General features: G+C 43.4%; 42 protein-coding genes and 2 pseudogenes (1 of these 44 only partly in view). 22 read left to right on the forward strand and 22 right to left on the reverse strand.

Annotated elements, in window-relative coordinates:
* Nucleotides 1-405 precede the first annotated feature (405 nt).
* Nucleotides 406-1,191 (forward strand): tRNA pseudouridine(65) synthase TruC, encoded by a 786-nt coding sequence (truC, locus tag KZA12_RS09565; RefSeq protein ID WP_218690093.1) that lies wholly within the window; start codon nt 406-408, stop codon nt 1,189-1,191.
* Between the two features lie 127 nt (nt 1,192-1,318).
* On the opposite strand, the gene KZA12_RS09570 is transcribed toward truC, so the two are convergent.
* From KZA12_RS09570 to KZA12_RS09580, 3 genes are all read right to left on the reverse strand, one after another.
* Nucleotides 1,319-1,897 carry a tetratricopeptide repeat protein gene (locus KZA12_RS09570; protein ID WP_256932916.1) on the reverse strand — a complete coding sequence of 193 codons (579 nt, stop codon included), beginning with the start codon at nt 1,895-1,897 and terminating at the stop codon, nt 1,319-1,321.
* Between the two features lie 96 nt (nt 1,898-1,993).
* Nucleotides 1,994-2,806 (reverse strand): SEL1-like repeat protein, encoded by an 813-nt coding sequence (locus KZA12_RS09575; protein ID WP_218690094.1) that lies wholly within the window; start codon nt 2,804-2,806, stop codon nt 1,994-1,996.
* 314 nt (nt 2,807-3,120) lie between these two features.
* A complete protein-coding gene (locus tag KZA12_RS09580; protein ID WP_218690095.1) occupies nt 3,121-4,392 on the reverse strand; it encodes an LD-carboxypeptidase in 1,272 nt (423 codons plus the stop codon).
* A gap of 351 nt (nt 4,393-4,743) precedes the next feature.
* Here KZA12_RS09580 and KZA12_RS09585 point away from each other — a divergent pair, with 351 nt between their 5' ends.
* The gene (locus tag KZA12_RS09585) at nt 4,744-5,211 is read left to right on the forward strand and encodes a YkvA family protein (protein WP_256932917.1); all 468 of its coding nucleotides are present in this window, start codon (nt 4,744-4,746) and stop codon (nt 5,209-5,211) included.
* A 161-nt stretch (nt 5,212-5,372) separates the two neighbouring features.
* Here the strand turns inward: KZA12_RS09585 and KZA12_RS09590 are convergent, their stop codons facing one another.
* Together KZA12_RS09590 and KZA12_RS09595 are read right to left on the reverse strand one after the other, a co-directional pair.
* Entirely contained in the window at nt 5,373-5,687 is a 315-nt protein-coding gene (locus tag KZA12_RS09590; protein ID WP_201622573.1) for a hypothetical protein, read from the reverse strand.
* 85 nt (nt 5,688-5,772) lie between these two features.
* Nucleotides 5,773-6,480 carry a hypothetical protein gene (locus tag KZA12_RS09595; protein ID WP_227677182.1) on the reverse strand — a complete coding sequence of 236 codons (708 nt, stop codon included), beginning with the start codon at nt 6,478-6,480 and terminating at the stop codon, nt 5,773-5,775.
* A 151-nt stretch (nt 6,481-6,631) separates the two neighbouring features.
* Here KZA12_RS09595 and dnaQ point away from each other — a divergent pair, with 151 nt between their 5' ends.
* The 7 genes from dnaQ (at nt 6,632) to KZA12_RS09630 (ending at nt 15,453) form a co-directional block, all read left to right on the forward strand.
* Nucleotides 6,632-8,458 carry a DNA polymerase III subunit epsilon gene (gene dnaQ / locus KZA12_RS09600; RefSeq protein ID WP_218690096.1) on the forward strand — a complete coding sequence of 609 codons (1,827 nt, stop codon included), beginning with the start codon at nt 6,632-6,634 and terminating at the stop codon, nt 8,456-8,458.
* Nucleotides 8,459-8,606: 148 nt separating this feature from the next.
* Nucleotides 8,607-10,328, forward strand: coding sequence for a hypothetical protein (locus tag KZA12_RS09605; RefSeq protein ID WP_218690097.1), 1,722 nt, complete (start codon nt 8,607-8,609; stop codon nt 10,326-10,328).
* Nucleotides 10,329-10,558: 230 nt separating this feature from the next.
* Nucleotides 10,559-11,542 (forward strand): NAD(+) diphosphatase, encoded by a 984-nt coding sequence (nudC, locus tag KZA12_RS09610; RefSeq protein WP_218690098.1) that lies wholly within the window; start codon nt 10,559-10,561, stop codon nt 11,540-11,542.
* Nucleotides 11,543-11,620: 78 nt separating this feature from the next.
* On the forward strand, nt 11,621-12,481 hold the full coding sequence (locus KZA12_RS09615; RefSeq protein ID WP_218690099.1) for an RnfABCDGE type electron transport complex subunit B: 861 nt from the start codon (nt 11,621-11,623) through the stop codon (nt 12,479-12,481).
* 118 nt (nt 12,482-12,599) lie between these two features.
* Nucleotides 12,600-13,295 carry an endonuclease III gene (gene nth / locus KZA12_RS09620; RefSeq protein ID WP_218690100.1) on the forward strand — a complete coding sequence of 232 codons (696 nt, stop codon included), beginning with the start codon at nt 12,600-12,602 and terminating at the stop codon, nt 13,293-13,295.
* 556 nt (nt 13,296-13,851) lie between these two features.
* Nucleotides 13,852-15,018, forward strand: a complete 1,167-nt coding sequence (gene metK / locus KZA12_RS09625) for a methionine adenosyltransferase (protein ID WP_201622578.1) — start codon at nt 13,852-13,854, stop codon at nt 15,016-15,018.
* Nucleotides 15,019-15,069: 51 nt separating this feature from the next.
* A complete protein-coding gene (locus tag KZA12_RS09630) occupies nt 15,070-15,453 on the forward strand; it encodes a DUF3144 domain-containing protein (protein WP_373416611.1) in 384 nt (127 codons plus the stop codon).
* 372 nt (nt 15,454-15,825) lie between these two features.
* On the opposite strand, the gene KZA12_RS09635 is transcribed toward KZA12_RS09630, so the two are convergent.
* The 6 genes and pseudogenes from KZA12_RS09635 to KZA12_RS09660 all read right to left on the reverse strand — a co-directional run bounded on the left by KZA12_RS09635 (nt 15,826) and on the right by KZA12_RS09660 (nt 25,318).
* Entirely contained in the window at nt 15,826-17,481 is a 1,656-nt protein-coding gene (locus tag KZA12_RS09635) for a BCCT family transporter (RefSeq protein WP_218690101.1), read from the reverse strand.
* Between the two features lie 181 nt (nt 17,482-17,662).
* Entirely contained in the window at nt 17,663-19,312 is a 1,650-nt protein-coding gene (locus tag KZA12_RS09640) for a BCCT family transporter (protein ID WP_218690102.1), read from the reverse strand.
* Between the two features lie 339 nt (nt 19,313-19,651).
* Nucleotides 19,652-22,246, reverse strand: a pseudogene (clpB, locus tag KZA12_RS09645) (ATP-dependent chaperone ClpB).
* A 358-nt stretch (nt 22,247-22,604) separates the two neighbouring features.
* Entirely contained in the window at nt 22,605-23,168 is a 564-nt protein-coding gene (locus KZA12_RS09650) for a murein L,D-transpeptidase family protein (RefSeq protein ID WP_218690103.1), read from the reverse strand.
* Between the two features lie 151 nt (nt 23,169-23,319).
* The gene (locus tag KZA12_RS09655; protein ID WP_218690104.1) at nt 23,320-24,123 is read right to left on the reverse strand and encodes an SDR family NAD(P)-dependent oxidoreductase; all 804 of its coding nucleotides are present in this window, start codon (nt 24,121-24,123) and stop codon (nt 23,320-23,322) included.
* A 49-nt stretch (nt 24,124-24,172) separates the two neighbouring features.
* Nucleotides 24,173-25,318 carry a DNA topoisomerase IB gene (locus KZA12_RS09660; protein WP_218690105.1) on the reverse strand — a complete coding sequence of 382 codons (1,146 nt, stop codon included), beginning with the start codon at nt 25,316-25,318 and terminating at the stop codon, nt 24,173-24,175.
* Between the two features lie 313 nt (nt 25,319-25,631).
* On the opposite strand from KZA12_RS09660, the gene KZA12_RS09665 reads away from it, so the two are divergent.
* On the forward strand, nt 25,632-26,087 hold the full coding sequence (locus tag KZA12_RS09665; protein WP_218690106.1) for a GNAT family N-acetyltransferase: 456 nt from the start codon (nt 25,632-25,634) through the stop codon (nt 26,085-26,087).
* A 135-nt stretch (nt 26,088-26,222) separates the two neighbouring features.
* Here the strand turns inward: KZA12_RS09665 and KZA12_RS09670 are convergent, their stop codons facing one another.
* From KZA12_RS09670 to KZA12_RS09685, 4 genes are all read right to left on the reverse strand, one after another.
* Entirely contained in the window at nt 26,223-26,507 is a 285-nt protein-coding gene (locus KZA12_RS09670) for a pyrimidine/purine nucleoside phosphorylase (protein ID WP_218690107.1), read from the reverse strand.
* 45 nt (nt 26,508-26,552) lie between these two features.
* A protein-coding gene (gene prfB / locus KZA12_RS09675; RefSeq protein ID WP_201622587.1) for a peptide chain release factor 2 occupies nt 26,553-27,648 on the reverse strand; the annotation gives its coding sequence in 2 pieces (ribosomal slippage) (nt 26,553-27,575 and nt 27,577-27,648; 1,095 coding nt in all).
* 282 nt (nt 27,649-27,930) lie between these two features.
* Nucleotides 27,931-28,668 (reverse strand): HAD family phosphatase, encoded by a 738-nt coding sequence (locus KZA12_RS09680; RefSeq protein WP_218690108.1) that lies wholly within the window; start codon nt 28,666-28,668, stop codon nt 27,931-27,933.
* A gap of 81 nt (nt 28,669-28,749) precedes the next feature.
* Nucleotides 28,750-29,286 (reverse strand): gamma carbonic anhydrase family protein, encoded by a 537-nt coding sequence (locus KZA12_RS09685; RefSeq protein WP_218690109.1) that lies wholly within the window; start codon nt 29,284-29,286, stop codon nt 28,750-28,752.
* A 378-nt stretch (nt 29,287-29,664) separates the two neighbouring features.
* On the opposite strand from KZA12_RS09685, the gene KZA12_RS09690 reads away from it, so the two are divergent.
* The 5 genes from KZA12_RS09690 (at nt 29,665) to greA (ending at nt 36,589) form a co-directional block, all read left to right on the forward strand.
* A complete protein-coding gene (locus KZA12_RS09690) occupies nt 29,665-30,213 on the forward strand; it encodes a phosphatase PAP2 family protein (protein WP_218690110.1) in 549 nt (182 codons plus the stop codon).
* Between the two features lie 313 nt (nt 30,214-30,526).
* Nucleotides 30,527-31,768 carry a glutamine-hydrolyzing carbamoyl-phosphate synthase small subunit gene (gene carA / locus KZA12_RS09695; protein ID WP_218690111.1) on the forward strand — a complete coding sequence of 414 codons (1,242 nt, stop codon included), beginning with the start codon at nt 30,527-30,529 and terminating at the stop codon, nt 31,766-31,768.
* Between the two features lies 1 nt (nt 31,769).
* Nucleotides 31,770-32,525, forward strand: a complete 756-nt coding sequence (locus KZA12_RS09700) for a hypothetical protein (protein WP_218690112.1) — start codon at nt 31,770-31,772, stop codon at nt 32,523-32,525.
* A 66-nt stretch (nt 32,526-32,591) separates the two neighbouring features.
* Nucleotides 32,592-35,870 carry a carbamoyl-phosphate synthase large subunit gene (gene carB / locus KZA12_RS09705; protein WP_218690113.1) on the forward strand — a complete coding sequence of 1,093 codons (3,279 nt, stop codon included), beginning with the start codon at nt 32,592-32,594 and terminating at the stop codon, nt 35,868-35,870.
* Between the two features lie 242 nt (nt 35,871-36,112).
* Nucleotides 36,113-36,589, forward strand: a complete 477-nt coding sequence (gene greA / locus KZA12_RS09710; RefSeq protein ID WP_201622594.1) for a transcription elongation factor GreA — start codon at nt 36,113-36,115, stop codon at nt 36,587-36,589.
* Here greA and cobA read toward each other — a convergent pair.
* The 5 genes from cobA to KZA12_RS09735 form a co-directional block, all read right to left on the reverse strand.
* Nucleotides 36,576-37,406, reverse strand: a complete 831-nt coding sequence (gene cobA, locus KZA12_RS09715) for a uroporphyrinogen-III C-methyltransferase (RefSeq protein WP_218690114.1) — start codon at nt 37,404-37,406, stop codon at nt 36,576-36,578. The two genes, greA and cobA, sit on opposite strands and share 14 nt — an antisense overlap.
* Nucleotides 37,407-37,645: 239 nt before the next feature.
* Nucleotides 37,646-41,035, reverse strand: coding sequence for a molybdopterin-dependent oxidoreductase (locus tag KZA12_RS09720; RefSeq protein WP_218690115.1), 3,390 nt, complete (start codon nt 41,033-41,035; stop codon nt 37,646-37,648).
* Entirely contained in the window at nt 41,032-42,651 is a 1,620-nt protein-coding gene (locus tag KZA12_RS09725) for an NAD(P)/FAD-dependent oxidoreductase (protein WP_256932918.1), read from the reverse strand. The genes KZA12_RS09720 and KZA12_RS09725 overlap by 4 nt, the downstream gene beginning before the upstream one ends.
* A 109-nt stretch (nt 42,652-42,760) precedes the next feature.
* A complete protein-coding gene (locus tag KZA12_RS09730) occupies nt 42,761-44,830 on the reverse strand; it encodes a bifunctional serine/threonine-protein phosphatase/kinase (RefSeq protein ID WP_218690116.1) in 2,070 nt (689 codons plus the stop codon).
* 4 nt (nt 44,831-44,834) lie between these two features.
* Complete coding sequence (locus KZA12_RS09735; protein ID WP_218690117.1) at nt 44,835-46,337, reverse strand: NarK family nitrate/nitrite MFS transporter; 1,503 nt, start codon at nt 46,335-46,337, stop codon at nt 44,835-44,837.
* Nucleotides 46,338-46,942: 605 nt separating this feature from the next.
* Here KZA12_RS09735 and nirB point away from each other — a divergent pair.
* The 7 genes and pseudogenes from nirB (at nt 46,943) to KZA12_RS09770 (ending at nt 55,759) form a co-directional block, all read left to right on the forward strand.
* A complete protein-coding gene (gene nirB, locus KZA12_RS09740) occupies nt 46,943-49,531 on the forward strand; it encodes a nitrite reductase large subunit NirB (RefSeq protein ID WP_218690118.1) in 2,589 nt (862 codons plus the stop codon).
* Between the two features lie 51 nt (nt 49,532-49,582).
* Entirely contained in the window at nt 49,583-49,948 is a 366-nt protein-coding gene (gene nirD / locus KZA12_RS09745) for a nitrite reductase small subunit NirD (protein ID WP_201622600.1), read from the forward strand.
* A 309-nt stretch (nt 49,949-50,257) separates the two neighbouring features.
* Nucleotides 50,258-51,526, forward strand: a complete 1,269-nt coding sequence (locus KZA12_RS09750; RefSeq protein WP_201622601.1) for a putative DNA modification/repair radical SAM protein — start codon at nt 50,258-50,260, stop codon at nt 51,524-51,526.
* Nucleotides 51,527-51,587: 61 nt separating this feature from the next.
* Nucleotides 51,588-52,460, forward strand: coding sequence for a TIGR03915 family putative DNA repair protein (locus KZA12_RS09755; protein WP_201622602.1), 873 nt, complete (start codon nt 51,588-51,590; stop codon nt 52,458-52,460).
* Between the two features lie 210 nt (nt 52,461-52,670).
* Nucleotides 52,671-53,999, forward strand: a complete 1,329-nt coding sequence (locus KZA12_RS09760) for a glycosyltransferase (RefSeq protein ID WP_218690119.1) — start codon at nt 52,671-52,673, stop codon at nt 53,997-53,999.
* A 123-nt stretch (nt 54,000-54,122) separates the two neighbouring features.
* A pseudogene (locus KZA12_RS09765) lies at nt 54,123-54,278 on the forward strand (agmatine deiminase family protein); the annotation flags it as partial.
* Nucleotides 54,279-54,379: 101 nt separating this feature from the next.
* Nucleotides 54,380-55,759: an NAD-dependent succinate-semialdehyde dehydrogenase gene (locus tag KZA12_RS09770; protein WP_218690120.1), complete on the forward strand. Its 1,380-nt coding sequence runs from the start codon at nt 54,380-54,382 to the stop codon at nt 55,757-55,759.
* A 145-nt stretch (nt 55,760-55,904) separates the two neighbouring features.
* Here the strand turns inward: KZA12_RS09770 and KZA12_RS09775 are convergent, their stop codons facing one another.
* Nucleotides 55,905-57,347: an APC family permease gene (locus KZA12_RS09775; protein ID WP_218690121.1), complete on the reverse strand. Its 1,443-nt coding sequence runs from the start codon at nt 57,345-57,347 to the stop codon at nt 55,905-55,907.
* Nucleotides 57,348-57,631: 284 nt separating this feature from the next.
* Nucleotides 57,632-57,671, reverse strand: partial view of a 4-aminobutyrate--2-oxoglutarate transaminase gene (gene gabT / locus KZA12_RS09780; RefSeq protein ID WP_218690122.1) — the 3' end only. Its footprint extends 1,232 nt past the window's final position; only the last 40 of its 1,272 coding nucleotides appear in the window; its start codon lies beyond the right edge, outside the window; the stop codon is at nt 57,632-57,634.

Genomic DNA, 57,671 nt, shown 5'->3' on the forward strand with positions numbered 1-57,671 from the left:
ATACAGCATTTATCATAATTTATTAGCAGAAATTCCTAAGTTAATATTTATATTCGAAAAGCTCACTTTATGCACTCCATCGAGTACACTGTCATTATTTTAAGAGCTCAGCTTACTAACGTATATAGCATATATCCTAAGATTCAGATTTTCACTACAGAACCCAAACACCAGATTAGCCTACCTACTTTGGCCCTATCATCATAAAACTTGATAGTTTTTAGAATTTTTGAAGCATTGAGTCAGTTTAAACGCTTAGGTATGGACAACAAATATCAGTGCAAGTGTAAGTAGAATTATTGTCAGAGATTTTTGCGTGACGACTTGCTAAGGTACGATAAAAAAGATACTTAGAAAAGATAGCAGAGCTATAATTATAGCATCTAAAGTATAGGCACTAAAAACATGAGTATAGAAAGCGACACTGAAAACACGGGTATAGACAACGATAGCGCTAACCCAATAGAAATTATCTATGAAGATGAGTTTCTGGTAGCGATTAATAAAGAGGCCGGTCTGTTGGTGCATCGCAGTTGGCTGGATAAAGGCGAGACGCGCTTTGCTATGCAGCTCACCCGTGATGCGGTAGGCTGCCATGTCTTTCCGGTTCATAGGTTGGACAAGCCGACTTCAGGCGTATTGTTATTTGCCAAGAGCCCAAGCGTAGCACGCAGCTTGAATGAGGCTTTTACTGATCACCAAGTAACCAAGCAATATTTAGCCGTGGTGCGCGGCTATATGACAGAGCAAGGCACCATTGATTATGCATTGAGCTTTAAGCCTGATGCTATCGCCGATAAGTTTGCCGATTTGGAAAAAGAAGCTCAAGAGGCGGTGACCCATTGGCAGAGTTTGGCACAAATTGAGCTGCCCTTTGCGGTATCAAAAAAGCATGACACTAGCCGCTATAGTCTAGTACGCTTAACACCTGAGACTGGGCGCAAGCATCAACTACGTCGGCATATGCGACATTTATTTCATCATATAGTGGGTGATACTAGTCACGGTGATGGACGGCACAATCGATTTTTTCGTACTCAATATGATTGCGCGCGTATGCTGCTACATGCCCAAACTTTGGCGCTCAGCCATCCAGTGACTGCTGAGCCCTTGCGGCTAACAGCAGGCTTAGATAGTCAATGGTTGCGTATTCTAGAAGAGTTTGATTGGGTAGAGAGTGCTGAAGGTTAAGCTGTTTAGGGTTTAGAAGATCATATTAATGAATACGTGATAATATTGTTAAACCAAACGAAAAAATCAAACAAATGAGCGGCAATAGCAGTTCACTTTTTAGTCACCTTGACCCTCAGTGGATGAGTTAATCGCAGCCATCTTCATTACCGTTATCACAAGCCATTTGGTACCATTCTTTTGCTAGGGTGTCGCTTTGACGAATGCCTTTACCGTTGTCGTACATCCAGCCAAGCGCGTATTGACCATTGGCGTGGTCTTGCAAAGCGGCTCGTCGATACCAAGCAAAAGCCTTGATATAATTTTGGCTAACTCCATTGCCGTTGTTGTATAAGTTTCCGAGGCTATATTGAGCATCAGCGTCCCCTTGTTCAGCGGCTTTTTGGAACCATTCAAACGCCTTGCCATAATCTTGCCTAGTACCTTCGCCAGTATCATAGGAAACCGCCAAGTTATACTGCGCTTCTAACAACCCTTGCTCAGCTGATTTTTTATACCATTCGACTGCTTTTACATGGTCTTGGCGAACCTCTCTGCCTTTATCATACTTAACCCCTAGATTATATTGAGCCACAGCCTCACCTTGTTCAGCGGCAGCCTTAGTAGTAGCAAAGTCTGAGGCTACTACTGGTGGGGTTAGTCCAAACGATAACGCTAAAGCCATCATCGTTTGCATAGAAGTCAGTTTTAATCTGGTTATAGTCATGGCCATTCCTTATAATAAAGATGATGACAATTGAGCTTATGCATATTTTTTACAGTGCGCTCAATACTTTATAACTTATTGCTTATAGAGCGGCCATTACTGATTGCAGCCCATTTTTGTACTATCATCACAAACTTTATTAAACCATAATGCCGCTTGCGATTTGTCTTGCACTACCCCTCTGCCATAGTTGTACATAGTACCAATAACATATTCTGCCATAGGATCACCTTGTTTGGCCGCTTTTAAATACCAATTAAATGCTTGCTCATAATCTCGAGGAACACCTTGACCAGTCTCATACATCCAAGCCAAGTTATATTGCGATTCGGCCAAACCTTGAGCGGCAGATTTTTTGTACCAGCTCACCGCTTTATCATAATCTTGAGGAATACCGCTAGCGTTCTCATACATGACCCCAAGATTATTTTGGGCGTCAACTTGGCCTTGTTTGGCGGCTTTTTGATACCACTCAAACGCTTGTAGATGGTTTTTAGTCACTCCTTCGCCACTACTATACATGACCCCAAGATTATACTGGGCTTCGTCATAGCCCTGCTTTGCTGATGACTGCCACCACTGCCTAGCCTTAGCATAATCTTGCTCAACGCCTTTACCGAAGTAGGACATGCCACCGAGAACATATTGCGCCTTTGCATCGCCTTGGTCAGCGGCTTGGGTCAGCCATTTAACAGCTCGATCGTAATCTTGTATTATCCCATCGCCTTCAAAATATAGGATGCCAAGTTGAAATTGCGCCTCTGAATTGCCTTGCTCAGCAAGCGATTTTATAGTGGTAAAGTCTGATGATGCAGATACGGATGCGGATGCGGATGCGGGCAATGTTAACCCTAACGCTAAGCTTAATAGCCACATTCTATAAATTGAGGGTAGTTTAAATATAGGCATGATGAATACTCTCCCTATTAATAATAAACTGCTAATTCGATAATCTTAGCTTATGCGCTGACATGACTTGCCATTACTTAGCTTATAAAATTTTTATCTAGCTTATGAAATTCTAGCTATCAACTACTGGTTATCAGCTACTATTAGAGGGAACTCAACAGCCTTAGCTAACTTATTCAGTTTAGCTATATTTAACAGGATTAGATATTAATATTATTTAAGATATCAATAAATTACCTAGCAATTTAAACCGCTAAGTCGCTATCCAAAATAAGGCTAACTTAGCCTATTCTTGGCAGGGGTTATAACTACTATTAAGCCTGCTGCCAAAACCCTTCAACATTAATAGCCTCTGCCTTAATAGTAGGATAATCGGCAAAACTCAGTTGATAGCCACCAGCCGTATTAGCGCTAATCTGACAAGTGGCTCCTAATGGAAAGCTGGATTTTTGACTAATATGACCAAAACTCATGCCATTATAGATAGGTAAGCCAGTCAGCTCATGTAACTGACGAATCACTACGGCTACATCATAGCGAGGGTCATAGCTATCCTCACCTGTCCCAGTCAAAGCACCAAACACAATGGCTTGCTGACCTTTGAATACCCCTGCTAAATACAGATCATAAAGCATGCGTTCGATACGATAGGTCTGCTCCCCAACATCCTCTAAGAATACAATGCCGCCATCGATACGGGGCAGATAAGGACTACCCGCCAGCGCCGATACTACGCTCAGATTGCCACCCCAAATAGTACCAGTAATCATTTGGCTGCTATTGTCTGCAAAAATAACTGGCAACTGCTCGCTAGTTAACGCAGCGCTGTTAACCTCAATAGTTAGCTTCGGGTTGCTCAGTGCTTGAGCAAACTGTCGACAACTGACTTGATCCGGATTCGTTTTGCCAAACTCGCTATATAGCATCGGCCCAGCAAGCGAGCTCATCTTACCTTGGGCAAGCAAAGCGCATTGAATAGCCGTCACATCACTAAAGCCTACTAAAACCGTTGCCCGCTCTGCCATAATACTACCAAGAGTCCGCCAGTCTATTGAAGGTAGGATACGCATCGCCCCATAACCACCACGTACGCCTAATAGGAGTTTGGGCGCAGCGATCGCGCCGCTAGCGATATTTTGCAAATCGCTAGCACGTTGGCTATCAGTACCAGCAAAGCGTAAGTATTGACGCTCAGTAATCGCTGGATTCTGTATTTTGAATCCTGCACAAGCCATACGTTGCAGCGCCAACTGATTACGCACCTCATTGGCACCGACATTGGAGCTGGCAAATAGACGAGTCTCAATACTAGGGTTTAGACACTGGCTTGGGGCGCTAGTAGCTTTGGTATTAGCCACTAATGACGGATTAGCGTCAATGCTGGCGGCTGGTAGGTCATCTTTGGTTAGCTGCGCACTTTCGTGATCTGTAATATCGATGGCTAACGATTGGGCGATGCTTTGGCTGGCTAATAAGCTGGCACTCGCCCCTACTCCTAAGCGACGTAAGAACTGCCGACGACTGAGCTCAGGCTTGAGACTAGTATTTATTAGTGAGACTAGGGACTTAGAAGTTGTTTGCGGCATGTTATACAGTTACCTTAAAGCTTAATTATCTTAGATTAGCTATTATAAGAGGCTATCAAAACTTTATTAACCTCCTATATAGCTATCTAAGCTTAAAATATTTTGTGTCAATGCGTACAAGCTTAGCTGACGATGTTTTATGAAAAGGTTTTATGACGACGTTTCATGAAAAGCTTTTATGAAAAGGTTACATGATGTGCTCGTATAATAACCTTGCTACCTAGAAGGTTACTACCAACAGCAAGGTTGCTACCAGCGCATAACAAATTGCTAAGTAACTATATTTGGTAGCTACCAACACTCTTGCTATAGTATGCACTCACTAATAAACCAAAATAAGGAATAATGATAATGACGGACAAAAAGAAGGATGATACTAACCTTAGCAAAAATATGCTATTTAACGATAAAATCAATGCTAAAACTGAAGAGATGCAAAATAGCATAAAAGATGAAAAGTTATTAGATGCTGATCTTGAGTATATTATTGAAGAAGAAGAAAATCTTAAAGAAAAAATAAAAGACAGTAGCCATCTTGAGCGCTTTACTACTGATATCGTTTTGTTTGTCAGCTTAGTCAAAGATTACTATCAAGGTAACTATCGTGACATCCCTTATAAGACCATCTCAGCGATCGTTTTTGGTTTGATCTATGTGATAAACCCTATTGATATCATTCCAGACTTCATCCCGGTTATTGGTCACATTGATGATGCTCTAGTCATTGCTTTTTGTTTAAAACTAGTCGAAAAAGATCTGCATAAATATCAAGCATGGAAACAAGCACAAAAGCATGAATCAGCCCAAACAGAAGCTTAATAGATGCTCTGAGCTGTTGATAGCTTCATAGTAAGTAGAACTATAAAAAACAGTATCATGTAGATGACCAATGCCTAATAGCCTTGGTCATTATTTTTGCTTAAAAATAGTGCTCTTATGCTTTATTGATTACTTAAAGTAGACTGTCTAAAGAGCACGATTTAAAACTTATCATCAGGCACCTCATAACGGGCTTTTTCTGGGTTTAGACCAAATGAAAACACAAAAGTAGCAACGATGCTGTTGATAATAATAAACAATAAATCTATCTGTAGATGACCCAATATATAACGACCGATTAGCCATGAAATAATGAGCATAATAATAAAAAACCCAGCCAAATAACCCAAAATAGTGGGATGCTTTAGATTATAGGGTTGCTCTGGTGCTGGCTGTTTAGCCAATACGTGAACCCTGACCGCCCAACCTGCCGCATAAGACAAGCCACCTAAAATGACATAACTCAAAAAATTCATAGATTTTGACTCTTGTAGTACTTAATAAAATTCTATATCAGCAACCAGTATACAAACAATAGCTCAAGCTTGGACAGTCTGGTAATCAAATACTGTCATTGACATTATCGATGACCAAATTAGCATGCGGATTGGCCAAAATATCGGTATTAATTTCATCACACTTCACCCGATAGATAGTATTTGAGCCTTTATAAATATAGGACAAATACTCGCTATCTAATAGCGGATCTATATTGGCATATACTGGTTTGACATGAGCCAAGACTAGAACTCGATCAGGACGAGCGATTACGGCATCAACATTATCTGGGTCTATCGAAAAGAATTTTGGAATTTCGCTGCTTTTGACAATTTCTAAGGGCTCAGGGGTATCCCAGACACGCTTGGCACTAGCTGGCTCTTTCATTTGCATTACCCAAACGCCTTGCTGTTCACTAACTTTGATTTGCGCCGGTTCGTCACTACTTACCGTATAGCAGCCCTCAAATATAGACAGATCTACCGCCGGTTCAACCGCTTTAGTATCTGCAGCTGTGCTGTTGTTATCGCTACAGCTGGTCAAAAATAGTACACTACAGGCTGTGAGACTAGTCGCCAATATAGTAAGCTTGTTGCCAATAATATCTGAGCGTAAGGGCATGGCATCGTTATCCTGCATTAGGGTATTAAAAGCGTTAAAGAAGGCTGTTATTTTAGCAGAAATTCCATCGTTTTCTGTTTTGATATGTGCTTTATAGTTGATGATTCTATAGTTTAGGGTCAGCGCTATTGGCAAGCTATTTGTTATCATTGACCTTGTTTAATTTGCTACACTATAACCGATTAAAAATACTTTATAAAACTAGGGCGTGCTGATTTATTGCCAATCGAGCCAGACCCTTTTTAATCATTGAATAATCAATAAATAGTTATTAACTCATTAATAAACTCAACGAGCTTTTATGTCAGAGAACTTTATGTCAACAGCGTCCACCACTGCCAACCTTGCTATTGACCCTATGGCCGCCAAGCTCAATACTACCGTAGCTTATACCGACGGTGCTTGTAAGGGTAATCCTGGCGCTGGTGGTTGGGGCGCTCATCTAATATTTAGTGATGGTAGCACTCAAGACTTATATGGCGGTGAGGCGGATACTACTAATAACCGTATGGAGCTAATGGGCGCTATCCAAGCGCTCAAGCACAGCCCGAATGAGTTCAAGCTAGAGATTTGGACTGACTCAAGCTATGTAAAAAACGGTATTACGGAATGGATCGCTAACTGGAAAAAACGGGGCTGGAAAACGGCTAGCAAAAAGCCAGTAGCCAATCAAGATTTATGGCAGCAGTTGGATGCATTGAATAGTGCGCGTGAGGTCAGTTGGCATTGGGTCAAAGGTCATGCTGGCCATGTCGGTAATGAAAAGGCTGATGAGCTGGCCAATCTTGGGGTAACCTCAAGCAGCGAGCAAAATACTAATAGTATTGCTAAAAAAAAACTCTCCATAGCTGATAATAGTACTACGGTTCCTACAGAGCAATTTAACCAAAAAGTGCAAGCTTTGGCGAACGAGGACTGGTTAGATTTTGACCCGTTAGGCTTAGATGAATTAGATGACGAAGCAGACGAAGCAGAAGCAGAAGAAACAAATCACCCAATAGATGAGTCGTTTAGTGCTGAGTCCAGCAATGACTTGGCTTTGCAAGCAAGGGTTGCTGTTAATTCGCCGCAACCTGCTTATGAGCACACTATTGATAAGGCATCTATTGATAAGGCATCTATTGATAAGGCAGCTATTGATACTGTAACTATTAATAGTGCAACAACTGATAGTGCTAATACTAATAATGCAAAGACAGATCATGCGATAAATAATGCTAAGGCTAAACTCGATGCGCCTGCTGTAAGTATCAGCTCGCCTATCAGCACCCCTACTATGATCACTAATGCTATGGTTACCAACGTTATGACGACAGACAACTTAAGTATAGATAATAAAGATCTAACCGAAGTAACTAAGTTCGATGGCGATACTAGTCGCGCCAATCCGAATTTTCGCCCTTTGTTGCCTAAGCCTATTCATCGTGGTGAGACTAATCGTCAGCTCATTATGGATACCGAAACTACAGGATTGGATGCGCTCAAAGGCGATCGGATCATTGAAGTAGGTATTGTAGAGATGATTGGACGTAAATTCACTGGTGAAAAACTACACGTCTATATCAATCCACAGCGTGGTATGGATGAAGTGGTAGTGCGTATTCACGGTATATCAGAGGCTTTTTTGAGCGACAAGCCTACCTTTGATCAGGTAGCTCAGCCATTGTATGACTTTATGGATGGCGCTGAGATCATCGCCCATAACGCTTCGTTTGACATGAGCTTTTTGACCATGGAATTCGATAGAGTGGGTATGACGGACTTTGCTCAGCGTGTGCAAGTGACAGACTCACTGTCTATGGCTAAACAGCAGTATCCAGGACAAAAGAACACCCTAGATGCTTTAGTACGGCGCCTAGATGTCGGTAAACAAGACCGTACTTTTCATGGGGCTTTACTGGATTCGGAGATTTTGGCAGAAGTCTATTTGGCTATGACTGGCGGTCAAGTGACGCTAGGGATAGAGGAAGACAGTCAGACGGAAGGCGGCCATACTGCTCATAGTAATTTTGCCAATCTTGCTGCGCTATTAGTAGACTCAGCAGCGGACCGTACTGCCAATGAGGCTTGGTTCGCTAACTTGGCAGAAAAAAATCCTGAGCTCAAAACTAAAATGACCCAGTGGTAATCAGCTGAGCAGCATTTTTAATAGCGCTGTAAAACCAGTTTTCAATACTAAAAATTAATCTCAATTATTGATATTTTATCGCCCAAACTTAGCTACTTGCAGCCTATTACTTACATTTTATAGTTCGCAATTTTACGGAAAAATAATTATGAGTCAGACTGAGCAATTAGCTTTGAGTATACCCACACTTAGCATTACTAATTTTAATCTCCCCTCCTTGCACTTACTGCATCAAGAGATTGTCATTATTTTAAAAGACACTGAATATCATTTAACTGAATTCAATGATGATAAGCAAAAAGCTGCATTATTATTAGAATCGATTGAAGTATTGAAGCAGTTGTCTAGCATCTTTGAGCTGATTGCTTTAAAGGATGCGCAATTACTTAGTAGTGCTATAGGCGCAGCTTTGCAGCAGCTCTATTACCACAGTCAGTACAATGACAGTAATGATGACCATGACTCAACTGATGCTCCCCTCATTATGGACTTGTCAGAGGCTATTATGACCTTTGATCGTTATATTGAATTTGTGCTTTTGACTGAGACAGTAGAGCCCAGCTTAGTATTGCCTATTATTAACACGCTCTATAGCCATTGCGGTATAGACCCTGTAGATGAATACTATTTTTCTGCTTTTAGTAGTAGCAGTGTAGTCATTGCTAACCCTGAGAAAAACTTTGAGCCTTTGAGTAGTCTAAACTTAGATCATAAACTTCTGTGTCATGGTTATCGTAGTGGTTTGGCAGTAGTGTTGACCAATAAAGACGGTGATCTTAGTGCAATAGATAAGCAAAAAGTCGAATCTATGAGCGCTGCTTGTGCGCTGATTGCTACTCATAGTCAAACCTTGTTTTGGCAAGCCGCTAATGCGCTAGTCACCGATATCGAGGCCATCTTACCTTTAACTATACGCCAAAAGCACACGCTTATTTATTTAGAACAGCAGTTTCATAATTATTTACCCATTATCGACACTCGCTTTGCTGACTTAGTGAGCTTTGCCTGCCAACGTGACCATCAGTCAGCAAAGATGGTAGGTGAGCAGTACGCTAGCAATAAGCTGGACAGTACTCAGTGCGAGCGAATGAAGGGCTTTTTGTTTGGTCCTAATCGACAAGTCACTGATCCTCTAAATGAGTGGGTTCAACTGCATATAAATACTATCAAAGAAACAATAGATATTTATTCTCGATATGATTTTGCTATTCCTGGGCTCAATGACTCTGCCGCTCAAGCCGAGCAAATAGTTGCTGAGCTTATGCTGTTAGGCTCTACCCTACAATTGATAGGCCTAAATTCAGCAGCTACTACCCTGCGCTGTGCAGCGCAAACGGTAAGTCAATGGCAGCGACCGACTCCTGATGACTTCGATTATTTATTGCTAGCCCTTATGAGCGCTGAAAACGCTATTATCACTATGGCTGAGATTCATACGCCAGGTGAAGTCTATCTACCCCTGAATAATACTAATATCTCCTTGCATCAGCTCAATAGCGCTTATGAGACAGTGATTAAAGAGTGCCGTAGCGCCCTTGCTAGTACCGAAAAACTTATCAATGAGTATTCGCTAGTTCCTGAACAGGATTTACAGCTATTAAAAGCAGTGCCCCCTACTATGAGTCAAGTGGCTGGGGCGCTTAGCTTTTTACAGTTATCGACTTCAGCGACTATGCTCAAGCAATTGGCAAAATTTTTGACACCCTGCATTGAATCCAATCAGCTGATTAACAGCGATATACTGGCTTATATTGCTGATGTGCTGGTGTCGGTAGATTATTATTTGGACGGCTCTCAACATAAGCGACCGGTAATAAAGCAGGCGCTGGAAGTGGGTCAACATAGCTTAAGCAAGCTACTGGCCGCCTAATAACTGTGAGTCAATTTTTGGCTAGCTAGTTTAAATGCTTAGTTTGAATGTTTAGTGTTAAATGCTTAGTTTAAGTGCTCAGTCTTAAATGCTTAGTTTAAGTGCTCAGTCTTAAATGCTTAGTTTGAATGTTTAGTGTCAAATGCTTAGTTTTGGACGCTCAACGAAAATATTTTCTTTAGGCGTCTTTTTTAAAAGTTGTTTTATATAATTTATTTGGATAGCTATTAATGAGTAGTGCATTTGTTTTTGAAGATGAAACTTTGTTATGTCAGCAAACAGTTAGCGGCTGGTCCCCTGTACTAGTTGACTTGCCAGCAGTTAGCACTGACCATAAGTCGCAGCCACCTTACCAATTAGGCCGCGTCCAACTACAGATCAGCTTAGCGCCTAGCTACTGGCAATCAGCTGATTCGACGACGGCTGACTCGATAGTTATGCAGCATGACGCACCAGCGACTAGCGCTATTACTTATTATTATGCACAAAACCATCAACTGGCTTTACCTAAGATAACCCCGTTATCAAGTGTCGATGCAGGTGCAGATGATGCTAATAAAAATGCTGTATTAGAAGCTAATGACAGTGCCACAACGGCCTTTATTCCCTATCGCCAGCTATTAGCTACGTTGTCAGTAGCCCTCGCCGATCAGCTTAGTCAAGCTATACAGTTATTGCGCTGGCAAGCCGATACTCAATTCTGTAGCCGTTGCAGTGCGCCTGTAAAATTAGCCACATCCGGTGAGCGAGCGATGGTATGCTCAGTCTGCCGACTGCGTCAATATCCACGAGTGCAGCCATGTGTAATTACGGCTATTACTCGACTTAATCCCGTGACTAATGAGATGCAAGTCTTGCTGGCACATCATCACCGCTATGGGCAAAAGACGCCCTCATTGCAGTATGGTTTGATTGCTGGCTTTGTTGAAGTTGGTGAGAGCTTAGAGCATGCAGTAGTACGTGAAGTGGCTGAGGAAGTTGGTATTCGGGTGACTGATATTCGCTATGTGAGTAGCCAGCCTTGGCCGTTTCCATCCAACTTAATGCTAGGCTTTCGAGCCAGTTATGTCAGTGGTGATATCGTGATCCAAGAAGATGAGCTGTCTCATGCAGAGTTCTTTGATATATCGAACTTGCCGAAGATCCCTTTTAAGGGCAGTATCGCTTATGATTTGATTGCCCAAATTGCGCAAGAGCAAGGGGTTTGTCTGTAAACCTTGTTGCAAATGACAGTCATGGCGAACAATAGTTTTACCATTAATTTTTATACCAGCTTATAGGCCAGTTATCAAATGTCCAGTTATACCAGTACTCCTACCAGTAGTCATACGCGCTTAACTAGTCTCCCTATCCTCTTTGATACTTTGACTATTGATACTTTACCGACAGCGACTCAATTAAAGATAGCGCAGATCGATGCTTGTTTACCCCAGACTCAGTGCGGCTTATGCGAGCATCCTGATGGCTGTCTGCCCTATGCTACTGCTATCGTCACTAACTATGAGCCCTATAATAAGTGTGTGCCAGGCGGTCAGCCAGTTACTGATGCTATTGCGCAGATTATTGCTACTGACCATAATCTCGATATTGACAATTTGCTTAGCGCTGAGCCTTCAAAGTGGCCGATAGAACCGACATCCAAACGCCCTACTGAAGTGCGAGCTATCATTCGTGAGGATGATTGTATTGGCTGTACTAAGTGTATCCCTGCCTGTCCAGTCGATGCCATCATTGGTACAGGTAAGCATATGCATACTATCTTTACTGACTTATGTACTGGCTGTGAGCTATGTATAGCGCCTTGCCCAGTAGATTGCATCGACTTAGTAACTATCGAGCGTGAGCTGACTGATGCTGAGCGGACTCAAGAGCAAGATGATTTGCGCCTGCGTTATCACACGCACCTTCAGCGCGTCACTGAACAGCTAGCTGATAGCAGCAATGCTAGACCCGTAGTTAGTATGGTCGAGGCCAAACTCAACAATGCCGCTAGTCAAACTTTAGATATCAGTGAGCAGCAAGCCAAAGATACTATTGCGGCAGCTAAGCTACGTAGTAGGATTAAAAAGTTAGAAAAACAGTTAAGCGTGCGTGATAATACGGCCAAGCAGCAAGAGCTTATGACTCTAAAAGCAGAGTTGGCGCTTATTTAAGGCGGCTAAAACTAGCATTGCTGCCCTGACAGTTATTAACAACCCTAGTCCAATAGCTATCAGCTTTTATAAAATGTTATAAGGTGTTATCAGCCCCTATTACTAGGCATGAATAAATATGAGTAAAACAGTCAAACATAAAACGGCCAATACGCCACCATCGCGACTAATGCCTAAACGTAATGTTAGGCCTTTTTTTGAAAAGTTAGCAGAAACCATTAAAGAGCCTGTCACTGAGCTGCATTACAAAAGCAACTTTGAGCTGCTTATCGCCGTTATTTTATCAGCGCAGGCTACTGATATCAGTGTCAATATTGCCACTCAGCAGTTATATCCAGTAGCCAATACCCCAGCAGCTATTTGGGCTTTAGGGGTCGAGGGTCTTAAACCTTACATAAAAAACATCGGGCTTTATAATGCTAAAGCAAAAAATGTTATCAAGACTTGTCGCGACTTAATAGATAACTTCGATGGCCAAGTTCCTGACAACCGTAAAGATTTAGAGTCACTGGCAGGTGTTGGCCGCAAGACCGCTAATGTGGTATTGAATACTGCTTTTGGTCAGCCGACTATGGCAGTTGATACTCATATCTTTCGAGTCGGCAATCGTACTGGGCTAGCTACTGGCAAAAACGTATTAATCGTTGAGCAAAAGCTAGTAGCGCGCATACCCGCTGACTTTATGCTCGATGCTCACCATTATCTTATTTTGCATGGGCGCTATACTTGTCAGGCCCGCACCCCTAAATGCGGCGAATGTCCAGTGTATGCTGAGTGTATGTTTAAGGATAAAGCGGCTTTTGCGGAGATTTAAATACGGTGAATAGCGACTTTTAAAACGCTAAGGCAACTGCATATAAACCTTAACGGCTGTAGTATTTGATAATTTTGAACCTTTAGATCTGTTCGGCATTATTAAGATGTTTAACTGCCCAGCTCAACTTCATCGTCTATCGTTCAGCTTTTTAACTGGTAGCATTATTCGTAATAAGCATAACGTTAGCCTACAAACAATAGCGCTAAACGCGTTAGACTATCGAACTGATATTTTACAGCTGGTTAATGGCCTAGATACACCGCAATTAGGCAATAGCTGTCAGTTTTATAGACTTTAGCTGCGCTAGCCGATAGCGCTGATTGAACCTTGTCTATCGTAGTCAGTACTCTACTAGCCGAAAGCGCATTACGCTACGGTTTGACAGCAGTAGTGACCAACTGTTAGCACTAGCTTGGCTAATATTAAAGCTACCCTAGAGTTTTGGGCTAAATCACGGTAAAATGTGCTATTTTTTGTTCTATTTGCTCTTTTTCCCACATTCAATAATGACTGACCTTATCGATAACAGTCCCTGCAATTAAGCGAACCCACTATGCGTGAATATAGTTTATTTACTTCAGAATCCGTAAGCGAAGGCCACCCAGATAAAATGGCCGATCAAATATCCGATGCGATACTTGATGCAATCTTGCGTGAAGATTTACAGGCACGTGTTGCCTGCGAGACTTTAGTCAAAACTGGTGCTGTAGTGCTAGCAGGCGAGATCACTACTACTGCTAATATTGACTTTGAACGTATTGTGCGTGATACGGTTAACGGTATTGGCTATCATCACTCTGATCTTGGCTTCGATGGCGAAACTTGTGCCGTGATCAACATGCTCGGTAAGCAGTCCCCTGAAATCGCCCAAGGCGTTGATCGTCAAAACCCTGAAGAGCAAGGTGCTGGTGATCAAGGCTTGATGTTTGGTTATGCCAGTAACGAAACTGACGTGCTTATGCCAGCTCCTATCGAATATGCGCATCGTTTAATGCAGCGTCAGTCTGAGCTGCGCCGTGCTGGTGATTTGCCTTGGTTACGTCCTGATGCTAAAGCACAAGTCACGCTTAAATATGATGGCAACCGTCCTACTTCTATCGATGCCGTAGTACTGTCAACTCAGCATGACCCTAGTATCTCGCAAGCTGATCTGCAAGAAGCTATCATGGAATCTATTATCAAGCACGTGTTGCCAGCAGAGCTGTTACATGCAGGTACTCGCTATCACATTAACCCAACGGGTAAGTTTGTGATTGGTGGTCCTGTAGGTGATGCAGGCCTAACAGGGCGCAAAATTATCGTCGATACTTATGGTGGTATGGCACGTCATGGTGGTGGTGCATTCAGTGGTAAGGATCCCTCTAAGGTTGATCGTAGTGCAGCTTATGCTGTACGTTATGTCGCCAAAAATATCGTAGCCGCTGGTATTGCGGATCGTTGTGAAGTTCAGATTAGTTATGCTATTGGCGTCGCTGAACCTACTTCTATTTCGATCAATACTTTTGGCACTAACAAGATCAGTAATGATGAGATAATCATACTGATTCGCAAACATTTTGACTTGCGCCCTTATGGTATTACGCGCATGCTAAACTTATTGCAACCTATGTATCAGCAAACCTCTACTTTTGGCCACTTTGGTCGTGAAGGCTCTGAGACTGCTTTTACTTGGGAAAAAACAGATAAAGCTGAAATCCTAAAAGCAGATGCCGGTTTATAAAGCCTTTTTAAAATCAATTATCTTACAGCTCATATTTAATAGGACAAGCTTATGTCTCAGAACGACGCTCAAGACACTACTAAAAACACTATCGATAACACTATCAATAGTAATGATAGCACTGATGCTAGCGTTGAAATAACTCCAGAGATGCAATCATTCTACCAGCGTGCCGATGCCATCATTGGGGTCGCCAATAGTCAGCTAGGAGAGCAGGCGCATTCAGGTCAAGTTGGCGCCTCGCTACTTTATGCAGCGGCGCGTTATAGTGCTTCTGTCGCTTCAATCGGTTTTATCAAAGGCGATGACTTCGCTAAAGAAAAAGACGATATCGTTGAGTTTTATGTCAAGCAATATCGCCAAATGCTTAGTGACAATCTCACCGATTATGCGCAAAACTTCGATAAATATATCAATATCGAAAAGCAGTCTTAATGTTATTAGTCGCTATTAGCTAATAGAAGTTTATGAATTATAAAATAGCCCCTTGATAGCTTAGACTATATAGGGGCTATTTTTTTGTCGTTATTCAGCGCTATTTTATTTAAATTATCAGCTCGATATTCGACTGTTATGCTTAGCGCTTAAACGGCGTAGCCTGATGCTTGTCAGACTATTGCCTTCGTCTCAGGAAAAGCTTTTAAAGTCTTGTCTAGGACTAAGGGCTAATCTTAAACTTTAAGCGTAGATTTTTATACAGAGTGTTAGCTGAGCGGTTAAATACAATTTTTTGACATAAAAAAGCCCTAGCTTATAGTCCAAGCTGGGGCTTTTAGGTTTACCCTTTAAGCTTATTCAAGCTATATTTTAATCAGTAGACTTTTCGAAATCAGGTGGCCCTGTCAATAAGTCCTCATCACGGAATTCATTAGCTGAGTTATGCTCTGCGGATTCTTCAGTGATAAACCACTGCTGATTACGATAGAGAATCAGTCTATCGCGACTTAGACCGCGCAGTAGCGAATACATCATAATGACAATTACGATGGCAAACGGAAATCCTGAAACGATAGAGGCTGCTTGTAGTGCCCCTAGACCGCCTGCTGCTAATAATACTGCAGCGATAACGCCCTCTGTACCTGCCCAAAATAAACGCTGAATCTTTGGTGGATTGGTATCCCCACCAGAAGTCAGCATGTCGATAACGAAACTAGCAGAATCCGATGAGGTCACAAACCATAATACAATCATTACTACGATCAGCAAGTTAAGGGCTGAGGTTAGCGGATAGGATTCCATTAGCTTAAAGATAGCACTACCGGTATCGGCTTTTACCGCCTCAATCAGACCAGGGCTAACAATACTAGGATCAGCCGCTGCTAGCAATTCCATATGTATAGCTGAACCACCGAAGGCGGTGAACCATATGAATAAGATAGTAATAGGGATGAATAACACCCCCAATATAAACTCACGAATAGTACGACCACGAGAGATACGGGCAATAAATACGCCAACGAAAGGTGACCAGCTGATCCACCAGGCCCAGTAAAAGATAGTCCAAGATGACTGCCAGTTCTCTTCGCCATTATAAGACTCTGTCCATAGACCTAATGGAACCACTTGATGCAGATAGTTGCCCACGTTTTCGACAAAACTATTAAAAATAAACTGCGTAGGCCCTAAGATAATCACGAAGCTTAGTAGCACTATAGTGAATAATATATTGATATCACTTAAGCGTTTAATGCCTTTATCTAAGCCCATAAACAGCGATAATCCCGCCAGCATAGTGATAAAAGCGATCAAGATAATCTGGACAGTAATATTATTAGGAATACCAAATAAGGTAGTAAGACCTGAGTTGATCTGTAATACCCCTAAACCTAGTGTCGTTACTACCCCGAACATAGTACCAAATACTGCCAAAGTATCGACCGTATGACCCATAGGACCGTAGATTTTTTTGCCGATCAAAGGATAGAGCGTTGAGCGAATGGCTAAAGGTAAGCCTACTCGATAATGGAAATAAGCCAATGACAAAGCAACCATACCGTAGATCGCCCACACATGCAGACCATAGTGCAGGAATGAGATGTTCATTGCCTGTTTAGCGGCCGCAATAGTTTCAGCTTCTCCTAATGGTGGTGCCATAAAGTGATACAGCGGCTCAGCAGTACCCCAATATAACAATCCGATACCGATACCCGCTGAAAACAGCATACCTATCCAAGAAAATAGATTATATTCTGGCTTTTCGGTCTGATGGCCAAGCCTAATATCGCCATAGCGACTAAAGATCATATAGATACTCATGACCAAGGCTAAGTTGACTACTACAATAAAGAACCAGCCAAAACGTATCGAAACAAATGCTTTTGCTTGATTGAATACTAATTCTGCTTGTTCATTAAAAAACGCACCAAAGACAATAAATGCCAGAATTAATAACGCAGAGGTTAAAAACACAGGTTTACTTACCCGCGGAAAAGGGCCCAAGCGGCCAACTTTTACATGATCCATGTCATCGTCTCAAATTTTTAAGAGGGCCACCATAACAAGATAAGCACTAACTATCAAATCAGCTAGTGCTCTTTATAGTTCTACTAAACAATAAAACCCCAAGATAACTAACTATCCTAGGGTTTTATGGTTACAAAAACATCCGAGCTAATGCTGTATCTAGATAATAAACAGCTAGCGTTTATTCTCCTGAGGTAATCTTAGGGGGACCCTTTAAAAGATCTTCATCGACGAACTCATTAGCCGAGTTGTGATCCGCAGACTCATCAGTGATAAAGTGTTGTTGCGCTCGATAAAGGATCAATCGATCACGACCTAGACCCCGTAACAGCGCATACATCATCACAAATATTACTAATGCAAACGGTAGTCCTGCCACAATAGCGGCGGCTTGTAGGCCACCAAGTCCACCAGCTGCTAATAAGATAGCAGCAATCAAACCTTCCATCGTTGCCCAAAATAAGCGCTGAATCTTCGGCGGATTAGTATCACCACCAGCCGTTAGCATATCAATAACGAAACTGGCTGAATCTGATGAAGTCACAAACCACAGTACAATCATGATCACAATCATCAAAGTAACCGGCTTAGTAAGTGGATAGTATTCGACCAACTTAAAGATAGCGCTACCGGTATCGGCTTGTACCGCTTCTACTAACCCTGGACTGACTAATGCGGGATCAAGAGCGGCAAGCAGCTCCATATGAATAGCCACCCCGCCGAAAGTTGTGAACCAAAAGAACAAAATAAGCATAGGGATTAATAGCACACCTAATACGAACTCACGTATGGTACGGCCACGACTGATACGGGCAATAAATACTCCTACGAATGGCGCCCAACTTACCCACCATGCCCAATAGAATATAGTCCAACCACTTTGCCAATCAGTATTACTATAAGCCTCACCCCAAGTAGATAAAGGTACTAGAGCTACTAAGTAATTACCGATGTTCTCAATAAAACTATCAAAAATAAATAATGTGGGTCCTAAAATGACCATAAACGCTAATAGGACGCCGGTAAAACCCATATTGATATCGCTTAAGCGCTTGATCCCTTTATCAAGACCTAACATCAGTGACCCACAAGCTAATGCGGTTACCACAGCGATAATAACGAACTGTACGGTTAAAGAGTTGGGTATACCGAATAAGTTTTCGAGGCCAGAGTTTATCTGCATTACCCCTAAACCTAAAGAGGTTACTACCCCGAACATAGTGCCAAATACGGCTAAGATATCGACGGTATGGCCCCAACGCCCATAAATCTTTTTACCCAATATTGGGTACAGCGTTGAGCGAATAGATAGCGGTAATCCGCGTCGAAAGTGGAAATAGGCTAATGATAAAGCGACTATAGTATAAATAGCCCATGCGTGTAAGCCCCAATGCAAGAATGAAATACTCATCGCTTGCTTGGCGGCTTCTATAGTTTCAGCCTCCCCTAACGGCGGTGCCATAAAGTGATATAAGGGTTCAGCCGTTCCCCAATATACTAACCCAATACCAATACCTGCCGAAAACAGCATACCTATCCAAGAGAACAAACTGTATTGCGGGCGTTCTGTTTGCTGACCTAAACGGATATCACCATAACGGCTCGCTGCTAAGTAAATACAGAAGACTAGAGCGACGTTCATTAAAATAATAAACATCCAACCAAACTTATCAGTAATAAATTTCTGTAAAAAACCAAATACCGCACCAGCAGTTTCAGTAAAAAAAGCGCCAAAAATAATAAATCCAACGATAAGTAACGCTGAGGTAATAAAAACAGGTTTACTCACCTTCGGAAACGGACCTAATCTGCCAACCTTCACATGATCCATGACTAATTCTCAATTTCTAATGAAAGTCACTGTAACAAACTGGTTACCAATTATCAACAAATGACAATAATTAGCAAAATAGTATGACCAACATATTTTCAATAGCTTAGTGCAATCTGTTGAGACATGACCTGAGTTAGCTACTAGAATCACTAGCTGAAATAGTCATGGAATCATTTATAACATAAGCGCTTAAGGTAAAAGCTAAAAACATAAAACCCCTTACCTGCTATTGCAAGTAAGGGGTGGGTCACTAATAGCTAGTATGAGCATTAGGATTAGGACTCAGTTGCTAACATTAGAAAAACTAATATTAGACCTCTAAGTTTGACTCTCTAATTAGCTCATTCTAAGCTTATTAAAAGTCAATCGATCATCATTGCCAACCTCGACTTTGATGATATCCCCTGCAATAAAATCGCCAGCTAGCAGTTTTAATGACAGTGGATTTTCGATCTCTTGCTGAATCGCACGTTTTAGGGGACGCGCGCCATACACTGGATCATAACCAACCGCTACTAGCTGAGTCATCGCCTCATCACTTAAAGTGATATCCAATTCGCGCTCTTGTAAACGACTGCGTAAACGATCAATCTGGATATCAGCAATACCCGCCATTTGTGCTTGCCCTAAAGCATGGAATACCACAATCTCATCGATACGGTTTACAAACTCTGGACGGAAATGCTCACTAACAGAATCCATCACCTCAGACTTAATATCCTCATAACTCTCGCCGACCATTTCTTGGATTTTATGTGAACCTAAGTTACTAGTCATAATAATGACCGTATTTTTGAAGTCGACTACTCGGCCTTGTGAGTCAGTCAAGCGTCCATCATCGAGCACTTGCAATAGAATATTAAACACATCTGGATGCGCTTTTTCTACTTCATCGAACAGTACTACGCTATAGGGCTTACGGCGTACCGCTTCGGTCAATGCACCCCCTTCTTCATAACCCACGTATCCTGGAGGTGCGCCTACTAAGCGGCTAACACTGTGTTTCTCCATGTATTCGCTCATGTCGATACGGACTAACGAGTCCTCGCTATCAAATAAGAAATGCGCTAGTGATTTAGTCAGCTCAGTCTTACCTACCCCTGTTGGGCCTAAGAATAGAAAAGACCCTGAAGGACGATTGGGATCAGACAAGCCGGCGCGACTACGACGTACCGCATTGGCCACCGCCTCTACTGCTTCGTCCTGACCGATAACTCGCTCATGGAGTTTTTCTTCCATTGCCAACAGTTTGTCACGCTCGCCCTGCATCATTTTATTGACTGGGATACCAGTAGCCGCACTAACCACCTCAGCGATCTCATTATCGGTCACTTTATTACGTAGCAGCTTGATATTAGGCGCATTAGTCTGCTCTTTTTGCTCAGCAAGATCAGACTCAGTAATGCGGCGCTCCAACTGCGGGATAGTCTCATACTGCAATTTTGACATCGCTTCATAATCACCTTCACGGCTGGCTTTATCATAAGCAGTACGGGCTTTATCCAGCTCATCTTTTAGCTGCTGACTACCTTTTACTAGCGCTTTCTCAGCTTGCCAAATCTCATTGAGATCAGCGTATTCTTTTTCTAACTCTTCGATTTGTACATTTAACGCTTTACGCTCAGCTTGCGCGCCAGCATCTTCTTCGTTTTTGAGCACTTCACGTTGCATTTTAAGCTGAATCAAACGGCTATCAAGCTTACCTAACGATTCAGGTTTACTGTCCATCTCCATGCGTAGACGGCTAGCGGCCTCATCAATCAAATCAATCGCTTTGTCCGGCAATTTACGATCAGTAATATAGCGATGACTCATACGAGCCGCAGCGATAATGGCGCTATCTTGGATATCGACCCCATGATGCAGCTCATAACGCTCTTTAAGACCACGCAAAATCGCAATAGTATCTTCAACCGTTGGCTCATCGACTAGCACTTTTTGGAAGCGGCGCTCAAGGGCAGCATCTTTTTCGATGTATTTGCGATATTCATCTAAAGTAGTTGCCCCCACACAATGCAGCTCGCCACGAGCTAGCGCTGGTTTGAGCATATTGCCCGCATCCATTGCGCCGTCTGCTTTACCTGCGCCTACTAAAGTATGTAGCTCATCGATAAACAAGATGACATTACCCTCTTGCTTAGCTAAGTCACTAAGTACGCTTTTTAGGCGCTCTTCAAACTCACCACGGAACTTAGCGCCCGCAATCAGTGAGCCTAAGTCTAATGACAGTACTTCTTTGTGACGCAAGCCTTCTGGCACATCGCCATTGATAATTTTTTGCGCTAAGCCTTCAACAATGGCGGTCTTACCCACACCAGGCTCACCGATTAATACCGGGTTATTCTTAGTACGACGTGACAGCACTTGAATAGTACGGCGAATCTCTTCGTCACGCCCAATCACTGGATCCTACTTACCAAGCTCTGCCTGCTCTGTCAGATTGATAGTGTACTTATTTAACGCATCACGTTGATCTTCTGCGTTTTGATTGTTAACGGTTTGATCGCCACGTAGCTGCTCAATGACTGCTTTTAATTTAGGCGCCGTTACCCCAGCATTTTCGAATATCTTCTTAGTTTCGCCTTGTTCCGCTAGCGCTAGCATCACCCATTCAGTAGCGATAAAATCATCGCCTTCTTTTTGTGCTTGCCGATCAGCAAGGTTCAAGATTTTGACTGAGTTTGGGTTCAGATTGACATCGCCAGTCGGCTCGCTAATCGTTGCTTGATTATCTAGGGCTTTGGCTACCCCATTCTTCAACGCCGGAATAGAACCACCAGCTTGCTGACAGATAGACAAATTCGATTCATCTTGCAACAAAACTGCTAGTAGATGCACGGGATCTATTCCAGTATTATCACGCCCTAACGCTAAGCTCTGCGCTTCTTGAATCGCTGATTGCAACTTTTGAGTAAATTTTTCAAATCTCATATTTTAGATCCTCTTATAATTGGTATATTTGGCAGCAAATTTATGGTTTTTACTTACCAGTGTCTGTTATGTATATAAGGTAGCTTAGGAGTTATTTCAACCTAGCTAATCAATAAAACCTTACTTATAACAGTGATATTTATCCTGACTAATTAATTGGTATATTTAACGACTATTTCAAGGACAACAAAACCATAAAATCTTTAAAAAATGTAAAAAATAAGCGCTTGCTCGGCTAAGAACAAACGCTGGGTATAGCTGACTATTTAGTAAAATACTAAGCAAGAACGATGGAAAAATAATGAGCAAAAAATGGCCAGTAAAAACAGTAAGCAAAAAAAACAATAACTGTGCTGACCTATTCTACAATTTCAATCGGCATGCCTACTTTGTAGATAGCCATGATTTCATCCATCTCATTATTAGTGACTGCAATACAGCCATCCGTCCAATCACGTTGCTGAGTAATCGCCGCCAAATGACCTAAACCGTTAGTCTGGCCATGAATCATAATGTCGCCGCCAGCATTAACGCCAAGCTTTTTGGCACGGGCTTTATCAGCAGCATTAGGGTAGCTGACATGAATAGAGCGATAAAATTTAGATTTTTCGTTTTTATAATCTAAAATATAGTTGCCTGTCGGGGTACGCTCATCACCTTGGCGCTGCTTATGACCTGCTGGACTGTCTCCCAAGGCCACATGGTAACTCTTGATAACTTCACCTTTATTCATTAGCTTTAACAGGCGATTAGACTTATCGACAAATATCTTATCGATAGTTACGCTGTCATCGATAGGCTGCTCACGGTTAGTGACACTCTTGGCATAACTGCTAGTAGCGACACTAATAATCAGCACAAAGCCAATAGCGACTAGTAACCAGCGTAAGCCTTTATTAGTATCCGTAGTAGAAAACGACATAGGTTTTAATCCTTATTAGAGCTATTTGAATGCTGGGTAAAAACTTTTGCCATCAATATAGCAAAACCTAGGGCTAAGTTATGTGCGAATACTATTAATACCCTGAATACTGCGAGTACCTTAAATCCTGCGAAAACCGACTTTGTAAGTCTTAAGTCATACGAATAGCCCCATCCAAGCGAATCACTTCACCATTTAGATAAGCGTTATCAATGATATGGGTAACTAACTTAGCAAACTCACTAGGTGCGCCCAAGCGCTTAGGATAAGGAACGGCTAACTCCAACTGCTCGCGCGCTTTTTCTGGGATGCTATTCATCATTGGGGTGCCAAAAACTCCGGGCGCAATGGTCATTACCCGAATACCATGACGTGCCAGCTCACGAGCCAAAGGTAGAGTCAAGCCAACTACCCCAGCTTTAGAAGAGGCATAACTGGCTTGGCCAACTTGTCCATCAAAGGCTGCAACGGAGGCGGTATTGATAATCACCCCTTGATCTAGATTCTTTTCAGTCTCTTGATTGGCATCACTATTAGCGATATTAGTAGCCGCAACTCGGCGAGCAATACTAGCAGCTACTAAGCGTGCCACATTGAAGGAGCCAACTAGATTAATATTCACCCCACGGCTAAATGCCTCAAGGTCGGCAGGATTGTTATCACGATCGAGTAACTTTTGTACTACGGCGATACCAGCGCAGTTAATAGAACCTTGTAAGCCACCAAAATCTTGTTCGGCTAGCTGTACAGCAGCTTGTACTTCATCGCCATTAGTTACATCACAACGTGTAAAACGTACCTTAGCGCCTAGCTCTGCCACTAAAGCTTGACCAGCGGCTTCATTGAGATCCGCTATGACTACATTACCACCTTGAGCCGTGATAGCCCGAACTACGGCTTCGCCCAGTCCAGATGCCCCACCAGTAACCAAAAAACTGCTGTTTTCAATTTGCATAACTATTCCTTTAGTGATGAATTAATTTTTTATTACTACTCTATTAGGGTCAAATCTCTAAGCTATGCAAGAATGCAAGCAAAGCTTTTTCTTCAGAGCTTTGATACTGCTTAGTGCGTCCACGTCTTGCTTGTTTATAAGGTTCAAAGAACTCTCCAGCCAAAAACCGCTCGATGATAACGGGGTGAATATAGGAGGAGCGGCAGACACTAGGGGTATTGCCTAACTCGCTAGCTACTTCTTTGACCATTTCTGTCACTAATGATTGGCGCAGCTTGCTATGCGGTTCGCTGGCGACTATCTCTGCTCCTGCGGGGCTATGTAGCTCGTCATAGAGATAGCTGGCAGCCAACACACTAGCCATCCAAGTACGAAAATCTTTGGCACTATAGCGTCTATCAACCTCTTCTTGATCCTGATTATCACTACTACTATCAGCACACAGATTCTCACGTAAGTAACGATTGATATCAGCGCTATCCACCACTTGCTTGTCCCCTTGCTCATCAAGATATTTGAATATCTGATAGCCAGGTAGCTCCGAGCACGCTTGTACAATAGCAATCAAACGCTCATCTTGTAATTCAATATGATGAGTTTTGGCACTCTTACCAACGAAGTCAAAGGCCAACCCATTGTCGATCTCGCTGACATGCTTACTGCGTAGAGTACTAAGACCGTAGCTCTTGTTGAGCTTAGCATAGCGACTATTACCTATCCGAATTAGGGTGGTCTCTAACAGTTTGACTACCGCAGCCAATACATTAGCACGAGATAACGACGTTGTCTCCAAATCCAGCTCAACTTGCGCACGCAGATTAGGTAACGCCTCAGCAAAGCCAATCATAGCATCGAACTTGGCTTGGTCACGCACATTATCCCAAAGCGCATGGTATAAATATTGCTTACGCGCTTTGTCATCACGACCAGTCGATTGGATATGCCCTCTGTCATCTTGGCATATCCACACCTCTGACCACATCGGTGGAATAACTAACGCCTCAAAACGTTGGCGTAGTTTTTTATCTTTGACCGTATGGCCAGTAGCATCACGATAAGTAAAACCGCGCCCATGACGACGACGCTGATAGCCTGGTTCCTCATCACTAACATAAAGTAGCTTGGCACGGCGTGCAAGCGACTCATAATCATGACGTAGATCTTCTATCATTGCTTGCTCAGTGCGATTAGCCATAAAATAGTGCGCCTTTTTTCACTAAGATTTTGAGTAAGCTATAGCCAGCAGATGTCCGGACTTTAGCCCTTAGATATTTTATTTTTAGTCATTAAAGTTTAGTAGTAGATAGTCAATAACCTGTCGTAGCCTTAGCATAGAGAGTTCGCAGTTTTTTTACTGTTTGTTTGCCACGCCTAATGTGTAATCCTGTGTAAAACCTGCAACCGTCTAAAGGCACCCTTTCGCACAATATGATGGCTGGCAGGGTTATAAAATCATGACTATTAAGGCATAATTTAACACCCTTTAACTTTGTAAAGCTGAATAAAATATGACTAGTAAATCTTCTATTACCATAACCCAGCTTGTAGATTCTGACTATGAGGCTTGGCTAACGCTATGGCAAAACTATTTGAGCTTTTATGAGACTAGCTTAGCGGCTGAAACCACCGACTGTACTTGGCGCAAGATAATCGATAGTGAGACAGCAATCTATGGCTTTGGCGCTCGGATAGCTGGTGTATTAGTCGGCGTCACTCATGTCGTGCTACACCCTAATACTTGGAACACTACTGACTGTTGCTATTTGGAAGATTTATATGTTGATGGATCAGTACGTGGACAAGGGGTTGGTCGTACGTTGATTGAATACGTTTATGATTTCGCTAAGCAACGAGGCTGTAATCGTGTTTATTGGACTACGCAACAGAGCAACACTCCAGCACGGATACTCTATGACCATATCGCTAGTCAAACAGATATGGTGCAATACCGAAAAGATTTATGACTCAAAGCAGTTTACCGCTCAGTTAGTCATATAATAGGTATAAAAATAACAGCCATAAAAAAACGCCAATCAGATAATGTTTGGCGTTTTTTTAGCGGGGAAAACTATTTATATAACTGTTACTAGTTACAGATCCTACTTACCATATAAGCATAGATAAGCACTTTCAACCGCGACTTTTACTTTGAATTTTTTATTGGCTTCAATAGTAAATTGCTCGCCAGCAGCAAAGGTTTGCCACTCACCGCTGTCAGGCAACTTGACCGTTAATGCGCCACTAACCACACTCATAGTCTCAAACTCGCTAGTACCGAACTCATAGTCACCGATAGACATAACGCCTACAGTAGCTGGCTTAGTGGCAGTTTGAAAGGCAATAGAAGTCACTTTATCATCAAAATATTGATTAACGCTTGGCATAATCTTCCTTAACTAAGTTTTGGTTTTTTAAATATGAATTGAGGCTTATAAACCCGCTTTTAGACTGGCTTCGATAAACTGATCCAAGTCACCATCGAGTACCGCACCAGTATTAAAGGTTTCAACACCAGTACGTAAGTCTTTGATACGCGAGTCATCAAGGACATAAGAGCGAATCTGGCTGCCCCAACCGACATCAGACTTACCGTCTTCAACCGCTTGTTGGCTCTCCATCCGCTTTTGCATTTCCAGCTCATAAAGTTTAGCACGCAGCATTTTCATCGCTGTGGCTTTGTTACCATGCTGACTACGCTCGTTCTGACAAGTCACTACGACACCACTTGGGTCGTGAGTAATACGCACCGCAGAGTCAGTAGTGTTTACATGCTGACCACCAGCGCCCGATGAGCGATAGGTATCAATGCGCAAATCTGCTGGATTAATATCGATATCGATATCATCATCAATCTCAGGCGATACAAACACTGCAGCGAATGAAGTATGACGGCCATTATTACTATCGAACGGTGACTTACGGACTAAGCGATGCACGCCAATCTCTGTGCGTAACCAACCAAAAGCATAATCGCCTTTGATCTCGATGGTTGCTGACTTGATACCTGCCACGCTGCCAGATGAGATCTCAATGACCTCAACCTTAAAGCCATGCGCCTCTGCCCAGCGGGTGTACATACGCAGCAGCATTTCCGCCCAATCTTGCGCTTCAGTACCCCCGCTACCCGATTGAATATCCAAATAGCAATTATTAGGGTCCATCTCACCACTGAACATCCGGCGAAACTCTAAATCAGCTACCCGCTTTTCGGCACTGTCCAGCTCAGCTTGCACATCGTTAAGCAAGGATTCATCTTCCGCTTCAACGGCTAATTCTAGCATCGCTGTTGCATCTTCTAAGGTAGTCTCAAGCGATACCACTACGTCGATAACGCCATCCAAATGGCTCTTTTCTTTATTAATCTTAGTCGCCCGCTCAGGATCGTTCCATAGCTCAGGGTTTTCTAATTCTAAATTGACTTCTTCTAAGCGCTCTTGCTTACCATCGAAGTCAAAGATACCTCCGTAAGTCCTGTCCACGCTCAGATAAGTCTTTGATTTGCTCTTGGTACGGATTGATTTCCATAAATTTTCCTAAGGGTTAATAAGTAATAAAAATAAGATAAATAGGGTCTGTTGTAGGCTGGCGTTTTTAGCCCCGCGGCAAGACTTTGCAAGTTTAAAATGCTCGGTTAAAAACCTAGCCTACGCCTGAAAAGCGTTAAAAAACTGCAATGCAATTTTAGCTTTGCAAGGGAAATTCTTTAAATAGAACTCCCACAATCATGACAGTCACGGAACGCTGAGCTAAATTATCACGTGGGTTACCACCCACGCTACTTATAAAATATTCGATACCTGAATAAAACTAAATACTCCAATCTTCTACTGCCCAGCGGTGCGCTAAAGCGTGCGCATGTAAAGCATCGTCGGGTGAGACGCAAACGGCCACATCCGCCCATTGCAATAACGGTAAATCATTTTTGGAATCCGAATAAGCGTAAGTTTTATCAAAGCTAACGCCAGCAGCTTGCTGCTTGTCCAGCCATTTATTCAGATGATAGATTTTACCTTCTTTGAAATTGGGTTTGTCAGTTAATTTACCGGTATAACGCTTATCAATGATTTCAAGTGGCGTCGCTAATACATTCGCCCGCTCAACGCCAAAGCGCTCAGCGATAGCCGATACTACAAAATCGTTAGTCGCTGAGATAATCACGACATCATGGCCTAATTCGATATGTTCAGCCAATACCTTTAGGGCCTTTGGACGTATATGCGGTTCGATCTCAGTCTGGATATAGTGTTCACGTAGCTCATGCAAGCGCGGCAGCGGCAAGCTAGTCAAAAACTGCGCTACAAACTCATTATATTCAGTCGCATCTAGCGTGCCTTCGATGTATTGCTCATAGAATGCTTGATTAGCAGTTCGATATTCTGCCTCATCAACCAGACCGTTATTGACAATATATTCACCCCATAAATAGTCGCTATCGACATCAAGTAGAGTATGGTCTAAGTCAAATAAAGCTAAAGTGCGCTTTGATGCGGGGATGTCATTAACAGAAGAATGGTTAAGTGAAGAATCAATAGCTGGGTTACTCATAGGGTGATACTCGTCAATAATAGGTAAGCATACTTAGAATGGTAGTAACTGTAAAGCTGGCGCCTATCTATTCAGGCATAGCTATTCAGGCATAGCTATTTCTTTTAGACCATTTTTAAACTTTTGGCAACGCGCGGCATAATGCATAGCAGAGGCTTGCAGCATAGCGACTTGTTCATCAGTGAGTGTTTTGACTACTTTGGCGGGCGCGCCCACCACTAATGAGTTGTCTGGGATCTGTTTGCCTTCGGTGATTAATGCCTTCGCCCCGATGATACAGTTTTTGCCGATTTTGGCATTGTTAAGCACTACCGCACCAATGCCAATCAAGCTATTATCACCGATTTCGCAGCCATGTAACATCGCCAAATGGCCAATAGTAACATAATTACCAATAGTGACCTCAATGCCTGCATCAGTATGGATGACGCTATTCTCTTGTACATTACTATAGTCGCCGATATGAATGCGCTCATTATCTCCACGAATTACAGCGCCGAACCAAACACTAGCTTGATGACCCAAATAGACATCACCAATCACTCGTGCTGAGTCGGCTACCCAACCATTAAATGGGCTAGCAAATTTAGGGGCTTTGTCTAAATATTGATAAATCATAATCGATCCTTAATAGTGAATAGTAACTGATCAATAGCGAATAGCTAGCAATAAGTGCCTAGCGATAAACCAGCGTTGATAAAGATTTTTATAATAGTTTTTATAAGCATTAGATAATAAAAAAACCAGTCCGGCTTTATAGTACAATTGCCCAGTCATCCAAATTAGCTGCTATTAAAGGCAGTTTTTATGGTCATTAAGCTGGATTTGAAGCGAACTTTAGCGCTGGTCTAGCTAACTTTGAGCAATGAAAAAAATGACTAAATAAGCAATAAAAGAATGCTTAAGTAAGCAACCCAATAACTGAGGCTTATCATCAAATAAAAACTGATGATAGCATTTCAATATCCATAGCAAAACATCTTTAGGAATAAGGCTATGAGCCATAAAAATTACGCCGCATCGATCTTATTATCATCAGGCTTGATCTTGACTAGTCCAATTTGTACCGCCAATGACTCAGATCTTACAAGAGCTGGTGATATCGTCGCTGTTGCTATCCCCGCTATTGCTTACGGTAGCACCTATTATATGGATGATAAAGCTGGTCGTAAGCAGTTCTATGGTTCATTTGCTACTAACTTTGCGGCCACGCAAGTGCTCAAAGCTACTATCGATAAAGAGCGGCCTAACGGTAGCGATAATAACTCGTTTCCCTCTGGACATGTATCAGTAGCCTTTCAAGGCGCCAGCTTTATCCATAAACGTTATGGACTCCAATACAGCATACCCGCTTATGTAGGCGCAGGCTTTGTCGCTTATACTCGCTTAGAAGCAGACGAGCATGATACCACTGACGTGTTGGCAGGTGCGGCGCTGGGCATTGCCAGCAGTATGTTTCTAACCAAAAGTTATAATGACAACTTACACATCGCCACTAACCTTGCCCCTGATTATTATGGATTAACCGTAAACTATCAGTTTTAGTGCGCGCCTAACTATTGTTCTTTTATGGCTTTTTCCTGTTTATGGCGCTAGCCCTGAGGGAAAAATTCTAGTATAATGCGCAAAATCTGTGCCTAAGCGAGCGGACATGATACGATTTATTACTTATTCACTAATTAGTGGGTCTTGTAGTTTTCGTTGATAATGTCTTCTCGCTTTTTTGCGGCTAAATTTTGTCTCAGGCTGTTTTTTATAGTTCATTGACTGCAGTTATAGTCCTATAAATCGCAACTTTAAACCAATATTTATCCTAGCAGAACATAGGGGCACTCACTTATAACAGCGGAGGCAATCCTTGAATTCATCGACAGAAATACAAGCAATTTTGGCACTAGCAGACGGTACGATTTTTCGCGGTCTGAGTATCGGTAGCGCGGGTCATCGTGTCGGTGAAGTGGTATTCAATACGGCCATGACAGGGTATCAAGAAATCCTAACTGACCCTAGTTATGCCCGTCAGCTAGTGACTCTGACTTACCCGCACATCGGTAATACAGGTACTAACTCTGAAGATGCTGAATCAGGCAATGTAGATCATAAGCATCAAATATGGGCAGAAGGCCTCATCATTCGTGATGCCACTATGGTTACCTCTAACTTCCGCAATTCTGAATCCTTGACTGACTATCTCAAGCGTAACGATACTGTTGCTATTGCTGAGATTGATACTCGCCAGCTTACTCGCCTATTACGGGATAAAGGCGCACAGAATGGCTGCATCATGACGGCCTCTAATGGCGAAACGATCAGTCAAGACGATGAGCAACAAGCGATTAATCTGGCAAAAGAGTTTGCTGGTATTGAAGGCATGGACTTAGCCAAAGAGTGCTGTACTTCTGATAGCTTTGAGTGGACAGCCGGTACTTGGGAATTATCAGACACCCTACTCAACCGTGATTTAGTGGGTAACCATGATAGCGGTACTGGTGGCTTCTTTAAACAGCTCGGCACTCATATCGAGTCTAAATATAACGTCGTCGCTTATGACTTCGGTACTAAGACCAACATCTTGCGTATGCTCGTTGACCGTGGCTGTCATGTGACTGTGGTTCCAGCGCAGACTCCGATTGCAGATGTGCTTGCGATGAATCCACAGGGTATCTTCTTATCAAACGGTCCTGGCGACCCTGCAGCTTGTGACTATGCTATCGATGCCGTCCGTCATATCATCGAAGAAACTAACATTCCAACCTTTGGTATTTGCTTAGGTCATCAGCTGATCGGTCTAGCTAGTGGTGCCAATACTATCAAAATGAAAACCGGTCATCATGGTGCTAATCATCCAGTACAGGATCTAGCCACAGGCACAGTTATGATTACCAGTCAAAATCATGGCTTTGCGGTTGATGAAGACACCCTACCTGATAACGTTAAAGCTACCCATCGCTCACTATTTGACGGCACCAACCAAGGGATTGAGCTGACCAATAAGCCTGTGTTTAGCTTCCAAGGTCATCCCGAAGCCAGTCCTGGGCCGCATGATGCTGCGCCATTGTTTGATAAGTTTGCGGCGATGATGGAACAAGCTAAGGCTTAGAATGAAAAATATTGAAAATAAATTCTCTAAATTAAGTTTTTTGACAACTGTTAGTCGGCTGCTAGCAATTAGTATATTAGCTTCAACAGTTTTTGGTTGTGCGACTAACCAACCTTTAAATTCTACCGCAAGTAAAAAAGCTATCACTAATGAAGCGGTTACTGACCTGTCCTATGAAGATATGATTCAGCGAATCAGAGAATATCCAACTAGTGAAAATGTTAGTAGATCAGGTTTAGACCCAAGAGCTCAGAAAAATGAGCTAACAGCAGTCATGCTTTATATATATGGAAGTGATTTTTTTCCTGATGTTTTTTGGGATGATTTTAATGATAAAGCTAAAGTTCAAAATGAGCTTGGTTTATCCGACAAATCTTACGAATGCCTTGTAAATAACCATAATTATAAAGTGTTCGCTAAAAATAACTCCATGATGGTGGATGAGTATGTCAATAAACACAGTCCTCAAAAGGTTCGAGATGATCTAACCTTACTTATGGATTCTGGTCTTTCAAAAGAAATTCATGATCTCATGAATGGTATGTTAAAAGATCAAGAAAATACAGAAGGAAAATTTCTCGAAAGATTTTCAGAAGACTCATACTTAAGGTTAATTTTTAGTTTATTTAAATCAAATCAAAGCTTATCTACATTACTAGGTATGGGAAGCTCGAACCATTCTTTCCCAAATCTAAATGTAGGTAACCGTCATCTAACTCAGGTGATGATACTTTGCAACGGTATTGATTTAGAGTAAGCCAAAAAGACTCAGTATTAAAAATTCAACAAATTCTAACTCGCCAAAATAGGACTTAAAAACATTATGCCAAAACGTACCGACATAAAAAGTATTCTTATCATTGGCGCAGGCCCTATCGTTATCGGCCAAGCGTGTGAGTTCGATTATTCAGGCGCACAAGCGTGTAAAGCCCTAAAAGAAGAAGGCTATCGAGTCATCTTAGTCAACTCTAATCCAGCGACTATCATGACTGATCCTGCGATGGCTGATGCCACTTATATTGAGCCGATTACTTGGCAGACCGTTGAGCAAATTATCGCTAAAGAGCGCCCTGATGCCATCCTACCAACGATGGGTGGTCAAACGGCTTTGAACTGTGCCTTAGAGTTAGATAAGCACGGCGTATTGACTAAATATAATTGCGAGTTGATTGGCGCGACCAAAGACTCAATCGAGATGGCAGAAGACCGCAACTTGTTTGATAAAGCTATGAAGCGTATTGGCCTTGAATGCCCTCGTGCTGAGACTGCTGAAACTATGGAAGAGGCCTTTGCTACCCAGGAAAAAATGGGCTATCCGTGCATCATCCGTCCCTCATTCACTATGGGCGGCTCAGGTGGCGGTATCGCTTATAACCGTGATGAATTTATCGAGATTTGTGAGCGTGGCTTTGACTTATCACCGAACCATCAGTTGCTGATTGATGAGTCGTTGATCGGTTGGAAAGAATACGAGATGGAAGTGGTTCGTGACAAAAAAGACAACTGTATCATCATCTGTGCCATTGAAAACTTCGATCCGATGGGCGTGCATACGGGCGACTCTATCACTGTTGCCCCAGCACAAACCTTGACCGATAAAGAATACCAAATCATGCGTAACGCCTCTTTGGCAGTACTGCGTGAGATCGGGGTAGAAACCGGTGGCTCTAACGTACAGTTCGGCATTAATCCTGATACTGGCCGCATGGTCGTCATCGAGATGAACCCACGCGTATCGCGCTCATCAGCATTGGCTTCAAAAGCTACTGGCTTTCCGATCGCCAAAATCGCCGCAAAACTAGCAGTCGGCTATACCCTAGATGAATTGCAAAACGATATTACTGGTGGCAAAACTCCAGCGAGCTTCGAGCCCGCCCTCGATTATGTCGTCACTAAGATACCTAGATTTAACTTTGAAAAATTCCCACAAGCGGACAACGTGTTATCGACACAAATGAAGTCAGTTGGTGAAGTGATGGCTATCGGCCGCAACTTCCAAGAGTCGATGCAAAAAGCCCTACGTGGCATGGAAACTGGCTCAGATGGTTTCGATGAACAAATCGACTTTGCGGCTATCAAAGATGGTCAACTTAGCGCTGATAAAGCTCGTAGTGAGATTACCAATCGTCTTACTATTCCAACGCCTGAACGCATCTACTACGTGGCCGATGCCTTCCGTATTGGCATGAGCGTCGATGAAGTATTTAGCTTTACCAAAATTGACCCTTGGTTCTTAGTGCAAATCGAAGATATCGTTAACACTGAGGCGACTGTGAAAGCGCTAGGCTTTGGCGGCTTGACTGAGCAAAACCTACGTCGCTTTAAACGTAAAGGCTTATCAGACTTACGCTTAGCCAAACTACTAGGTATCTCCCAAAAGCAACTGCGTAAAAAACGTTGGGACTTAGGCGTGCACCCCGTCTACAAGCGGGTAGATACTTGTGCTGCAGAGTTTGAGACTAGCACCGCTTACATGTACTCTACTTATGATAGCGAATGTGAAGCCAAACCAACAGACAAGAAAAAAATCATGGTTATCGGTAGTGGTCCTAACCGTATCGGCCAAGGTATCGAGTTTGACTATTGCTGTGTGCACGCCGCCCTTGCCATGCGTGAAGACGGTTATGAGACCATCATGGTTAACTGTAACCCTGAAACGGTTTCAACCGATTATGACATCTCAGATCGTCTGTACTTCGAGCCAATTACTTTAGAGGACGTGTTAGAAATCGTCCGTATCGAAAAGCCTGATGGCGTCATCGTCCAGTTCGGTGGTCAAACCCCGTTGAAATTGGCCCGTGCTTTAGAGGCCGCTGGGGTCAAAATCATCGGCACTAGCCCTGATGCGATTGACCGCGCTGAAGATCGTGAGCGCTTCCAACACATGATTCAGCAATTGAATCTTGTACAGCCAACTAATGCTTTAGCGACTAGCTTAGAAGATGGTTTAGTCAAAGCCAAAGATGTCGGTTATCCCTTAGTAGTACGCCCATCCTATGTATTGGGCGGCCGTGCGATGGAGATCGTTTATAACGAAGACGAGCTCAGACACTATCTACGTACTGCCGTGCAAGCCTCTAACGAGGCGCCAGTACTACTGGATCGCTTCTTAGACGATGCAATCGAAGTCGATGTCGACTGTATTTGTGACGGCACTGATGTGGTGATTGGCGGTATCATGCAGCATATCGAACAAGCGGGCGTGCACTCTGGAGACTCAGCGTGTTCGCTACCGCCTTACTCATTATCAGAAGAGTTATGTGATGTGATGCGTGAGCAAACGGTAGCCATGGCCAAAGAGCTTGGTGTGGTTGGCTTGATGAACGTTCAGTTCGCGGTAAAAGGCGAGACGGTTTATATCTTAGAAGTCAATCCGCGCGCGGCACGTACAGTTCCTTTCGTTTCTAAGTGTATCGGTACTTCACTAGCGAAAGTCGCAGCTCGTTGTATGGCGGGCACTTCCCTAAAAGATCAGGGCTTTACTAGAGAAATTGTTCCTGCATTTTTTGCAGTAAAAGAAGCGGTATTCCCTTTTGCTAAATTCCCAGGTGTTGACCCTATTTTGAGCCCTGAGATGAAGTCTACTGGCGAAGTGATGGGCGTAGGTAAAACCTTTGGCGAAGCTTTTTACAAAGCAGTTATCGGTAGTAATGAGCGCTTGCCGGGCCTACCTATTGAAGGCGAGAGCAAAACTGTATTTATCTCAGTACGTGATAGTGATAAGCAACAAGTAGTACCTATCGCTCGTCAGTTAATTGACTTTGGCTTCAATATTGTCACGACTACTGGTACTCAAAAAATATTAGTGGCCAACGGTATTGAGTGCAAGCAAATCAATAAAGTTACTCAAGGGCGCCCACATATCGTTGATGCTTTAAAAAATGGCAACATTGATATCATTATTAACACTACCGAAGGCAAGCAAGCGCAAGAGGATTCTTTCTCTATTCGTCGTAGTGCCCTGCAAGGCAAAGTGTTCTATGTGACCACATTAGGGGCTGCCGATGCGGTCTGCAAATCTTACGCTATCGACTTACCATTCGAGGTTTATAAGCTGCAAGATTTACATCAGCAAGCAAAGCCTATTGACGTAGCTGAATAAATTCAGTAAATTAGACTTAACTACCTAGCTTAGTAATAGCTAGTAATTGATAATTAATTATAGAAGCATAGTGGCCTCACTGCTACTATGCTTTTTATTATCCACTCATATTGTGTACTGTCTAAGTGGGTGCTATCTAGCCACTCAAACCTTAGGCATACCAACATTTTATAATACTTATAATAATGCCCACATCGTCTCCATAAGAGATGGTGTGCTGTTATTGGTTTAAGGAAAAAAATATGCAACGTTATCCCATGACTCCGCAAGGACACGAAGCTTTAGAAGTCGAACTAAAACAGCTAAAAAGTGTCGATCGTCCACGCATCACCGCCTCTATCGCTGAAGCTCGCGAACACGGCGATTTAAAAGAAAACGCTGAATACCACGCTGCCCGTGAGCAGCAAGGATTTTGCGAAGCCCGTATCCGTGACATCGAAGCCAAGCTTGGTGGCGCTCAAGTTATCGATCCTGCTACTTTAAAGAATGACGGCCGTGTGGTATTTGGGGTGACTGTAGTCATAGAAAATATGGACACCGAAGAAGAAAAGCAGTACAAAATCGTTGGTGATGATGAAGCTGACTTTAAAGCAGGCAAAATCTCTGTTAACTCGCCTATCGCTCGCGGTTTGATTGGCAAATTTGAAGGCGATGAAGTGCGTATCGAAACCCCAAAAGGTGTCGTTGAATATGAGTTAATGAAAGTTATTTATAACTAAATGACTTAAGGCTGCCAAGGTTATAAGCTGCTAACTCATGATGCAAAGTGACTACATCACCCATAATAAGTAACGCCGGTGTAGGTAGTTTGGCCAATGCTTGTTGCTCAGCAATACTACTAAGCTTACCAATAAGTATCTGCTGAGTGGGCAAGCTGGCATGACTAATAATAGCAAAAGGTGTCTCACTATCTCGTCCGGCCTTTATAAGACCTTGGGTTAGCTGAGCCAAGCGCTGTAATCCCATATAAAAAACAACCGTTTGGGTGCTATCTAATAACTCTTCATAGTCCTCGTTGGCGCCGCCTGTTTTTTTGCATGCGGTAACGAATTTGACCGACTGCGCATAGTCGCGATGGGTTAAGGGAATCCCTACTCGGCTAGCGGCGGCACTTGCTGCCGTAATGCCTGGAATAGACTCAAAATGGATGCCATGACGCACCACTTCTTGTAACTCTTCACCACCCCGCCCAAAGATAAAAGGATCACCGCCTTTGAGTCTGACTACTTTTTTATTAGCTAGCGCATGCTTGACTAGTAACTCGTTGATACCGGCTTGCGGTATGGCATGAGTACCACAGCGTTTGCCGACAAATATCTTTTCTGCACTCATCGCGCACATATCCAAAATGTCTTCAGATACTAAGCTGTCATAAAGCACCACGTCCGCGCTTTGCATCACTCGCAGTGCTTTTAGGGTTAATAGCTCAGGGTCACCAGATCCTGCTCCGACTAAATGTACCGTACCTACCTGTCTAGCGCTCGGTGAAGCATTTTTACTCGATGATAGACTAGATTTACTAAAGCTTAGTGTCATAATCTACGCCCGTTCAGCAGTAACACTAGCCGAATACTCAGATGGTATAGTGGGGGTAGAGGCCGATAAATCAGTCATGTTAATAGCTCCTAATAATGCCATTCATAAAGCTCAGTAAAATCCTTGCCAGTAGCCAAAGAGACCTTAGTATAGTAATAAGCAGAGTGAGTCGTCTCTAATAAAATGCAATTGCTATGCCATGCTATAAGTATGAAACTCCCTACTTTTGGTAGCGTCAGTTATCCATACTCTGCTATTAGCCTATTGATCTGACTCACGCAAGATCCACAATTGGTCCCTGCTGCACACTGTTTGCCGATTGCTACTGCAGTGCTACAAGCCTGCTTAGTGATCGCCTCAATGATTCTATTTTTGCCAACCGACATGCAAGAACATATCATCGGCCCTGGATCAACATAACCGCTAGCCGGTCGACCAGCCAATAGCCATTTATAACGCAGGTCAGCTGGAATATCACTAGTACTTAAAAAACAGCTGTCAAGCCAATGGCATACTGGTAGCTGCGCTAATGAGGGAGCAAAATATATGGCCATTATTAGCCGTTCACTGGGCTCAACTGCCTCTAGCATCTCTGAGTCTGCTGTTTTATTATCCTGACTTTGGGTCAAAACAAAGTTTAGTTGCCTTTGCTGCGGACTCACTATAAAGGCACTACTGAACGAAGTTGTCATCTTAACGTCGTCAGTTAATGGAGCGGCTTCTTTAGATACAGTAAGCTCAGCTTCTATTGGCTCAGTCACTAGTGCCTCTACTGGTAAAAGCGTCTGTAGATTTTTTATAAACTGCTGCCAAAACTCCGAATCAACTAGCTGCTGCGCCATACTGGCAACGGGACTAGCTAAGTTAATCAGCACGCTGTTGGCTTGATGGTTAAGGCTCCATGTCAAGGCTGGTAATGATAAGGACTCATTGAGAGGCTTACAGTTAGGCCACGCCCTTACCTTTGGAATCGTATTGACGCGTTGAGCCTCAAAAGCCGCTAACATAGCCCTTAGCTGCTCCATAATGGTATCTTGCCACTCAGGATGCACCAAAATCTTGCCAAACGTCTGCATAGGTACTGGACGAATACTGATCGCTGAATTTTTTAGTTCAGGTTGGCCGGAGTGCGGATCAACCACCGTAGGAATGAGCGTGCCAACGCGAGCATAGCTTGCAAAAGCGTCACTCCAGTGCATTGGCATAAAGGCATCACCAATACGCATACTATCGCTAATAGCAACTTGTGCAAGCACCTTACTATTATGCTGTGACTGAGCGCTCGTTTTGTTAGCCGCCCTGCTATCTTGGTACCTTGCACAAAGTCGTACAAAATCCGCATTTTTAAGGTTTAATAGCTCAGCATCGTTAGGGTGTAAAGTGAGTGTTGGCACGGCTTGATGCTGATTGAGCTGAGCCACTAATCCTGTTCGTGTCATAGTATGCCACTGATCACGTAATCGCCCAGTAATAAGGCGCAAATCAATACTAGGTAAATCAGCAAGGCTTGCTTGGTGCGCGTCACTACTATGTGGGTAGGGTTTAATTGTAGGCTTGCTAGTAACTTGACGTTTGCCTTGATGCAAATGGGGTAAGCTTGGTGTATTAGAACAAGTAATAGCAATTAGGGTGGTTTTAGGGTTATAAGTGTCACTAATGCTTAGGTGACTAGATTGAAGGTTTTTGGTAGCGGGCGACTCATTCATCGCTATACGTGGACCTCTCCATTGAAAAGGAGTCATAGCCTCATAGCTGTCGATACTTAGCGCACTTGATGAGGATATTTCACCCTGATAATGATGGCTATCCTCTGCTGCTATGCCTACGGCTAATAGCTCTTTGGCCAGATTAAGGTAACGCGGCTGAGGGTTATTCGAGCGGTGCTGGCTAGGTTTATTGTTATAAGCGGTCAGTGCTACGTGCTCATTAAATATCTCACTTTCATGCTGATAATCAAACCCTGCTAAACCCATGCGTTTGGCCACTTGTGACAATATCCACCAATCCGGTTTTGCCATGCCTGCTGCGCTGACTAGGGAGCGTTGGCGAGATATGCGCCGTTCTGAATTGGTCACCGTACCGGATTTTTCGCCCCACCCTTGAGCGGGTAACACAATGTCAGCGCATTTTAGAGTATCGCTATCTTTGGAGCAGTCGGAGACAATAACCAAATCGCACTCAGCCAAGGCCTGACGGAACTTATCGGCCTCAGGTAAGCTGACTACCGGATTGGTCGCCATAATCCAAATAGCTTTAATACGCCCATCCATAATGGCATCAGCAGCGTCACAGGCTTTGATCCCAGCTTTGGGGTTGATTGGTTGTGGCGCTTTCCAAAAGTCTGCTACTAGTTGACGATGATCAGCATTCTCTAAGTCTAGATGCGCGGCCAGTAAGTTCGCCAGTGCCCCGACTTCACGTCCGCCCATCGCATTCGGCTGACCGGTGAGTGAGAAGGGACTGGCGCCCACTTTTCCTACACGTCCGGTGAATAAGTGGCTATTAATAATAGCATTAACCTTGTCAGTACCATCTTTAGACTGATTAACACCCATACTAAATGCTGTGACTGTTTTATGATTAGCAGCGACTAGCTGATAGAACTGAAGAATAGACTCTGCGGTTACTTGGCAGGCGTCAGAGACTCTATTAATACTCCAGTGCTTGGCGCTATATAAAGCTTTATCAACACCGCCGCTTTGCTCAACGTAGGCCTCATCACCGCAACCTTGTTGCTCAAGATAATGCAGCAACCCATTGTACAAGTGCGTATCACTACCAGCAGCAATCGGCAAATGCAAATCGGCAAACTCACAAGAGTCTGTGCGACGCGGATCAATCACTACCAGCTTTTTATTAGGGTTGGCTTTTTTGGCGGCTAAGAAGCGCCCGAATAGGATAGGATGGCACCAAGCCATATTTGAGCCGACCAGCACTAACAAGTTACAGGCCTCCAGATCCTCATAATTACCAGGTACTAAGTCAGCACCAAAGGCACGTTTGTGTCCGGCGACCGCTGACGACATACACAATCGAGAGTTGGAGTCTATATTGTTATTACCAATAAAACCTTTTATAAACTTATTGGCGACATAATAATCCTCCGTCAATAGCTGTCCTGAGACATAAAACATGATGCTGTCTCGCCCATGCTTTGAGATAATAGCCTTAAAGCGATTAGCAATATCCTCTAAGACCACATTCCAGTTAGTAGGCTTAATAATAGACAGGTCGACATCATCCCTTTCACTTGCCTGAAGTGCTACAGGCTGATGCTGCATCGATGCTTGTTTATTTTGGTAATAAGGGTGAGTTAGTCGGCGCTGATGCCCTAAGGTTTGTGCCAGCGCATTGCCTTTTGAGCACAGCTTACCGAAGTTTGCAGGATGTGTAGGATCGCCCGTCACACTCACTACTCCTAGCTCATCAACATGCGCCAATACCCCGCAGCCTACCCCGCAGTAAGGACAAGTGGTGCGTATAGTTTTAGTCTGCTTAGAGTCTTGGTTATGCAGAGTAATGCGCTGCAATCCTTTGACTGCACTAGACCCTGCATCAACTGGTGGGGTTTTACTAGGCGCTAGCGCTCTACTAGTAGGTGAAGGCTTATCAATAATTACCTCATTCATGATACTTCTCCTAGTGAGCCCGTTGCTTTTAACGCATTTTTTTGTACTGCTTGGTCTTGTAACGCATCTTCTTGATGGCTATTACGGTTGATAGCCTGACTGTCATTGCAAGTATTATTGCTAGAGCCTGTATCTAAATCCAGCTCATTACTGACAATCATGTCGGTATCAACGGGATCGAGGTGGCAGTAAGCGGCGCCAAAGATCAAATATTGTTTTATGAGGGATATATCGCTACCTTCACTAATTAACTGGCTATAAAAAGGCCCTTCATCAACATCACCGTACAGCACTGCACCAACTAGCTTTTGCTCTTTACAATAAAGGCAGTGGTAATGATTTACGCTCCTTTGGTAATAAGTTATGGTTTCAATAGCCTGCTGTTCTGCTTCATCGAACTCGATTTGGCCCGCTGAAAAAGCAGCTATTCCCGATACTTTTAATTTTAAGGATAATGGCTTACTTACAAAGGGTTGCCAGCTATCTGGTACCCATAACTTATGATCCGACAGCACTTTGGCGGCTGACAAAGGACTGGCATTCGATATTTTTGGACTTTTTAATACCGATACCAAAGTATCTACTTGCTGATTAATAGGCGTCACCATACCGAATAGCTCACCGTCGAGCTCAACACATTCGCCAATGGCATAAACATCTTGGCAGCTAGTATGCATATAGCGATCTACGATAATGCCCCGATTGACAACGAGGCCATTATCTTTAGCCAGCGTGGTATTGGGTATCACGCCTACTGCCATTACTATAAAATCAGCTGGTAAGGTGCGCCCATCTTTTAGTGCCAACCCACATACCTTGTTATCATTATTATCGTCATTGCTATTGTTATTGTTTATGACGATACTCTCCGTGCTAGCAGCCAGCTCTAGCCCTATACTACGGCGGCTCAGTTCGGCCTGTAATAGCTTGGCTGCTGGCTCATCAAGTTGACGATTTAGGACATAATTGTCCACATGAACGACGGTCATATGTGCGCCCTGCGTGGTCAACGCACAGGCAGCCTCTAGTCCTAATACCCCGCCGCCGATGACAATACCAGTCTTATTCTGATGGGCATATCGAGTTAAGGCTGTGACATCTGCTAAGTCTCGAAACACATGCACGCCAAGTGCTTTATGATTGTCAAAAGGGATAACTCGAGCGGTTGAGCCAGTAGCAATCACTAACTTGGCATAAGGGAGCGTTTGACCCTGTTGCAGCTTTATAAATTGCTGTTCAGTATTAATGCTGTCCACTGTAACGCCCGCTAACACGGTGATGCCTAACTGCTCATAGTCAGACACAGAGTACAGATAGGTGTCGCTAAAGGCGGTATCTCCTGCCAATACAGGCGATAACATAATACGGTTATAACCTACTTGCGGCTCTTTACTGATCAGAGTAATGGGCAAAGGAGCCTCTATACTCTCTAAACCGGCGCTTGTTAGAGGCTCGCTTTGCTGCTGCGCTCGGGCCAACTCAATAGCAAACCGGCTACCGGCCATGCCAGCACCAATAATCACAACGCCAGCATTGGAGCGATTGCTACGCATGGCGTTAGGTTTTTTGGCGCAGGATTTTATATTAGTAATTGATGGTTTTATACAGAGCGACATAAGATTGGAGTCCCTAAGCCGCAAAATGCAGCATTAACTAAAATGACTAGTCAAAAAGTTACTTATATAGCTGGGCTCAGTGCTCCTGATCAAGGCAGTCTAATCAAGGCTATCTGATATAGGCCAACAGCAATAAGATAATGACAAACTCAATGAAGCAAATGCTGTGCCATACCAATAACGGACGGCGTACAATAAGAGGCTCAGGATCGTTAATACTGCTGCTATTATCAGGGTTAAAGTCTTGTAAAAACTCACCTATCGCTTGATAGCGCGCTTGGGTACTAGAATGGAGTGCACGCATTAACGCCTGTTGGCTAGCGAAGGGTACCCGCTGCCGATGTAACCACTGCACTGGTAGTGTTAAATCCTTATGCGGACTCATCAAAGTTTGAGAGCTAAAAGGTAATTGTCCTGTCAATAATTCATAACCAATCACTGCTATAGAGAAAAGGTCAGAATGGACGCCTTTTGGTGCATCAGTGTAATATTCTGGTGCAGCATAGTGCAGATCGCCATTAGGGGGTCGAGTACTATCTTTCAATATTAAAGAGCTGGCCGAGCCAAAATCAATCAGTTTGACTGTGCCAGAGGTGGTCAACAAGATATTTTCAGGCTTGATATCTTGATGTAATAGATAATGGCGGTGCATCACTCGAACAGCCATACCAATCTTGACTAGCAAATCGTAAGTTTGCCATATATCACAAGGGGCATTATGAGTGATAAAGTCTCGTAGGCTTTCGCCTTCAATATATTCTGTCAAGTGGTATAGATACCTGCTGCTCGCTGGTACTGGATAATAGCGCAACACCCCCGATGCACTAAGCGCTGAGCCATTTTCTTGATGAGCACTGACGCTTAGCCTATCGATGGACAGATTATTGGGGTCCACTTGATTAAAAGCAGGCTCGCCTGCACGGCGATGCTTAGACAGACTCAAGCCAATTTTTCGCTCCTTTAAAAACTCACGCAGATAATGCCCATCGCCTACAGCGTCGAGGCTCGGCGACTTTAAAACAAACTTATAACCCTCTTTATCTTGTACCAGATATACCTCGCTACGAGCAGTGCGAGCGATCACTTCAATAACCATAAAACCATCAATGTTATCGCCAACATCCAAGCTAGCTAGTAACTGGTAACGATCGATATCGTTGCTACTGACATTTTGCTTGTCCCTCTTAGAGGCGTCATCAGGCCAATTGATAGACTGAGCTTGACTAGGGTTATTGAGCTTAGATGCCGTTGGCTGAGCATGTCTTTGCAACCAAATCATGGTTAAATTATCATGACTGCCCTGTATTAAGGCTTGCTCACACAACATTTGGCTGACCTTCGGCGCTATTGGTAATCGGTGACTTGCCACTATAGGCTGCAATATAGCCGCTGCTGCACATAGCTCAAACTGTAACTCGGCAGGCTCAATATGCTCATAGACCCCATCAGTCATCATAGCTAAGCATTCATTTTGATGCAGGGTAAACACTGATTGTTGCAAGGTAACTTGCGTGTCTGCGCCCATAGCAGCACTAAGCGCTCCCTTATGCAGCCCTTGATGTACCCGATGGTCTTGGCTTAGTGCCAGCAAGCTATCTACGCCGACAAGGTAGATACGCGAATCACCCGTGTGGAATAGGTGAATACGATCGCCGATACACAGCAGGCCTGAAAGTGTGGATAACAGGGGTGGCACCCGCTGATAGACTTGCGGAAAGTATAGACTATCATTGGCTTTATTCACGGCGACCTTGATGAGGCCTGCAACTTGATTATCGTCAAGGTCAGTTAGTGCTGTTGTGAAGTCAACTGAAGGCTGACTGTCTGTCTTACAGGGCAGATTATCTGCTGGTTGCACCACCTGCGCTAAAGCGATAGTAAGGTGGTGAGCGATCGTATTGACAACCAATTGGCTAGCTTGTTTGGGGAATTGACAAGCACTTACCCCATCAGCTATCAGCACCAATAAAGGCTGATCCGTTAGGGGCGTTAAACTTGACTGATCTGGGTATGCAAGTGTCGACTCTAAAAAACCATATGGCAAGCAACTGGTGATCAGTATGCTGTCTTGGTTCTCAGCTTTACGACCCTTAGTAGTATAAAAATCAATCGACCACGAGGTATCATTTCTGTTAGGGCTAGTTGATGCTTTACGGTCTTTTTGAGTATCAGTATCCATACTTTTAGCTCACCTGAATCTGGGCAAAGGTACCATCTGGCATCTCTTCGATGATGACCCCTTCTGGCTCTTTTAACAAGAATAGTGCTAAAAATCCAACTACTGCTGTTGCGGCGATCACGAAGAAGAACACTTGATAGGAGACCAGACTGAGGATAGTCAGGTAGACCACTGACCCCACATTACCGTAAGCTCCTGTCATCCCTGCGAACTGTCCGGTCATGCTACGTTTGATTAAAGGGATAACCGCAAACACTGCCCCTTCTCCTGCTTGTACAAAAAACGAGCAGAACATAGTAATCAGTAAAGCTAAAGCTAGGGGCCACGTTGAATCCATAAAGCCCATCAACAGGTACCCTATTGCCAGACCCGCTGTCAAAATTAATAAAGTAATTCTACGACCGAACTTATCACTGAGCCAACCACCCCCTGGGCGCGACATCAAATTCATAAAAGCGTAGCTAGAAGCTAACACCCCAGCCATCACCATCGATAGACTAAAGGTCTCCTGATAAAAAAGCGGCAACATGGAGATTACGGCTAGCTCGGAGCCGAAAGTTGCAAAGTATAAAATGTTCAAAACACCTACTTGCTTAAAGTCGTAACGGTGCGCTTCAGGCATAGGCGTAGTGAATATCTCTTTATTAAAACGATAGCTACTCACAAATTCGTAAAAATAAAGAACAATCAAGCCAATATAAATAATATTAACACTGGAGTGAGTGATTAAATGCACACCGGCAGGTGACAACTTCCAAGTCAATAAAGCTAATGCCAAATACATCGGCAGCTTAAACACCATCATCAGCCAAAAGTCACCGGCTGAGGTCACCATCATGGCTCCAGACTTTTTCGGTTTAAAATACGTCGCTCCTTTAGGGGCATCACGTACCAACTTATAAAATATCACACTATAAAGCATCATCACCACGCCCGAGGTTGCAGTCGCATAACGCCAGCCTTCATCGCCCCCAAATATGGCCGCCGCGATGATAGCAATTGTGGGTAACAATAATGCCGCTGCTGCTGAACCAAAGTTACCCCAGCCACCATAAATACCTTCGGCTGTGCCCAGCTCACTAGCCGGAAACCAATCACTCATCAGACGAATACCCACGACAAAACCTGCCCCTACAAAACCCAGTAAAAAACGCGACAAAGCTAAAGTATTATAATCTTGAGCAAAAGCGAAGGTAAAACAGGGAAGCGCTCCAATAGCCAAAATCGCAGTATATACCAAGCGTGGACCGAAGCGATCCGTGAGCATTCCGACAATAACTCGGGCTGGGATAGTTAAGGCCACATTTAAAATCAGCAGCGTCTTCACTTGATCTCTAGTCAGATTAAGACTCTCGCCAATCGCTGATAAAAAAGGCGCATGATTAAACCATACAAAAAAGGTGAAGAAGAATGCCATCCACCCTAAATGCAGAATCCTGTTTTTACCGGTAAAAGATAAGACGTTGATCTTGTCTTTAGAGGGAGGAATGAGCAGTGACGATGACATAGGCGATTTCCTTATGTGGCTAACCTTGGATAGTTGCAATAAGTTAAATACAGAAACTTATCAGTTAGAACAGCTATCAAGGTGCAATGGCTATGCCATCTGCCCTTATAAAAATCGTTATACGCCTGAAATTCCGTCAACACTTCAAGCAGTAACGCTTAGTGTTAAGTGACTTGTAAGTACTCTTTAACCGTAAATCGATAATAAATAAAACTCAACTATAGGGCACTAATGACGACAGCTAACCCGCTTAATAAATACCAATGCAGTGCATTGAACAGGTTATTTTGGTGCAGTGATACTTTGCTAACAATCCACTCTAGGCTTAGCATTATTACTTTTATGAATAGTAAACCACCTTCTTCAAATAGTCTCAAACCCCCTGATACTATTCCCCCTGTCTTGATATGACTCTTATAAATTATCGATCATAAACCACCTTCTAGCACTAGGCTTGGCACAGTTATTGATGCTTTGTAGGGACAAGAGCCCACCTGCTGCTTGTGTTATTAGCTAAGATTAGCCACCTAGGCTGTGATCATAAGGTAGTAATAACGGTATTCAGGTAGCTCTATCTAAACCAGCCCATTATCAAGGATAAGCGCATGAGTAACCCTACAGTGAGTACGTCGCATAAACCGAAGTTAGTAGTGGTTGGCAATGGCATGGTCGGCCATCACTTTATCACCAAAATCATTGAGCAAGGCTTGCATGAATGTTTTGATATCCATGTATTCGCTGAGGAAGACCGCCCCGCTTATGACCGTGTATATCTGTCCAGCTACTTTGAGCATAAGGATGCCAGCAAGCTCAACTTGGTCGACCTCGCCACCTATGAGTCCGCCAAGGTCAATCTGCACTTAAATCAGCGCATTGTCGATATTGATGCCGCTAATAAGTGCATCACGACCAAAGATGGCGAGCAGATAGGCTACGCTGAGCTGGTACTGGCGACGGGGTCGTATCCTTTTGTACCGCCAATCGAAGGCAAAGACCATCCGCACTGCCATGTGTACCGAACCATTGCCGATTTGGATGAGATACTGGCGATCGCTGAGCTGCCCAAAGTCAAAAAGGGCGTGGTTGTAGGTGGCGGTCTATTGGGGCTTGAGGCGGCGAAAGCCTTAGTAACATTAGACCTTGAGACTTATGTAGTGGAGTTTGCCCCGCAGCTTATGGGCGTGCAATTAGACCCTGCTGGCGGCGAGATACTGAAACAAAAAATCGAAGCCCTTGGGGTGACGGTAATGACGGGTAAAAATACCCAACAGATCATCGATAACAACAGCGTGCAGAGCGAAGATGATCATTATCTGACGATGCAGTTTACCGATGAGACTTCGCTCGATACCGATATGATCGTCTTTAGTGCCGGTATTCGGCCGCAAGATGGCATTGTGAAAAACAACTCGCAGTGCGGCGTTGAGCTGGGCGCGCGCGGTGGTATTTTAATCGATGGACAGTGCCGTACTACTGCTGAGAATATATACGCGATTGGCGAGTGTGCGGTGTGGGACAATAAGGTATTTGGTCTGGTGGCACCCGGCTATAGCATGGCGAGTATTTGCGCCGCACAAATCGCTGGTGATACTGAGCAAACCTTTGCTGGTGCGGATATGAGTACTAAGCTCAAACTCATGGGCGTGGACGTGGGTAGTATCGGTGACGCGCAAGGCAAGACTGAGGGCAGCTTAAGCTACTTGTACCAAAACCCTAAAGAGGGCATTTATAAAAAGCTGGTCACCACCGATGATAATAAAAAGCTACTGGGTGCAGTACTAGTCGGCGATACCGAAGACTATAACAACCTATTACAGTTGTATCTGAACGATATCGACCTGCCCGCTCATCCTGAGAGCTTGATATTGCCTAATGTTGAAAAGCCGGTAATGGGTATTGAAAACCTTCCCGACACCGCGACTATTTGCTCTTGCTATAACGTCAACAAAGGCGATATCTGCGCAGCGGTCGAGGGCGGCGCCTATTCAATAGCGGACGTGAAAGCCTGTACTAGTGCTGCTACAGGCTGTGGCGGCTGTGCGCCGATGGTCAAAGACACCTTAGGCTATCAGTTAGAGACCCTAGGCTTTGAAGTCAATAATGACTTATGTGAGCATTTTTCTTACTCGCGTCAAGATTTATACAGCTTAGTTCGGGTGCATGAGATCAAAACCTTTGATGCGCTATTGACTGAGCATGGTAGTGGCCGCGGCTGTGAGATTTGCAAACCGACTGTTGCCTCTATCTTGGCCTCGTGCTGGAATGATTATGTGCTCAAACCTGAGTTGGCCCCACTACAAGACAGCAACGATTACTACCTGGGTAATATCCAAAAGGATGGCACCTATTCAGTAGTACCGCGCGTACCAGGTGGCGAGATTACTGCTGATAAGCTCATTGTGCTGGGTCAAGTGGCCAAAGACTATAACTTATACACTAAGATTACGGGTGGTCAGCGTGTCGACTTGTTTGGTGCAAGACTGGAGCAACTGCCAGATATCTGGACTGAGCTAGTACAAGCCGGCTTTGAGACGGGACATGCTTATGGCAAATCGCTGCGCACGGTAAAGTCTTGCATTGGCAATAACTGGTGCCGCTATGGCGTCGATGATAGCATCGGCTTAGCATTAAGACTTGAGGACCGTTATAAAGGGGTACGCTCCCCGCATAAAATAAAAATGGGCGTATCTGGCTGTATGCGAGAATGTGCTGAGGCGCAAAGTAAAGACTTTGGCATGATAGCGACTGAAAATGGCTGGAATTTATTCGTCTGTGGTAATGGCGGTATAACCCCGCGTCATGGCGAGCTGTTCGCCACAGATCTCGATACTGAAACCCTAGTGCGGTATATCGATCGCATCATTATGTTCTACATTAAGACCGCTGACAAATTGCAGCGCACCTCAAAATGGCGAGAGAGCTTAGAGGGCGGTCTTGAGTATCTGCAAGACGTCATCATCAACGACAGTTTAGAGATAGCGGCTGAGCTAGAAGCACAGATGCAGCTGTTAATTGATAACTATGTCTGCGAGTGGAAAGAGACTATCACTGATACTGAGAAACTCAAACGTTTCCGTCATTTCGTCAATAGCGAAAAAGGCGATGATAATGTGGTGTTTGTAACTGAGCGCGAGCAAATTCGCCCAGCAACTGAGGCTGAAAAAGCCCAGATTAAAACCATTGAACTTGTTTAGGCTGCCGTTCGTTGTCGTTAACTTTTACTCTTACTCTTTAAGGATTATCTAATGTCCCAGCAAACCGTTTGTAAACTTCATGATATCATTCCAGAGACTGGTGTCTGCGCACTAATCAATGGCAAACAGGTCGCCATCTTTTGTACTAAGCAAGCAGAGCTGTTCGCGGTTGATAATTATGATCCTTTTAGTCAAGCCAACGTACTCTCTAGAGGTTTACTTGGTGATACCGTTATCACTGATCATAAAGGTGTAGAGAAGGCCGTACTTTATGTCGCCTCCCCTATTTATAAGCAGCGTTTTAATCTGGCTACTGGTCAGTGCTTAGATGATGACAGTATCCAGATTGACACTTATCCTGTGCAATTAGAAGGTGACGATGTCGTCATTAGCAGCCCTCTATCTGATGCTGGTTAACGGCTAGCGGCTGGCACTTATGAGTCCATGCATCCTTGATTATTGCCTATTTACAGGGCTGTTTATAAAGCTAGAAGCCATAAGTGTAGAGATAAAACACTGCGGTTATGGCGACAGACTACTTGGCTGTATTCCTGTTAATGAACGACACTAGTTATCTGCTGCGCCTATATCATTAGGGCTAACACAATGGCTGTCTCATACGACAGCCGTTGTCGTATAGTTTTGTTGTTTATCCAATAATTACAGTGACTTACCTAGCACTTTGCTAAAATAGTCTTCTACTAATTAAGTGGTAAATCCTTACTTATGGCAACCATCAATTATGAAAGACTACAAGGCAAGCTGAACATTTTGGCCGATGCTGCCAAGTATGATGTTTCTTGCTCCTCCTCTGCTGGCACGCGTAAAAACCAAGGCGGTGGCTTGGGTGATGCCTCAGCGACTGGTATTTGTCACAGCTATACTGAAGACGGTCGCTGTGTCAGCCTACTGAAAATTTTATTAACCAATCATTGTATTTATGACTGTGCTTACTGTACTTCTCGTAAGAGCAATGACACTATACGTGCCGCTTTTAGCGTCGAAGAAGTAGTCGATTTGACTATGCAGTTTTATCGTCGTAACTATATCGAAGGCTTATTTCTCAGCTCCGGTATCTTTAAAAGCGGTGATTACACTATGGAGCGCTTAGTCGAGGTTGCTAAGATCCTGCGTACTCGTGAGCGTTTTAATGGCTATATTCATCTAAAGACTATCCCTGGTGCCTCAAAAGAGCTGCTATTAGAAGCGGGCCTGTATGCCGATCGCTTGAGCGTTAATATCGAAATTCCTACTAAGTCCGGCTTAGCCCTACTAGCGCCAGAGAAGTCACATGAGCAACTAAAAGCCCCAATGGAAACGGTGAAAGAAGAAATCATCACTATCCGTGAAAGTCGTAAAACTCATAAAAAAGCACCAAAATTTGTCCCAGCTGGTCAGACCAGTCAGATGATCGTTGGCGCTAGTAATGAGACTGATCTACAAGTTATTCAGCTATCGAGTCACTTTTATAAACAATACGATCTCAAACGCGTCTATTACTCTGGCTATGTGCCGATGCTGTCTGACAGCCGCTTGCCAGCAATTGGTACTCCAGTACCGATGATTCGTGAAAACCGTCTCTATCAAGCCGACTGGTTAATGCGCTTTTACGGCTTTGGGGCTCATGAAATTGTCGAGCCAGATTCACCGTTTTTAGATCTAGATTGTGATCCTAAGTTGGCTTGGGCGATTCGTCATCGTGAGCATTTCCCTGTTAATATTCAAACCGCCTCTTACGAGATGATCGTCCGGATTCCTGGCATTGGGGTTAAGACTGCTAAAAAGATAGTAAAAGCCCGTAAGTTTAATCAGCTAACTTTATATCATCTAAAGAAAATGGGCGCAGCGGTAAACCGCGCTAAATACTTTATCGCCACTACTGGTAAGAACGAGCACCTCTCGCATCTGACTCGTGATAACTTTCGTCAGTATGTATTGGCGCAAACTCAGACTAAGTTTAAAGATCAGCGTAGTGGCCAGTTAGCTTTATTTTAAACAGTGCGGCAATCATCACCTCTATCTGAGCCGATTTAATTGATAGCAACTTGAGGAAAATATGTCAGCACTGATCGCAAAGGACAGCTATTCGCTAGGTCATTTGACCGCTAGTATCGTGCTTTATGAGCCAAGCTTTGAGGGTTGGCTTAGCGCCGTATATTATGTGTACGATAATAAACTTCAGCACGATCCGAGCTTACAGTTGACCGCCCAAGATTGTTATGTCCCCTCATTGATTAGTGCCGCTAGTAGTGTGGCTATCGATGATGAAAAAGCTCAAAGAGTGTTAATCAAATTAAATAAGCTACTAGGCCGCTCAGGTATGCGCCAAGTCCTATGGGGCTTTTTATCCGAAAAGATGGACATCGGCACTACCTTATTTCAGGTAATCAAATACGCTATCGACTATCCTAAGCGCGCCATCTTACAAGACTTAGGTAATCTTTATGTGTTGGAATTGGCACAAACGGTAAAGTCAGTTGGGCGAGAAAAACATCGTATGGAAGCTTTTGTGCGCTTTGAGCACACTACCGATGATATTTATTTTGCTCGAGTAGAACCTGATTTCAATGTGTTGCCATTGATTGGAGAGCACTTTCGCCAACGCTATCAGGATCAACATTGGGCGATTTATGACTTAGCCCGTGGCTATGGTATTTATTACGACAAAAGCCAAAGTACAGCCTCTCGCCCGGCCGAATTGCAAACTATTACCGACCTTGATAATGCGGTGCTGCGCAATCCGGCCAGCATTCATAGTGCTGATGAGCAGCGTTATCAGCGCTTTTGGCAAGGTTACTTTACTAATGTTAATATCAAAGAGCGCAAAAACTCACGGCTACACAAGCAATATTTGCCGCAGCGCTATTGGAAGTATCTTAGCGAAAAACAAATACTCCCTAATGCCGACTATCTACAAAAGCGTCGTTAGTGTTGGCTAAAATGGCTCTGCGTTAATAATGCGGGAGCTTGATTAATAAGCTACTATAAATAGCCATGCTGTATTTACAACTGCTGGCAAAAGAACTTATTTCTCTAGGCTAGTTTGCGGTTATGGTTGAGTTTTGCTAGTTTTTAACTGACAATAGCAGCTGGCATGCTTTTTAACCTTTAAATATTTTACTGAGTAGTTGTTGCTACTATGATAGTTATGCGCTTGTTGTCGTCTCTAAAACATGATGAATCCGAACGTGGTATTTTTCATCTTGGTCGTGCTTTGGTAAAAAACGGCCATACTTCTATTATTATCTCCAGCGCTGACTATGATAATGAGTTAGTAAAACGTCTTGAGCGCGACGGTACCTTGTATCACCAATTGCACATGAATAAAAAGTCTTGGATATCGTTATTACAAATCATACCTTTACGTCATTTGATTGAACAGTATAACCCTGACGTCATCCACGTGCACTCGCGTACGCCAGCATGGATACTACATTTAGCTCTACGTCGAGCGCGAGTTAGTCGTCCGCCCAAATTAGTATCGACGATGTATGGTTTTTATCCTATTAATAAATATTCAAAAGCCCTACTTGACGTCGATACTATCATCACCGTCTCTGACAGCGTGACCAATTATCTCAAAAAAGGTCTGCGCCGTGAGCATATGGGCAGTAAAGCTATTAGACGTATTTATCGTGGTATTGATACCCGTCGCTATCCTTATCGACACAACCCTTCCGTCTATTGGATACGTCGCACCTTTGCTGAATATCCTGAGCTTGAACATAAAAAGTGGCTAGTGTTTCCGACGATTATCGGTCATGAGTACGGTCAAGAATGGCTGATTGATATCTTAGGTAATTTGCAGGAGCAGTTTCCGCTCATTCATGTGATTATTATGGATGAAGACTATAGAGAGGGTGATGTGGCGCATGAAGACTTTCGCCAGCGTAGCAATGCTTTGAACTTGAGTGAGCGCATTACTTATGTCGGTGGCAAACGTAATGATATGCGCGAATGGCTATCAGCAGCCAATATTGTCATGGCTTTAGCCAATCAGCCTGAGTCTATCGGTATTAACGCCTTGCAAGCTATACATTTAGGGACTCCAGTAATTGGCTGGGATCAAGCGGCGTTCACTGAAATACTACAGCCTTTGTATCCGCAAGGATTAGTCAAAAAACACAATGCTCAAGCGCTTTGTAAAGCCGTCAGGAACCAGTTAGAGAGTGTTACTCGCCCTAATATGACTGATCTGTTTACTATGCGTGAAATGATCGAAGAAACCTTAGCCGTTTATCAAGGATTATATAATCAAGCACTGATCGAGGAGCAAGCAACATCGGATGCTTACTCAGTCATGAGAATAAAAAAACACTTAAAGTCAGCTAGCAAAAATCGCGGCAAAGTATCCGATCGTTTTGCCAGTAATGAGCCTATCAAATCTAATGACAAGCTGACAAAAGACAATCCTGTCTCTATTATAAAAAAGAAGCCTGCGACAAAAGTGCACAGAGATAATAAATAGCAGCTCAATAAAGCTATAGACGTTAAGTGCTGTGTACTTATTAACAATAACTCTTTATCGCTATAACTAAAAAAAGCCTAACATGTTGATGTTGGGCTTTTTTTATCTCAATTTTTATTCGGTGAACTCAGCACTATTGCCCCTCAATACGCTGATATAAATGACAGCTTAACGATTGAACACCTTGAAAAAATCTTCCCTAAGCATCAGGTAGTGAGAGTACAGACTAAAGCAATTATTTTTAATGATAGCAATATTGCTTATATTACCCAGCAGTAGCCAGCAGTAAATACATTGTAAAAGTATTTATTGGTTGGTTTGTTATTTAGTCCCTATCTTTAAAACATAACTAAAAATGAATTCTAATCCAAGGAGATTTTATGAGCGATTATCAAGTCAATAACCCAGCCACTGGTGAGCTTCAAGCCACCTATCCAGTCGCTAGTGATAAAGATATCCAGCAAGCTATCGAATATGCCGATACCGCTTATCAAGACTGGCGTCATGTGCCGCTTAGTGAGCGCAGTGCTTTATTACATAAAGTTGCTGACATTTATGTTGAGCGTCAAGATGAGCTCGCACGAATCGTTGCTACTGAAATGGGCAAACCAGTGGCACAAGCCAAAGGCGAAATCGGCCTAGTAGCAGAGATTTACCGCTATTATGCAGACAACGCAGAACAGCTATTAGCACCTAGCGAGATCGCAGTTGATGAAGGTACGGCTAAGGTAGAAAAATATCCCGTTGGTGCGCTGCTAGGCATTATGCCATGGAATTATCCACACTATCAGGTTGCTCGTTTTGTGGCGCCAAACGTCATGGCGGGTAATACTATTATCCTAAAGCATGCGCCGCAATGCCCTAATACTGCAGAAGTTATCGTTGAGATTCTCAAAGACGCCGGCCTACCTGATGGTGTTTACAACAATATCTTTGCGACCAATGAGCAAGCCACCACCATTATTCAAGACAAAAGAGTGCAAGGCATCTCTCTCACCGGTTCTGAACGTGCTGGTGCAGCCGTTGCTAAAGAAGCAGGCAGCGCCCTCAAAAAAGTCGTATTAGAACTTGGTGGTTCTGATGCCTTTATTGTGACAGCGGACGCTGATATTGAGCAGGCGATACAAGGTGCAATCGTTGGACGCTTTGGTAATACTGGTCAAGCCTGTAATGCCGCTAAGCGCTTGATTGTCGTTGCCGACGTTTATGACGATTTCGTTAAAGGCTTTACTGCTGCAGTCAATGCCATGACCTTAGCTGATCCCTTAGATGAGCAAACCTTTATTGGTCCTATGTCATCAAAAGCTGCCGCTGATAACTTACAAAAGCAGCTGGACAGTGCTGTCAAAGCTGGAGCAACGGTATTGGTTGAGGGCGGCAAAATAACTGATAAGCCTGGCGCTTGGTTTAAGCCTGCCGTACTCACAGATGTCACTGATTCCATGGACGTTTACCGTGAGGAGTTGTTCGGCCCTGTGGCAGTGATTTATAAAGCTCAGGATATCGATGATGCTATTAAAATTGCAAACGACGTACCCTTTGGCCTTGGCGCTTCGGTACAAACCCAAAGCCCAGAGCTAGCTGCACAGATTGCTGACAAGTTAGAAGTAGGCATGGTCACTATCAATGCGCCTTCTGGTACTGAAGCCAGCACACCCTTTGGTGGGGTCAAGCGCTCAGGATTCGGTCGAGAGCTAGGTACTCTTGGTATTACTGAGTTTTTAAATTACAAACTCATACGCAATAAAACCACAGCATAAACCTGGGTCAATGCGAACCTCTGCTTATCTTGATAAGGTCACATTCTTTTAAGATAAGACAGATAACATAAAAAAAGCCTAGCGTATCGAATTGACGCTAGGCTTTTTTAGTATTAAGTTATTGATAGCTGTTGATTAAATCTGCTTATTTTTTAGGCGGATTTTCCTTTAGCCATAATTGATTAACAATTTTTAATTCACGTAATTCCTCATTCATAATGGCTTCACTAATACCCGGATACTTGATTCTTGCATAGCTATACAAAACGATACCTAGTACTGTCCAGCCTAAGAATATCCACCATTCAATGGCGATAAGCGCCGAGGGCATGCCTGGCATGTACAACACCAATAGACAAAGACCTAAAATAATAGTGATTACCCCTACTAACTTACCCGCTGGTATTCTAAAGGGACGGACCATATCAGGTTCACGGTAGCGCAATACTAAGAAGGAGATAGCGACACAAGTATAAGCTATGACAATACCAAAGCCACCGGCATCGACGATCCATACTAGCATTTTACGACCGAACAAGGGTGCTAGCGTAGCCAAGCCACCTATCAATAAAATAGCATTCATTGGGGTATTGTACTTTGGATGTAGCTTACCTAAAAATGCTGGCAGCATGTGTGCTTTTGACATCGCATAAAGCAAGCGGCTACCACCAATTAAAAAGGCATTCCAACTAGATAGAATACCAAGTACCCCACCAATCACTAATAAAATCCCAGCCCATTTACCACTCCAAGCGTTGGTCATGGCATCTGCAGTAGCCAAAGTAGAGTTTTCTGCTTGTATTAGCGGTAGCGTTGTACCAACGCTCCAAGCAACCGCAACGTACCATAGCACAGCGATAACTATTGAGATAATCAAAAACTTACCAATATTAGGTCGAGTTAGATCAATCTCTTCAGCGGCTTGTGGAATCACATCGAAGCCCACAAACATAAATGGCACCATGACAATAACCGCCATTACCCCAGCAGCACCACCAATAAATGCAGGGGCTTGTACAGCCGTCGAGTTAGCAGGGTTATATAATATGGCACCAATAAATAGTAAAATACCTACGAATAAAATACCTACTACTGCTGTTTTTTGGAACCAAGCACTCACTTCCATGCCGCGTATATTCAACCAAGTGACAATGACTGAGCCGAGCATACCTACTGCCACCCAAGTGGCATAGACATCCCAACCAGCAATGGTCCATAGATAGCCTTGGTTATAATTAGGGATGAAGTATTCTACTACTGTCGGTAGCGCAACCGCCTCAAAGGCCACTACGGAGAAGTAACCGAACAGAATACTCCAAGAGCAAATAAAGGACACATTGACCCCTAAAGCTCGATGGGTATAAGTGTGCTCACCACCAGTAACTGGCATAGATGCGGCCAACTCAGCATACGTAACACCGATTAAGATCACCGCCATACCGCCTAATAAGAACGCTAACATCGCCCCCCAAGTTCCGGCGGCAATAATCCAACCCCCTGCTAGAACTACCCAGCCCCACCCAACCATAGCGCCAAAGGCTAAGGCAATAATATCGAACATCCCCAGCGATTTTTTAAATCCAGACATAAACTTACTCCTTGTCTTGGTATCATCCTTAATAGATTCAGTCTGTAGCTATTTAAGACTTTATCGATTGAATCCAGTTACTTCACAGCGATTATTAAATAATTTACGATCTTTTTAATTGCTTCAAACGATAGTGAAATAGCAATTCTACAAACAACAACGGCGTCTTGTCGTGCAAGGCGCCGTGGTTTAACTTAGATCACTATCTGATCTAAAATTCTACTTTGAGTTGCCTTGCTTAAAGTCTGACTTATTCAACCTCATCACTTATCAGCGACTGTTTATTAAGCAGTCAATAAAGTTTTGATGATATCAAGACCTTCT

Origin of the sequence: Psychrobacter sp. BF1, from assembly GCF_019279065.1 — a bacterium.
GTDB lineage: Bacteria > Pseudomonadota > Gammaproteobacteria > Pseudomonadales > Moraxellaceae > Psychrobacter > Psychrobacter urativorans.

Coding starts and splice junctions, on each gene's coding strand:
- truC (WP_218690093.1), top strand. CDS start 406: ATGAGTATAGAAAGCGACACTGAAAACACGGGTATAGACAACGATAGC.
- KZA12_RS09570 (WP_256932916.1), bottom strand. CDS start 1,897: ATGACTATAACCAGATTAAAACTGACTTCTATGCAAACGATGATGGCT.
- KZA12_RS09575 (WP_218690094.1), bottom strand. CDS start 2,806: ATGCCTATATTTAAACTACCCTCAATTTATAGAATGTGGCTATTAAGC.
- KZA12_RS09580 (WP_218690095.1), bottom strand. CDS start 4,392: ATGCCGCAAACAACTTCTAAGTCCCTAGTCTCACTAATAAATACTAGT.
- KZA12_RS09585 (WP_256932917.1), top strand. CDS start 4,744: ATGACGGACAAAAAGAAGGATGATACTAACCTTAGCAAAAATATGCTA.
- KZA12_RS09590 (WP_201622573.1), bottom strand. CDS start 5,687: ATGAATTTTTTGAGTTATGTCATTTTAGGTGGCTTGTCTTATGCGGCA.
- KZA12_RS09595 (WP_227677182.1), bottom strand. CDS start 6,480: ATGATAACAAATAGCTTGCCAATAGCGCTGACCCTAAACTATAGAATC.
- dnaQ (WP_218690096.1), top strand. CDS start 6,632: ATGTCAGAGAACTTTATGTCAACAGCGTCCACCACTGCCAACCTTGCT.
- KZA12_RS09605 (WP_218690097.1), top strand. CDS start 8,607: ATGAGTCAGACTGAGCAATTAGCTTTGAGTATACCCACACTTAGCATT.
- nudC (WP_218690098.1), top strand. CDS start 10,559: ATGAGTAGTGCATTTGTTTTTGAAGATGAAACTTTGTTATGTCAGCAA.
- KZA12_RS09615 (WP_218690099.1), top strand. CDS start 11,621: ATGTCCAGTTATACCAGTACTCCTACCAGTAGTCATACGCGCTTAACT.
- nth (WP_218690100.1), top strand. CDS start 12,600: ATGAGTAAAACAGTCAAACATAAAACGGCCAATACGCCACCATCGCGA.
- metK (WP_201622578.1), top strand. CDS start 13,852: ATGCGTGAATATAGTTTATTTACTTCAGAATCCGTAAGCGAAGGCCAC.
- KZA12_RS09630 (WP_373416611.1), top strand. CDS start 15,070: ATGTCTCAGAACGACGCTCAAGACACTACTAAAAACACTATCGATAAC.
- KZA12_RS09635 (WP_218690101.1), bottom strand. CDS start 17,481: ATGGATCATGTAAAAGTTGGCCGCTTGGGCCCTTTTCCGCGGGTAAGT.
- KZA12_RS09640 (WP_218690102.1), bottom strand. CDS start 19,312: ATGGATCATGTGAAGGTTGGCAGATTAGGTCCGTTTCCGAAGGTGAGT.
- KZA12_RS09650 (WP_218690103.1), bottom strand. CDS start 23,168: ATGTCGTTTTCTACTACGGATACTAATAAAGGCTTACGCTGGTTACTA.
- KZA12_RS09655 (WP_218690104.1), bottom strand. CDS start 24,123: ATGCAAATTGAAAACAGCAGTTTTTTGGTTACTGGTGGGGCATCTGGA.
- KZA12_RS09660 (WP_218690105.1), bottom strand. CDS start 25,318: ATGGCTAATCGCACTGAGCAAGCAATGATAGAAGATCTACGTCATGAT.
- KZA12_RS09665 (WP_218690106.1), top strand. CDS start 25,632: ATGACTAGTAAATCTTCTATTACCATAACCCAGCTTGTAGATTCTGAC.
- KZA12_RS09670 (WP_218690107.1), bottom strand. CDS start 26,507: ATGCCAAGCGTTAATCAATATTTTGATGATAAAGTGACTTCTATTGCC.
- KZA12_RS09680 (WP_218690108.1), bottom strand. CDS start 28,668: ATGAGTAACCCAGCTATTGATTCTTCACTTAACCATTCTTCTGTTAAT.
- KZA12_RS09685 (WP_218690109.1), bottom strand. CDS start 29,286: ATGATTTATCAATATTTAGACAAAGCCCCTAAATTTGCTAGCCCATTT.
- KZA12_RS09690 (WP_218690110.1), top strand. CDS start 29,665: ATGAGCCATAAAAATTACGCCGCATCGATCTTATTATCATCAGGCTTG.
- KZA12_RS09700 (WP_218690112.1), top strand. CDS start 31,770: ATGAAAAATATTGAAAATAAATTCTCTAAATTAAGTTTTTTGACAACT.
- carB (WP_218690113.1), top strand. CDS start 32,592: ATGCCAAAACGTACCGACATAAAAAGTATTCTTATCATTGGCGCAGGC.
- greA (WP_201622594.1), top strand. CDS start 36,113: ATGCAACGTTATCCCATGACTCCGCAAGGACACGAAGCTTTAGAAGTC.
- cobA (WP_218690114.1), bottom strand. CDS start 37,406: ATGACACTAAGCTTTAGTAAATCTAGTCTATCATCGAGTAAAAATGCT.
- KZA12_RS09720 (WP_218690115.1), bottom strand. CDS start 41,035: ATGAATGAGGTAATTATTGATAAGCCTTCACCTACTAGTAGAGCGCTA.
- KZA12_RS09725 (WP_256932918.1), bottom strand. CDS start 42,651: ATGTCGCTCTGTATAAAACCATCAATTACTAATATAAAATCCTGCGCC.
- KZA12_RS09730 (WP_218690116.1), bottom strand. CDS start 44,830: ATGGATACTGATACTCAAAAAGACCGTAAAGCATCAACTAGCCCTAAC.
- KZA12_RS09735 (WP_218690117.1), bottom strand. CDS start 46,337: ATGTCATCGTCACTGCTCATTCCTCCCTCTAAAGACAAGATCAACGTC.
- nirB (WP_218690118.1), top strand. CDS start 46,943: ATGAGTAACCCTACAGTGAGTACGTCGCATAAACCGAAGTTAGTAGTG.
- nirD (WP_201622600.1), top strand. CDS start 49,583: ATGTCCCAGCAAACCGTTTGTAAACTTCATGATATCATTCCAGAGACT.
- KZA12_RS09750 (WP_201622601.1), top strand. CDS start 50,258: ATGGCAACCATCAATTATGAAAGACTACAAGGCAAGCTGAACATTTTG.
- KZA12_RS09755 (WP_201622602.1), top strand. CDS start 51,588: ATGTCAGCACTGATCGCAAAGGACAGCTATTCGCTAGGTCATTTGACC.
- KZA12_RS09760 (WP_218690119.1), top strand. CDS start 52,671: ATGATAGTTATGCGCTTGTTGTCGTCTCTAAAACATGATGAATCCGAA.
- KZA12_RS09770 (WP_218690120.1), top strand. CDS start 54,380: ATGAGCGATTATCAAGTCAATAACCCAGCCACTGGTGAGCTTCAAGCC.
- KZA12_RS09775 (WP_218690121.1), bottom strand. CDS start 57,347: ATGTCTGGATTTAAAAAATCGCTGGGGATGTTCGATATTATTGCCTTA.